The organism is Pseudoalteromonas lipolytica (assembly GCF_003515105.1).
Classification (GTDB): domain Bacteria; phylum Pseudomonadota; class Gammaproteobacteria; order Enterobacterales; family Alteromonadaceae; genus Pseudoalteromonas; species Pseudoalteromonas lipolytica.
In genome coordinates this window covers 576,715-634,385 of the sequence record NZ_CP032091.1, presented here as the reverse complement: position 1 = coordinate 634,385, position 57,671 = coordinate 576,715, and the positions used below count along the sequence as shown (strand labels likewise).

Genomic DNA, 57,671 nt, shown 5'->3' with positions numbered 1-57,671 from the left:
AGTTGCGGCGTTAAGTATTGAATATTACTCACGTTTCACATGAAAAAACCACATCATAGCCTCACTCATTTAGCCATCTAGACTTTCAAAGTATGTTTAAGTACTTTGCACCCATATTAAATACACACCACAAGAGTGCGTCCCTTGAATGTATGAATCGCATTCATGTTTTACCTGAAATAAAAACGTTTTTCTTCATGCTCCAGAGCACGTATAAATTTATTAACGCTGCAAAGGTTACTACAGCTAATTGAGTAGCCTGTTATGACTAACACAGCGATAAATAATTAAACAGCAGTTACGTTTTCGGATTAAACATTGGATACCTACAGCCATGAAAAATGATTTTACATTTACTATTAAGCGCATTTGCTTGGATGAAAACTACCATCCATCAAACAGCACGCGTATCACTACCAACTTTGCAAACTTAGCAAGAGGCGAAAGCCGTAAACAGAACCTACGCAATGCTTTAAAAATGATTAATAATCGTTTTAATGCCTTAGCAAATTGGGATAACCCACAAGGCACTCGCTACTCTGTTGAACTGGAAATTATTTCTGTTGATATCGATATTGCGAACAGTGGCGACGTTTTTCCCTCTATTGAAGTGTTAAAAACGAATATTATTGATCACCACACCGATGAACGAATCGAAGGCATTGTGGGTAACAACTTCTCATCTTATGTTCGCGACTATGACTTTAGTGTGTTGCTGCTTGATCATAATAAAAGTAAAAGCCAATTTAGCATCCCCGATAACTTTGGCGACTTACACGGCAAGTTGTTTCAACACTTTGTAAGCTCTGATACTTACAAAAGCCACTTTAAAAAACCACCGGTTATTTGCTTAAGCGTGTCAGACAACAAAACCTATCACCGCACTGAAAACCAGCATCCAATTTTAGGGGTAGAGTATCAGCCAAATGAAACATCATTAACCGAACAATACTTCAAAAAAATGGGCTTACAAGTGCGTTACTTTATGCCTCCTAACAGTGTGGCTCCTCTGGCATTCTATTTTTTTGGTGATTTGCTTAACGATTACACTAACCTTGAGCTTATCAGCACCATTAGCACCATGGAGACCTTTCAAAAGATCTACAGGCCAGAAATTTATAACGCCAATGCAGTCGCAGGGAGCCGTTATAAACCAAACTTAAAGAACCAAGATCATTCATTAACACAGATTATTTATGACCGTGAAGAGCGCAGTCAGTTAGCTGTTGCACAAGGCAAATTTGCCGAACAATACTTTATAAAGCCCTATAAAACAGTGCTTGAGCAATGGTCTAGCAATCTGGCCTAATAACAAGATAACTAAGCGATTATTATGAAAAAATTATTACCTACTTCAACCGCTGGCAGCTTACCAAAACCGTCTTGGTTGGCACAGCCACAAACACTTTGGTCACCCTGGAAATTACAAGGAAGTGAACTTAGCGATGGCAAGCATGATGCTCTGCGTGTTTCGTTACATGAACAACAGTTAGCAGGTGTTGATATTGTGAGTGATGGCGAACAAACCCGCCAGCACTTTGTCACCACCTTTATTGAACACTTAACAGGGGTTGATTTCGAAAACCGTAAAACCGTTAAAATACGTGACCGTTACGATGCCAGTGTGCCGTGTGTTGTTGGGCCTGTATCACGTACCAAACCGGTGTTTGTTGACGATGCCAAATTTTTGCGCGCACAAACCAAGCAGCCAATCAAATGGGCGTTGCCGGGTCCGATGACCATGATCGACACCCTGTACGATGACCATTATCACAGCCGCGAAAAGCTCGCCTGGGAATTTGCTAAAATTCTTAATCAAGAGGCCAAAGAGCTTGAAGCTGCAGGTGTCGATATAATTCAATTTGATGAGCCCGCTTTTAATGTGTTTTTTGACGACGTTAACGACTGGGGTATTGCCTGCCTTGAAAGAGCAATCGAAGGGCTGCAATGCGAAACCGCCGTTCATATTTGTTACGGTTACGGCATTAAAGCCAATACCGATTGGAAACAAACATTGGGCAACGAGTGGCGCCAATACGAGGAAATATTTCCTAAGCTACAAAAATCGAATATCGATATAATTTCGCTCGAATGTCATAACTCGCGTGTACCAATTGAGTTACTTGAGCTGATCCGTGGGAAAAAAGTGATGGTAGGCGCCATTGATGTCGCACGCAATGAAATAGAAACCCCAGAAGAGGTTGCCGCAACACTGCGTGAAGCACTCAAATATGTTGATGCCGATAAGCTCTACCCTTGCACCAACTGCGGCATGGCCCCATTACCCCGAGATATCGCAAATGACAAATTAAAAGCCCTCAGCGCAGGGGCTGAGCTTGTACGAAAAGAGCTGCTAGCTAATTAATCCTCACGAAAAACAACGACATTACAGATAAACAAGCAGATAGCGTGCTAAACGACACCTGCTTTTTTACTTCACGCTATTCAAAAAATCGTAATTCCTTAATTTTAAGCAATTTCTGAATGTTTAATCACCCTTTCCGACTGGCTAACATAACTACGTTCACCAATACTGTAACGGCAATAAACACAACCCAATAAAAAATAAGGAACCATGATGCTGTCGAATATACCGCGCTTTAAAATTGACGATATTTTGATGGCCATCAAAAACAACGAGTTCTTTTTAGTCGCACAGCCACAAGTCAACCTCGACACATACGAACTGGTCGGTTTTGAATTTCTGGCACGCTGGAATCATCCTAAATATGGTGTCATCGCACCATTTCATTTTATTGATCTACTTGAAATAAATGAACAATGTTATTTATTAACACTCACACTGTTTGAGCGAATGCTGCAGACCATTCAGCCCATTGATAATACGAAAACGGCTATTCACTATTCATTAAATATGTCAGCTAATGACCTCACCATTGAAGGCTTCGCCAAACAAATCGGTCATTTAATCAATCAATACCAGATAAATGCAGATTCGATTGTACTCGAAGTCACCGAAACCGCAGGTATTTTCAGCAACCAAAGCGTGGCAAACCTAAGACAACTCAGTCAATTGGGTATTCAACTTGCCATTGATGATTTTTGGACGGGCTTTTCGACACTCGAAACGATTCGGTTAAATGTGTTTAGCGAAGTAAAAATTGACTACTCCTTAACCTCGCAGCTTATTAATGACAAAGCAAGCATGGCAGGCATGAACGCTATTCTTCAGCTGTGCAGTGATTTAGAGCTGCGTTGTGTAATCGAAGGCATAGAAACCTGCATGGCACGAGGCATTCTTATTGAAGCAGGTGCCAAAATTGGTCAGGGCTTTTTATTTGACAAAGGGGTTGAAGAGCACGCTCTTAAAGAGTGGATTACTAATTATACTCACAGTCAATACAGCGCAAAATGTGATAACGCTACATTGTTACTCAGTGAAAAAGAGCTTCGTTTACTAGAGCTTCGCCCACATCCTTCTTGGCTATGGGATTTCAACACCAATAAAGTCATTTGGGCAAATCGTTCTGGGGTTAAATTTTGGGGAGTAGAGAGCCTCAAAAACTTACAAGCAAAAACATTCAACTTAATGAGTTACTCAGTAAAAACACGCCTAAAAAGCTATTATCGACGCTTTGTTTCAGGAGAAGCCGAAATAAGTTCTGAATGGGATTTTTACCCAAATGGTCGGCACAAAAAAGTATTTTGTATTCAAATCCCCCGCGTTTCACAAGAAGGTAACTACGTTATGATGGTACATGCGTTTGAAGGGTTTCATTCGCGCCTCCCCCATAAAAAGCACTTCGATTCAACAAACCAGTTCCCTGCCCCTTTTATCATTGTTAATGAGCAAGGAGCGCTAACACGCATCAATAAACACGCCCATATTGAGATTGATATTCAAACAGACCAAATTAGCGAAATAATTGCCCCTGATGATTTTCAAAATATAAAATCAGCCTGCCGAGGTGGGCATTTGGTGCAAACATTTGTAAAAAACCAAAAGAGTGATTGCCAAGACGTACTCTACATTCGTGCTTTAATGGTGCCGGATCAAAATACGTCTGAACAATGTGTTTACCACATAGTGTTAGTGCCTATCAGCGATTTACTCGCTAACGAGATACCCGCGCTAAAACCTGTAGACAATTAAAATTAACACCAATAGGAAGAACAAAACACATTACATTGACCATAGAATAAACGTAATAACAATATTCAATAACTTACTCAATGTTCTAACCCCTCATAGCAACACGACATTTAGGCATTAAGGTTGAAAATGCTGCAGACACTTCAAAATCAATAGAGCTTATAAAGTAGCAAAAATATAAAATACCGTAATTTAGCCAAGGTAATTTAAGCCTGCCCAACGCTTTGAGCAGGCTGTCAAAGAGCATTAAAGTTAGAAAATATAAATGAAACCGACGCCTATTTCACTTTCATAATTACTACGCGCGATGGGGCTTTTCCTTACATCACTGCTGAAGTACTCAAAAAGAGCTTCCGCGTAAATCTGCCAATTATCATTCATATTATGTCGGTAACTGTAATCCACGCCAAACGAGCGTAATCCCCCACTCAAAGAGGTCGTTTCTAAGCCTGATGCCGCAGATTGCATTTCGTCTATACCAAACCCTTTGTTGGCATAGTCACTATCATGAAAAACAGCCACTATATTAACTTCAGAACCCGACCCATCTGTGTGGGTTCCAAAGCGTCTGCCCACCCCAAACAAACCTAAATTTCCATCTTCACTCGCCACAACACGGCTTACTAGCCAGTAACGCCAATCAGGTGTGAAAGAACGACGAGCCTGAAACACCAGTTCAAACCCTTCTTCTTGATCACCTAACCCATCTAATCGGCCATCATCTGAATCGCTTTCTTCTCGCCCCTCATCAAAACCTACCGATGCCTCCAACAACCAATCATTGTTTCGAAGACCACGCCAACCAAATGCTTCTCCAGCAAAATAAAATATATTATCGCCCTTACGCCATTGCACCGCTCCCGCAGGCTGTAATTCAAACCCAAATTCGTCTGAACCTTCGTAAGCCGTTTCATATTCAACGCCTGCACCAAGCCCAAAGCTCCAGCCGTCTTTCCCTTTAGTGAAATCATCTAATGAAGGTAAAGGAACCAGTGCTTCTCTATCCTCTAAAGCCAGTACTGAAGGGGTTGCCAACCCATAAATACAAGAAAGAAAAATTGGTAAAAAATTTTTCATCTATTTCATCCTCTCAAAATTTATTGTGGGGTCTGCATGGCAGATCCTATTCTTGTAGAGAGATCGACCAACAACGGCAGTATGCGAATGCTATTGCATCGTATAAGTGTAGCAATAGAGACTCTTACATTCTTAAGATCATCTATCCGCATAAAAATACGAATGAATTTTTTAACTAGATCAGTAAATAACCCCGTTGAGAGAGGTTAGTTAGTTGGTATATATAAATAGTTTAGGGAGGTTATGAAAATGCTGTTTTTTCTCTTTGAGAAAAACCCAAAATAGTTATAAGAAACACATCTCTGACACCCTCTCAGTAATACTGCAATTCAAGCCTTGCAATAAAGAATTTTCAAATCTGCTGATAAAACCAAAGGGTTTGTGCTCTTTACAAATAAACATGTGAACTCAGCAAGTCTTTCCTAAAATGAGTTAAAAAATAAAAACCTGTCATTTTTTAGTGAGTTTTAAGCTTCTTGTAATTGTTATTATTGAACAACTTTTGTGTTAACCTCAATTAAAAATAATAACTAAATTCTAATAATGGATTAGTAGTTTCTGATGGAGTAACAGTTTAAATGTTAAGGGTTTTATGCTTTGTTCTTTTTTCTTCCAGCTTGGCCGCCAATGAAGTAAAAAATGAAATAGATAAGGTTCTTTATGGCTATACCTCTTTATCTGAGTCGAGAGCTATTTTAGAAAAATTAGAACAAGGAATGCCATATAAAAATGGGCTTGATGATGCGCGAGTAATGGCGTTTAAGTGTTGGTTTTCGGATGTTACTACATCTATTGGGCTACTCCATTACAATGCCTTTTTAAATAATGCGAAGCCAATAATCCATAGCTCAAGTAGTGAAACATTAAAACAAGACCTTACAGCCTGTGAAGCTTTCCAAGAGTACAACCAAGGCAATTACCAATTCGCAGCAACACTTTTAACCCCTATAACTCAAAACTCTGCAAACACGCAAAACCCTGAAGAGCTAAACGCCATTGCAACCGCTAACACTGTACTCAACCGTATTTACTTAGCTCTAGGCAACTATGAGGATGCATTCCATGCAGCACAAAAAGCCTATCAGCTATTTGAAAAATCAGGAAATAGCTATGAACAAGCTCTTGCCCTAAAAGAAATAGCAGATATTCATATCGCTCTTTACAACTTTGATCTTGCAATTGAACAACTGCAACGCTCTGCAACCGAATTAGCAAAGTTTAATAAACAAGAACATTACAAAGTAATCGATCAACTCGCTTTTGCTCATGAAAAAAGCGGAAATTTCCCCAAAGCTATAGAGTTGTATCAGTCAATTAAAAAAGATGTAAGGTCTTACGAAAGCGATAACGGTTATGCTTACGTATTGATAAAACTAGCCGAGCTTTACACCGAACTAGACCAGCTCAATGCTGCAAAGTCATATTTAACCGCTGTTGATAAACTAAAGATAAATGATAGCTGGATCAAAACACTGCTAACTATGACACAAGCCCAATGGAACTTAAAAAGTAATAATCTAAACGCAGCTCTGACTTTATTTAATATGTTACAAACTGAGCAAAACTCATGGCCGGTCAGTTTTAAAGAAAGGTATTTAAACTTTGCTTCATTAGTTGCTGAAGCCACAAATGACTCCTCGTTACACATAAATGCTCAGCAACAACTGATAACGATAGTAAAACAAAAGCAAAAAGACATAGCCAATAACGCCCTTATATCTGCACGTCTAAACTTTAACTTTGAACAACAAAAGCGTGAAATAACTCGTCTAGAACAAGCTTCAGCTCTGCAAAAAGAGTTACTAACAGTGGCTGAAGATAAAGCCTTTTGGCAACGATTAACACTCATTATTGCCAGCGTATGCTTATTCCTATTTGCAATTTATACCTTCAAACAAGTTCGTCAGAAAAAGTACTATGAAATACTTGCTTTAAAAGATGAGCTAACAGGCATAGCGAACCGAAGAGCTATCATTAACCTGAAGCGTAAGGTTATGCAAAAAAATCAACATAACTCTCAAGTAAGTTCACTGATTTCAATTGATATAGACCATTTTAAAGCTGTAAATGATCAGTACGGCCATGATATTGGCGATGAGCTTATCATTTCAGTTGTAAACACGATTGTAAGTACTGTGCGCTGTTCGGATATGGTCGGAAGAGTAGGTGGCGAAGAGTTTTTAATTGTTCTTGAAAATCAAACTCTCAACAATGCAAAAGAGATTGCATGGCGTATCAGGCATTCAATAGCAGAAAAACAACATACTTCTTTGAGGGTTAATGCGACCGTAAGTATTGGTGTTATTGAAATATCCCAACAGGAGACTGCAGAGCAAGCAGCAAAACGTGTAGATTTAAACTTATACAAAGCTAAGGAAAATGGCCGGAATCGTGTTGTGGTTTAGCCATAGTTAAACATTCTTGGTAACAACTAACCACTGCGTTTATTTTTGAAAAGTAAACGCTTTTCGGTCAAAAGCTAATAGCAAAAACAACCCGGAATCAGAAAAATACAAAAATAGTTACAACAAACACATTTGCTAAAACACCACTCAATAAGATCTGCAATTCCAGCCCTGTAAGAAAGCATTCCAGTTTAGGCAAAAAAGTACAATTTGCATCTAAGAGTTTTAAATTATCACCAAAGGTCACACCTGCATGTCTGGAGAACATTAAAGCAACAGAAGTTAGAAGCAAATTTCTTCTTTGCCTGCTGGTTGCTTCAATCATTTCCAGAACTTTATCATTCCATTTTTTACAAACTCCTTTTTAGATAAAAACATGCATTTAAAATAGGTAGAACCTATTCAGCTAACGAAAGCCACTGCTCAAATTGCTTAATAGTAGTTTCATGCTTTCTTTTTAAGCCCAATTCAGAGCACATCTCTTCTACAGGGTTTGAACTATTATTATTTTTAGCAAACGTTGCTAATCCCAGCGCTTCTTCATAAGCAAGCTCTTTCCAGTTTCTTTCATATCCAAACGCGTTAACACCTCGCCATTGAATTAACTCGCAAGTATCTTCAGGAGATAACCAAACTGTTGGCGAGAAACCCGCATTCTCTTTAATTCCTGCCCATGGCTTTAAAAGCTCATAAATATAATCAACTTGCTTTTTACTGGTGCGTGTCAAGCCATGTAAGTTAGCAATCTCCAATGCCAAAGTATGTAATGTGATACCAGGCCTTTCTTTCAATGTTTCTTGTGCAATCTCGATTAATCGTGATTTATATTCTTCTTTAAAGTAGTTGCTTGCATCAAGTACATTACTGGTAAGCTGTTGAGTATTTGATACAAGAGACGTTTCATGTTGAGCTGAAGGTGTTTTGTAATTAGTACTAGCAGCCGTTTTTAGAACCTCTGCTTCTGCTTCTGCTTCTGCTTCTGCTTCTGCTTCTGCTTCTGCTTCTGCTTCTGCTTCTAACAAGCTATCCTTTTCTCTTTCAGTAGCAAGTATTTCATTTAACTTTGAATCTAGCTTTTTAAGTGCGGTTTCTGAATCTACAAAATAGTCCGTAGACCAGAGCCTAACGATATTCCAACCTAAGCTTTCAAGGATTATTTGTCTTACACGATCTCTATCTCTAGCTGCTGGTGAGCCGTGATATGTTGCACCATCGCATTCAACACCTGCAATGTAGCATCCGGGTTTATCTGGATGAAGAATCCCCAAATCAACTCTGAACTTACTGACACCAACCTGTGTTTGGACCTTCCAACCCATGTTGCGTAATTCGTTTGCAACGGCTTGTTCAAAATCACTATCAAACTGATCCACTCCATAACGAGCCGACGTACTTTCCGCAAGTGAAATAGGCCCTCTTTCAGCAAACTCTAAATAATGTTTTAAATGTTCGATAGCAGTTGAAGAGGTACGGCTCAAATCAATCATTGAAGAGTCAAAACTACTAAAAATTACGACTTCTGTCGTTGCTCTCGTAATAGCAACATTAAGTCTGCGCTCACCACCTTGTTTGTTTAATGGACCGAAGTTCATACTCATCGTTTTCGCTTCTGGCTCAGTAGGACCATAACCTAAACTAAGCATTATGATATCTCGCTCATCACCTTGAACTGACTCTAAGTTTTTAACAAAAACAGGCTCTCTAGTTTCTGCTTCATGAAAATACTTTTCAATTTTTGGGTTATTCCTTCTAGCATCATCGAGTAAGTCTTCAATAGTGCGTTGCTGCTCTGTGTTTAAAGTAACGACACCAATTGACAATTTCTGTTGCTGCTTGTTGAGCAATCGCTTAGTGATTTCGTTTACAACAGCCTGTGCTTCTTTGATATTGTTCCGACCCTTGCCCTTTGCATAAAGGCCATTAACCCGATGTAAAGAAACAGCTGACTCTTTTGTCTCTGATGATGGGTAAGTTACTAATGAGTTTTCGTAGTACTTGCTGTTTGAGAATGCAATTAGAGTCTCATGTTTGCTTCGGTAGTGACCCATCAACCTTTTTAGCGGTAATCGAGCAGCTAAAGCTTGATCTAAAATAGATTCAAGATCTTCTTCATCTGGGGCATCGGAAGTACCGGCCGCGAAGAAGTTGGTTGGAGGCATTTGTTTAGGATCACCAACAATAATTACATTGCGCCCTCTGGCAATTGAGCCGACAGAATCCCATGTTGTCATTTGAGATGCTTCATCAAACACAACTAGGTCAAATCCTCTAAAGTCTGATGGTAGAAACTGAGCAACAGATAACGGTGACATCATCATACATGGAGTAAGCTCCAGCAATGACTCCCCAAGCTCTTTAATCAAAGCTCTAATTGGTATATGACGAGTTTTTTTCTGGATCTCTTTCGACAAAACACCGAAGTGACGGTCGTTCTTAGCATCTTTAATTTCAGTAGTTGGCACTCGACTTGAAGCCAGAGCAATAATGTAATCACTTGTTACTTCAGCTACTTTTTCATCTAATTTACGGAATGCTTCTATAGTAGCTTCATGTGTTGAAGCCTTAAATTCTCTTAAAATTTCACTGTCATCAATCAAAAGAGGTGCAAGCCAAGAAAAATAAGCTAATTCAAATTGTTCTAGTAATTCTGAAGGTTGGATAACACCTTGGCTCAATGCCTGCTCAACAGACTCTAAACCAACGCTATTAGCTTTTGCTTTGGCACAAACCCATTCACACCAGCTTTTAAGTTTCGCTTGATTGTTTTTTATTACACTTAAGGCTTGACTTAATTCAGTTAAATTTAAACCTGAAGTATCTGTAACATTGAAATCGAGTAAGTTTTTGTGGGCCTGTTCAAATTCTTTATAACTAGAGGCGAAATCATCTAATTTAGCCTCTAGTTGAGAGTTTTCAATAAAATCTCTGCCGTCAACAAATTGCTTTTTAATTACTATTAAAGCTTCTGTTGGGTCATTACATAACGAAATTGCGTTATTTAACTTAGCTTTTACTTTTCTTCCGAACTCCACGGAAGCTATTAAGTCTTTCGAAGTTGTAAACCAACCTTTCCAAATACCTAACGCTTCAAGTTCACCATTAGTTTCAGAAATATCATCGGCAAGCTGCTTTGCTTCTAATAGCTCAGCTAAAATAGAAAGATCACTAAACTTCTTAAACCCAAACTCATTTGCTTGTTTATTAACTTTCCACTTAGCAAATAGAGATTTAAGCCAACTACTATTTGCAGCTTCATATTCTGAATACCACCTGCTTATTGGAGCTTTCAATAGCTGACTAACTTCAATATTGCTACCTAGCTTGCTAATAAGCTCATCTAACTTTTCTTTTTTGAGAGCTAAGTTCTCTATAAGCTCAAATCGTTCGTTAAAGCCTGATTTTAAGACAAAAGTTATATCACGGTACTTCACAAGTTCTTTTAATTCATAAAATGAATTCAAGGCCAAGAAATTCTTGTTGTTCAGCTCAGGTGCATCGATGCCTAGGGTAGAAAGAGCCGATTGGAATTTATCTGTAATACTTTCAAATTCAATAAACCAAGCTTCAACTTTATTTATTAGCTGGCTTTGCCAAACATTTGACCATGCAGTAGCATTTATATAAGAGAAGCTAGTAAAGTCGAGTTCTTGAATATCTTCAAAGGCAATTTTAAGCTGCAAAACGATTTCATTTAGTGTGTTCAAGTCACTTTTTAAGGTTTTATCTGCACTTAAATCTAATGGCCAATTTAAGTTAAGTTTGACTTTCCCCTTATGAAGAGCAAGCCTTGATATTGCGTCTCGAACGGATACACCTGACTGTGACTTTTTATGTAGCTCTCTCACATAATCATTTAACTTATCTTTTTTATCCTTAAGCTCAGAAACATGCATAGACCATGCACTAGGATTTAATCCATCTCTTGATTGCCAAGCCTGAGCTAATTGCTCTAAAACGACCTTTTTGTTCGCTTTATTACTGTGAAGTTCTAAACATAGATGGTCCAAACCTACTTTTTGCAATCGCTTGTATACTACATTCAATGCAGCCATTTTTTCAGCTACAAATAAAACCTTCCGCCCCTTACCAATATTATGAGCGATAATGTTAGCTATTGTTTCGGATTTACCTGTCCCCGGAGGTCCTTCAAGTACAAAATCTTGCTCTTTTGCTGAAGCATCAACAGCAACTAATTGCGAACTATCACAATTAAGAGGCGTAAACACTTCAGCAGGGTCTATAGCCTCATCGACTTGATGTTGTTCAACAAACTCAGCAGATTGAATATAAGCATCTTTGGGACTTTCAACTAAGTGCTGAACAAATCGATTTTCTTTTAAGTCATCTAATCTATCTCTTAGATCTTTCCACATCAAATATTTTGCAAATGAAAATGAAGATAAAACTAATTCCTCAACTACCTCAAATCCCTTTTGCTCACTGACAGCCTGCCTTACCTGACTCCAAATAAATGGGACATCAATCCCACTTTCATCTTCAGGCAGCTCATCTTTAAATACATTTAAGTTAATATCGTGTTCAGATAGCAAAAACTCGATCAAAGTAAGATTAAAGATTGCTTCCTCACCTTGTAATTGCTCAACATAAATGGGAGCTCGAGCACTTTTTCGAGTGAGGTTAACTGGAATAAGAATTAATGGAGCTTTAAAGCTTCGGGTATCCTCGGGGTTCTCTTTCCACTTAAGGAAACCCAGTGCTAAGAAAAGTGTATTTGAACCACTTTCTTCTAAATCATTTTTTGCTTTCCGAAACAGCTCGATAGCATTTTTTTCTACCTTTTTAGGAGGCTGATTAGCTAATAAAATTTTATTATTTAACTGATTAAGAGCGTACTCTTTATGTATTTCAGAGCCGGTTTGGAAACGAAATAACTCACTGTCTCGTTCTGAATCAAAATATGGACTTTCTTGAGTTGATAAGAATTTAAACTTTGTCCCATCCGCCAACATATCTTCCATATTAGCTATATCAGGGCAATATAACTTTATACATACCGACTTATCATTGAAATTTAAAAGTTTATTTCTCTTAGTTAAATCAAGAAGCTTTCGGCACCATGAGTCAATGCGTGTTTCAGGGCTTTCTTCGACAACACGCTCTTCAGCACGAACGGGAGGTAAAGGAGGAACTTCAGGTAAAGTAAGTTCAACAGTTTCATCTACTGATTCAGTTTCAGCTTTAGCCTCTTCTATAGTTGATAACGGTTTAATTGACTGAGCTCGTGCTTGGCCAATATCTAAAACCATTACAAACTCTTCTTCTTTATCTTCGTCAAGTAAATTTCTGGCATGATCTTTTGCTTGTTCAAATGTAACAGGGGAAGCATTTGTTACAAGCGTTGTTTCAAACAAGACTAAATCTCGGTTATCCACGCGCTTTCTTATATCCTGTGGATCATCATTACAAAGAATTGGCAACTTCTCATCAATTAACCAAGCACCAGCAAAAGCATGCCCACTAGTGATAGCAACCACAGGATTAAGACCCATAGCTTCTATACAACTTGCAAATAAGACAGAAGAATCTAAACAAGCGGCCATTTTAGATTGGCTGATATCCGCTGCTAGACGAATTCGTTGGCCTGTTTTTGCGAAGCCTTGAGGAGGGCTAACATATGCTAACTTTTCTTGGAAAATAACATTCCAAAGTGCAGCAAGCATCAAATATGGCTTTTCTCTAGTGTTCGACTGATACCCATCTACTGAGCGTCCATGACCACTACTTTCTAAAAGTAAAGCGACTTTTCTAACTAAAGACTCTACGTATAAACCATTTGGCTTTACAAAAGCCGCTAGTAAATCTGGCTGACGACTCTCTCCACCCCAAAAATTGGCGGGGAGAATACTCACTTTATGCTCACTACTACACAGGAGAAGGTTTTCATCATCCAATAGCTCAAATTTAAGCCCTAGAAGAACTTCTTCGGTCAGGCCAAAAAGAGTTTCAAAAGGAAATTTAAGTTCTTTGACTGGTAATTTAACTGACTGTCCAGAAATCACTTCATCAATAAGCCACTCAGAGGAGTCTAACCAACCTTCAATAGCATTCAATCTTAACTTTAAATTACGATGGACTGGTTTGTCGTAACATTCCGGTACAATGATTTGGATATTACGCAAAACTGAATATGAATTTTGCTGTGCAGCTAGTGAAAAAGTAGAAATCACATCAACTTCTAATTCAATATTGCCTTGGTTTTGCTTATTAACTTCTTCCATGAGAGATTGTAACCCTTTGTTCTTGCTTAAGTAGCAATAGTAGTTTTAACCAATGTAACTATAACTTCGTATTAGGTCAAGAAATGTACGGCACATCAAAAAGCATTGGATTACAGTTCAAAGCGCGAACAAAGGCATTCAGGCACCTTTGGTATAAAAGGTAATGATTGACCAAAAGTAAGACTTGACCTAGTCACTTTTACATATCAAAACAAGGCAGTTGAAAACTGCTGAGGAATTATCAATATTCGCACCATAAAATTGCATTCGACCCTAATACAGGCTTTAAAAGGCCGTAACTTCTTTTAAATATAGCGAGGCTATAGCTGCCAATACAAAGGGGATCCAAACACGTCTATGTAGTAGTCAATAATGGCTCTTGCATTAAGTGATGGGTGACGGGCATTCGGGTATATTGCAGCAATAGTTTGAGTTTCAGTATTAATTGATGAATCAATCTCTGTAAAAAGCTTCACAAGTTTCCCCTCAGATAGACTGTCAGCAATGAGCCAATCTGGAAACAATACTATTCCCATACCATTTAAAGCGGCGGTGAGCAGAGACTCGGCGTTGTTCGAACTTAAAGTCGGAGTGATCGGGCAGTGAACCCATAAACCTTCGGGTTGCCTGAAATACCAACGATTTGGACCTGATGAGCCACTATAGACAAGACATTTATGTGTAACTAAGTCTTCAGGTTTTTTAGGCACACCATATTTTTGAATGTACTTGGGTGATGCAGTGAGATGATAACTCTGCTCTCCCACAATACGTGCTCGTAATGAGGAGTCGTTAAGCGTACCAATCCGAAATATGACATCTGACGCATCTTTCATCGGATCAATGTAATCATCAGTAAGAGTTAGCTCTATATCTAATTCTGGATACCTTTCGCTCAGATTAGCAAGGGCTGGAGCTATATGCTTTTGACCAAAAAATACTGGCGCGTTTATCCGGGCAAGTCCCGAGGGTTCTAGTAATCTTTCACTTAACGCTTGTTGTGCATCATGAAAATTTAAAGCCATTGCACGCGCATGATTTATGAATAGGTTACCGCTTTCAGTGGGTATTATCGCACGCGTATTCCGATAAAATAATTGATGTCCAAGCGCATCTTCAAGATTGTGTATAACACGAGACACTTGAGAAGCAGACACCCCTTCCCGTCTCGCTACCAACGAAAAATTCTTTAGCTCATACACATTGATGAAAATCAGTAAGCTCTTTAGATTTATAGATTCAAAATTACTCATATATGCATATTATGCAAAGGTGTTCACACAATAATGGCATTTTTCTCATCAATCGAAAAGCGTATTCTTCTTCACCTTAAAAAATGGAGAAAGTTTTATATGCAACTCTTTTTAATTTTGATTGTTATCGCTGGTGGTATGGGGCTTTCCGTTGAAGCCGGGTTACTAGGGCCTTTGGGAACGCAAGTTGGCGATTTATGGGCAACATTTAGTATTTTCGCAGTTGGGGCTGCATTAACATTTTTGTTGATGTTGTTTTTTAGCCCTCGTAATAGTGCATCTTTTTTCTCTCAGCCTTCATGGCAACTGTCAGGGGGAGTATTAGGTGTCGTTTATGTCGTTATTCTCACTGTTGCGACGCCTAAAATAGGTATTGCAATGACGATGATTGGTATTTTAGCTGGGCAAATCTCTAAAAGTTTAATTATCGATCACTTTGGTCTATTTGGTACCCCTCACAGAAGAATCGACAATAGACGAATTATTGCACTCATTTTCATCATTATCGCGTTAGCGATGGTTGCACAAGGTTAGGATCTATTATGACATTTATAATGATTTTATTAGCGATACTCGGTGGCGTTATGCTCAGTATTCAAGCAGCAATTAATGGTCAACTTGGAAGTAAATTAGGCGTTTTTAAGACCGCATTCCTTACATTTTCAGTGGGTGCATTAATCACAGCCTTATTGATCTTCTACTTTGAGCCAAAGCATTCAATCACGTTGCTGGATGTACCCAAATGGCAATTACTGGGAGCTATGTGTGGTGTTCCATATATAGTCATAATGGTACTTGCGGTGCAACGTATCGGTACCGCTGTCGCAACGGTTGCGGTTATTTTCGGGCAACTAACAATGAGTATGTTAATTGATAATTTTGGCTGGCTGGGGAATGAGCCAATACCTTTTTCAATTTATAGGGTAATTGCAATTATTTGTCTTGGTATTGCCTTATATTTTATATATTCAAGCAATAAGACTACAAATAGCTCAAGTGAACAAAAATTAACGAGAACATTTACTTCAGATTAGTGTGTTTAAGTTATCTAATGTTTAAATATTCCTACCCAATGAGCTAGGTGCCTAGCTCATTGACTAATTAAAACGACGCTAAATGCGCTTTTACTTGCTTACAAAGTCTCATCAAAACATTCATAACGCAAAGTTACAAACAGTCTTCAACCAATGAATACGACTCTTAAAGCTGCTTAATGGTTATCTTGCGGCGCCTAGTTGAGATCCATATCATTTATCGGATTTTAATTTATTACCATTCCAGTTTTGGAACAGAAAGAACACAATTTTAGTTGTTCATAAAATAAATAATCCCCCTTATGACAATAGTCATAATTCTGTCATTTAATTGATCAATAATTGGCGCTAATTTAATCAACTAACGTAATGAAGAAGTAATGAACAGTGCTTTGGTGCAACTTTCGTTTGCACTCCCCTCTAGTGATGATCCCTTATGTGCGGCACTTGAGCATACGATGGAATACGAACAACTGCATTTTGTTGCTAACGAGCAAAAGCAGGTTTTGTTTTATTGTGTGCTACCCGAAGATGCGCATGAGGGCGATGTGATCTCTATTAGTGCGACCTATCCTAATGCGCGTGAATCAGCGTATTTTACTGCGCGCACACTGACGCAACATGACCTAGATCAGCAGCTTATTATGCTTACGTTAGAAAACGTGACACAAAGTGGTGAATTTGTATTGCAGCTAATGCTTCATGGTAAGCATGCAACATTGAAAGACAGCGCGCAATTCGACGTGGGTATCGCTGCCAGCGCATCGCCACAATTAGCGCCGAAAAACCACGCTAAAAATCAGGGTTTTCGGCACTATATCAGTAATCTTGGGGCAAGTTTCTTAGCGTTTTTCTAATCGCAAAAGCTTATTTTACCCATGGTAATATCGGGGATCCCTTGCTCGGTATTACCAAAACGCTGTTGCCCCCCCGACAAACACTCATTTGCCAGAATCGCGAACAATACCGCCTCTTTCGCATCTGGGTTAATGCCTAAGCTATCGGTGTTTTTAATAGCTGAAAGCTGCGGGCAATTCGCTAAGATCATTTTCATTAGCAGCGGGTTATGCACTCCACCGCCACTGGCATACACTGCAATATCGGTCAGTTTTTCACTGCATTGATTGATTGCTTTAGCAATCATTAAAGCCGAAAACGTGACTAAAGTGGCCATGACGTCGTAATGAGACAGATCGCTCGTGTTAGAACGCGCTTGAGCCGACACTAAATACTCTAGGTTAAATACTTCTGGCCCTGTTGTCTTTGGAAAATCTAAACTAAAGAATGCATCACTGCATAACGCCGCTAACAAAGCGTCGTTTGCGGTGCCTTTACTGGCGATTAATGCATCTTTATCATACTGAAGCGGAGCAAAATGTCGCTGTACATACGCGTCCATAATGGTATTGCCTGGGCCAATGTCTGAACTAAAAACAGCTCGCGCATCGGCAGATTTTGGTAAATAGGTAAGATTAGCAATCCCCCCCATATTTAACAAAATACGGTTTTCTTGATGACTTGTGAAATACAAATAATCACCGTATACCGCCAAAGGAGCACCTTCTCCACCCGCAGCAATATGCTTTTGTCTAAAGTCGCCAATAGTGGTGATCCCTGCGGTAACCGCGAGATGATCACTGTCGCCAATTTGTAACGTTGCATTACCGTATTCAGGGCGTTTGTGCTGAGTTTTAGGGCAATGATAAATAGTTTGTCCATGACTTGCTATTACATCAATATGCTCTTTATCTATACCCCAGCTCGCTAAAGTATGTGCAACCATCTCGCCATGAAGCTGACCTATCCATGGGTTAAGTAAGGTTACTTCTTCAAGGTCGCATTCTCGCTTTGCAAACACGCGCTTAACGCGTGATTTATAATTATCGTCGTAATCAACGGTAGTAAACTTAATAACATCAACATGGGTATTCATGCCTTGCCCAGAGACCTCACACAGCGCAATATCAAGGCCATCTAATGAGGTGCCACTCATCAGACCAATAATTAATTTTTTTTCTTTTTTTGCACTTAAATACAGTTTTTCAATATGTTGATGCATAAATAAATCACTTAAAATCAGCTTGTTATATAGTAATAAGCCGTTTGACGGATTGGAATAGTTTATATTTTAAAACAATACATTTAAAGAATAATTATTGCAAAGATTTTTAATTTGCTTTAAAACTGTACGAGTGAGCTCCCCAAAAGGAGAACACAACAGCCATCATAACAAAAAGTATGACGCATTAAATTAACTAAATGGTCTTGGTCGCATACCAACCAGCGTTGATTTAAATGATAAAACGCTAGGGAATCAACATGAAAGCAAAGACAACTCACACAAAACGTTCGCTACTGCTGCTCTCACCACTTGCTATTGCTGTAAGCTCGGTTATGGGGGTGGCGCACGCTGCAGATACCGAACAAGCCAAAAAGCCTGAAGTAATCACTGTAACAGGCTCACGTATTCAACGAACCGAATTAGTTTCAAGCAGCCCTGTTGTCAGCGTTGATGAAGCACAAATTCACCTAGACCGTGCGGTAAACGTTGAAGATATTACGGCTAAACTGCCACAAGCGGCAGCAGGTGCAAATAGCACAGGCGCAACCGTTGGCGACTCGTTTGGCTCATCGACGATTGATTTACGTGGCCTAGGTCAAAACAGAACTCTTGTGCTTATTGATGGTACACGCGCTGTGCCATTTAGTTTTCGAAACTCAGTTGACGTAAATACGATTCCGGCAGGTTTAATTAAGCGTGTTGACGTGCTTACCGGCGGTGCTGCTGCGGTATACGGTGCTGATGCCGTTGCTGGGGTTGTAAACTTTGTATTAGATGATGATTTTACCGGTGCAGAATTCTCGACGAGTTATGAAAGTGCAGATGGCGGGAATGAAAAACTCAATTTTGAAGCAATTTTCGGGGGGGATATCGCCGAGGGTCGCGGCCACGTTACCGGATATTTAGGCTACACCGAACGTAAAGAACTTTTAGCAGGCGAGCGAAGCTACGCCCTTGATAACTCAACACCGCTGATTAATAGTGGTGGTTACTATACCGATGTTGCATCAGGCAATAGCCTTGCTATTACAGATGAAGGAAGTGTTTCAAATGAGCGTCAAACGACTGATTTTACAGCCGATCGTTACTTAACCCAACCAATGGATCGCTTTTCAACTGGCTTGTTATTCGATGTTGATGTAAGCAACAGCGCCGTTGCATATGGGCGTGCCATGTATTCGAAAGTGACTGTAAAGGGAGCGGGTGCCAGTGGTCAAACACCTATTTTTGTGAACGAGCAAGTCACTCTTACCAGTAATAACCCGTATATTCCTAGCGAGTTACGTGACCAACTAACGTTTGATAGCGAAGGTAATGCACGTGTAAATGTAGAGCGAAACCTTGGTTTAGGTGTACAACATACAAAAGCCGTTCGCGATTCAATGCAATTTCAATTAGGTTTAAAAGGCGATTTAACCGATTACTTACGCTACGATGTGTATGGTCAATACGGTAAAACCGACGAAGTAGCAACCATTTATAACAATGCCTATCGCAATGACAACAGTGGCAACAGCCGCTTTGCAGCGCTTGCTAACTCAGTGGACATTTTTGATCCCAACCTCGACTTAACTGATTTCAGCGACCCACTAATTTATACCACTCGCGACCGTACACAAAGTGTGATTTCAGCAACCTTATCGGGTGATTCAGGGTTCTTGTTTGAGCTTCCTGCTGGCCCTGTCGACTTTGCCGTTGGTTACGAATACCGTAAAGAAACCGGTAAACAAACACCGGGCGATGCGTTTAGAAATGGCACCAGCTTTGCGTCAATTAGTGCATTTGATATGGACGCAAGCTTCAGCTCAGAAGAGTTTTATGCTGAGGTATTAGTGCCTATTTTAGTTGATCAGCCCTTTGCCGAAGAGCTTAGTTTTGAAGGTGCTTATCGCATTTCTGACTACTCAAACACTGAAGCTGAAGACACCTATAAACTGGGTATAAACTGGGCAATTAACAGCGATATTCGTATTCGTGCAAACCGCTTAACGGCGTTTAGAGCACCTAACTTAGGTGAATTTGCCAGCCCTATTACGGCACTTTCGCTGTCGTTATTTGATCAAAACAGTGATCAATTTGTCCCTCGACTAGCGGGCCGTTATAACGGCGATCCTTGTTTGCTAGGTACGGGCGATGCAAGCCAATGTGCTGCATTTGGTGCGCCGCCAGTTGGCACTGAGTTTGACTCAAGCACAGCAAAATACACGTACGGCGGAAACCCAAATATTAAACCAGAGCAAGCTGAATCTGATACTTTGGGCATTGTTTACACCCCTAGCTATTTAGAAGGCTTTGATTTATCGTTAGATTATTACAGTATTCGCGTAACGGATGCGGTAAGTCAAATTCAACCAGGTGCGGCACTGCAAAGCTGTTACATTGACGATCCTAACCCGAATAACCCATTGTGTGGTGCAGTACTTCGCGATCCGAATACCGGGTTTATTAGCACAGCTATTGTTAACGACTTTAACTTAGCTGCAATTGAGCAAGCAGGTATTGACGTTGCGGCTAACTACGTTATTGATGCCCCAGCTCAAATGGGCGGTCGCTTTAGATTCTCGTACCAAGGTAACTTTGTTACTAAACAAACTCGCCAAAATAACAGCACCGTGGCAGAAGTAGACTGTAAAGGCACCTATGGCAGTGCGTGTTCTGGTGACTTTGCGAGTATTTTACAAGCAGACTATAAACACCGTGCAAGCATTGATTGGCAATTAGATAACATGAATTTCCAACTTGGCTGGCGCAGAATCGGGGAAGTAGAGTATGCTGTAGACCGTTCAGAAACAATCTCAGCACAAAATTATCTTGATTTCGCAGCAGCATGGCAAGTTAATGAGGAACTTGCTGTTAATTTTGGTGTCGATAACTTATTAGACCGTGAACCACCGACACCTGAAATCGGTGCAAACCACTTTAATACCGTAAGTGATTATAGTGTGATTGGCCGCTCTGTCGGTGTTTCACTGAGATACGCTCCGAGTTTTTAATTAGTCCTACTGTTTTAGCTACACAGGATTAATCCCCTCAAGCGCACCCTGCCCGGTGCGCTTTTTTATTGCCTCAAGATAGACCACTTAATTAAGCGAATTAGTATAATATTTAATTTTAACGCCTTAATAATTAGGTCAAAGTACCTAAATAAAAACTGATAAACAGGGAATGTATACATGCCATTTAATGAACAAGAACGCGCGGCTTTATTAGCGCTTAAAGGGGTGGGCCCCACAGTAGTAAAACGCTTTGAAGAAATAGGGATTGACTCATTTGAGCAGTTAGCAGGGTTCGATGCAAACACAATTGCTGAGCGAGTTGCCTCAATGCTACAGACAAGCTGTTGGAAAAATAGCCCGCAGGCAAAAGCGGCGATTAACGCCGCTATCACACGCGCTAAGCAAGGCTAATTTAAAGTTTAATGACCTCTATCGCACCGCGCTTTTGCATAGTAACAAAGAGTGTATCCTGCTCATCGTTAAAGGTTAGGTTTGTGGGATACTGGCCTTTAAGCGTGTAGGTTTTTAAAACCTTACCTTCAGGTGAAACCTCCAGCACTTTACCCGCTCCGTAACGGGTAATAAAAATATGCCCTTGGTTATTCACGCGCATGCCATCTAGGCCATGATCATCAAAGCGTATCAACACGCGTTTATTACTAATATTCAGTGCATCATCAAGGTCATACTGCCATACAACGCGTTGCACACTTTCATTTACATACAGCTTGCTGTTGTCGTTATTCACGGCAACCCCGTTAGTGGTTCCCATGTTTTTTTCGAGAAGGTGTGTGCTACCGTCTGCGTTTATGCGCCACAGCTGTCCGGTGCTTTTTGCCCAATTAGGATCGCTGGCAAAAAAGCTTCCTCCTTGCGTAATCGCAATATCATTAGGTTGATTCATTTCGCTGTTGTGGGCAAATACTTCGACTTGTTGGCTGTTCGCAGGCACTTTTAAAATACGGTGATTAACGTAATCGGCAATATAAAGGTTACCATGTTGATCAAATTGCAAACCATTACCAACGCTGTCATTTGATAAGCGCACAAATAATGACGACTTGCCCATGTTATCGACTCGGCCTATCGTCCCTTGCTCTGCATAGTTAACGGCATACAAAGTGCCGTTGAACATGGTAGGTCCTTCAATGCCTTGCGTAAACACATTGTCTTTTACAAAGTCTTGGCTATCAACGGCCATAACGGTTTGTGAGCTAAAAAGCGCAACGACAGCTGCTAAAGTGCGAAATTTCATGCTCATCCTTTTATTTATCTAGGCTGGTATAGACAGCTAAAATTGGGTACTCATTTTCACCAAACGAAAGTGTAAGGGAGCGCTTTTCTCCATCATCAAGCTTAATGCCTTCATCGAAAGTGAGTGGGTTTAATCGGCTGCCATCTGCAAACAACGCCATAATATGGTCGGCTTGTAAAATACGAGAGCCAGATGCTTTGTTTTCGATAGTAACCACAGCGAGACGTCGGCCACTTTCGCTACTCATCATCACACTATGCAAAATACTAAATTGGCTTTGTTTGGGATAACGTTTGGCGTCGTTTTCAAATGCAAACGCACCGCCCGAAAGCGAGACAGGGTCAACCGATAATACCTCATCATTCGCGTTAGCCTGAGCGCTAAACGCACCAGTTAAAAGCGCCGTCGTTAACAATAAAATACGTTTCATATCAATCCTTTTGACTTATCTGTTGCATTTGAGCATACACCTTTCTATGCCCTCTGCAAAATCGATTATTGCATGACTGAAATTGTGTTTATTTTCACAGTGACAATTTAATCATTGAATTTTATGAATGCGCCCGCACTTCATCTATATGCACCACTTCATAAACCTAGTAATAGGAACAAAGTATGTCTGATATTCAAAATCGTCAATATATTCTTGAGTCTCGCCCAAATGGCGTCGCAAATGAAAGCAATATCGTATTAAAAACACACTCAGTACCCGCACCAAAAAACGGTGAGGTACTGCTAAGAACTATTTATTTATCACTCGACCCCTATATGCGTGGGCGAATGAGCGATGCAGAGTCATATGCTGACCCTGTCGAAATTGGTGATGTGATGGTGGGCGCAACCGTATGCCAAGTTGAGCAATCAAACCACCCTGACTACCAAGAAGGTGAATGGGTGTTGGCCTACACGGGCTGGCAAGAATACGCAATCAGCGACACAAAAGGCTTAATGAAGTTGGGTAAGAACCCTGAAAACCCTTCTTATGCGTTAGGTATTATGGGTATGCCTGGTTTTACAGCGTACATGGGGCTTTTGGATATTGGTGAACCAAAACCAGGCGAAACGGTCGTTGTTGCTGCGGCCACAGGACCTGTCGGTGCAACGGTAGGGCAAATTGCTAAATTAAAAGGCTGTAAGGTCGTTGGCGTAGCTGGCGGTAAAGAAAAATGCCAACATGCTGTTGAAAATCTTGGGTTCGATGCTTGTATTGACCACAAAGCGGATGATTTTGCAGAACAGTTAAGCGCAGCCTGTAATAAAGGCATTGATGTCTATTATGAAAATGTCGGTGGTCATGTACTCGACGCCGTATTACCACTGTTAAATACCAAAGCGCGCATTCCATTATGTGGCTTAGTATCACAGTACAATGCAACCGAGCTGCCACCGGGTCCAGACCGCTTGTCTATGCTTATGGGCTTAATTTTAAAGAAACGTATTAAAGTGCAAGGTTTCATAATTTTTGATGACTACGCTCATCGTTATGAGGAGTTCGCAAAAGACATGCAAGCATGGCTAAGCGAAGGAAAAATCAAATATAAAGAGCACCTTGAAGCTAATTTCGAAAATACACTTAACGCCTTTAATGCTATGTTGAATGGTGATAATTTTGGCAAAACTGTCGTGCAAGTTCAGCAGCCAATGTAAATTTTTTAGGCGTAGCAACCCATGCTGCGCCACTAATAAGGATAACGAATGATTAAGTTACACCATTTAAATAAATCACGTTCTAAACGTATTATTTGGTTACTGGAAGAGCTTGGTGTCGATTACGACATTGTTGCCTATCAACGCAATAAAGAAACGTTCTTAGCGCCTGATGAACTAAAACAAATTCATCCGCTGGGTAAATCGCCCCTTATTGAAGATAACGGCAAAGTAATTACCGAGTCTGGTGCAATTACTGATTATCTAATTAGCCAGTACGGGCAAGGCAAGTTTATGCCAAGTCAGCAAAGCGACAGCTATGTTGATTACCAGCAATGGCTGCATTTTGCTGAAAGCTCTGCCATGGTGCCTCTTCTACTAAAACTCTTTATTACTAAAGATGGCTGTCAAACTAACTTTATTGCCGACTATGCCGACCATGAAATTGCTAAAATACTGAGCTATGTTAATCAGCAATTACAAGGTAAGCAGTACTTAGTCGATGACACATTGACAGGCGCTGATTTCATGATGTCTTTTGTTGTAGAGCAGGTTGCTCAGGCGGGTAAGCTGTCGCACTTCCCTGAAATCGAACGCTACTTTGAGCAGCTAAAAACTCACGAAAGCTATCACACAGCCAATGAGCTAGAAGCAAAATACGATTAGCGTAAAAAGTAAGGGCACTGTTTGGTGCCTTTACTCCCTCTATATTATTACGATGGAGGGCATAGCCGCGGTTTTACTGGGCATTTTTAAAATAGTAAATAAGTAATGTTTGTACCTATTCACGAATTATCTAACGATTTAAACATCGCCATATTAGTACCAAACCTAACGGCCTCAGAGCATGCAACATTGCTTTGCCCACAGACATTTCAGGCAACAGATTTTGCTCAATTCGATGCCGTATTTGTTGGCGGGCTTGATTGCTCTAACACAAAAGAGCTTACTGATTATTGTGTATCGTATGGCACACCACTCATTAAAATAACCCACCCAAGCAACGACACAAGCGTGATACAAAATGTCATTTTAAATATTGCTGCCAAGCTTTACAGTCATGAAATGCCGAGCAATATAGACCTTGCAGATATCATAAACCTTAATAATGAAGCAGACACATTATGTTGCTTTGATTCCTTTCAAGCCGCGGTGACATTTTTAAACACCGTAAATAACGCTATCGTTAGCAATGGCCTGTACTTAGCATCGACTCACCTTGATTTAGAAACTTTCACAAAACACTCACAACAACTTTCTGCCTATATCGCTGATAGCGGCTATTTATGTGCCAGTTTGTTTAGTTCACGTAATGCAAAGTCGTCTGTGTTGATTGGGCTTAAGGTAAAGTAAGCATGGCCATGTTCATCGCCCAAAATAATCAGTAAAGAAGAGGCAAGCGTCGCTAATATCCCTACGTCACGCAGACTCTGTTGCGGCCAGACTTTTTAGCTTGATACATCGCGTGATCTGCTCTTTCAATTGCCTGCTCAATATCATCGTTAACACTGACAGAGGCAATACCAAACGAGCCTGTCACATTTATAGGCGTGTTGGTCCCAATATTAATGTTTAACTCTTCGACACTCGCTCTTAAACGCTCAGAAAATGACTTGGCCCCTCCAAGCTCTGTCTCTGGCAGACACACTAAAAATTCCTCCCCCCCATAACGATACAGTTGATCGTACTCTCGTAAATGCGATTGAATACATTTTACTAAGGCAACCAATACCTTATCGCCAGCTGCGTGACCATGCTCATCATTTACGCGTTTAAAATGATCAAGATCTATCATGATAATTGCACATTCAAGCGAGTGACGTTTACAGCGTTCGTGCTCTTTGCGCAGGTGACTCAGTAAGTTGGTGCGATCAGTTGCCCCAGTAAGGGGATCACGGGTATGTAAAACGTCGGAAAACTCATCGCTCACCGCTTCAAATAAATCTCTGAGTGTGTCTAAATCAGCATGAAATTGATCGAGTAAGCTCACTGGAATAGCCGATTTAGCTTCATTTAACGACAAAAGCACTTTAGCACCTTGATGCATTTTTTGATGCGCCGTGCCCATCTCAGAAAAATGAGGATGCAACTTTTTAGTGTCGGTTGGTAACTTATTAAACCACTGACCAAACTCGCAAAAAGTATGCGCATTGTCGCTAAGGTCATGCTTATTGGCAGGGACATTTGAGATTAGGCTGCGTAGTAACTGCTTATACCAAGATTGGTGCCATTCAATTGCTTGATCAATTTCTGCAATAATACGCTCTAGCTGCTTATTGGACAGCGTATTAAGCCCTTTGCTGCCCTTTGAATTAGACGTCAATCAAATACCCCAATTTATTGTTTTTAATATTAAAAGAGTAATCAATAAATGGGGTATGCTCAACGAAAAAGACATAAAGCTTAATCAATTAGCCGATAACCCACGGCGGGCTCGGTAAGTATGTGTTTAGGGTTTGCTGCATTATCTTCGAGTTTTTGTCTTAACTGGCCTATGTGAACACGCACGTATTCAGGGCGATTTATATATTGCTCCCCCCATACTTGAGATAAAATAGCGTTATGCGTTAATACTTTATCTTTTTGTTGAAAGAGTAACAGTAAAATAGCGTATTCTTTTTTAGTTAACTTGATGTTCTGCCCGTCTTTTTTAACAACATGCTTGTGGGGATCAATATGAATATCACCACATTGCAATGTCATATTTGGCGAAGATTGGGCGCGTAATAAAACCCGTATTCTGGCAAGAAGTTCATTGGCACTAAAGGGCTTCGTTATGTAATCGTTTGCGCCATTATCCAGTGCGGTTACTTTTTCTGTTTCGCCATCACGCGCAGATAAAACCAATACCGGTAATAAACTCCATTGCCTAAACTCAAGCAGCCAATTTTGTCCATCCATATCGAGTAAGCCTAAATCAAGTAGCACTAAATCAAACTGTTGCTCACTTAACAGTGCAAAGCCATCTAAGCCCTTTGCGCATAGGCTGACTTCATAGCCACTGGCTTTAAGCAGCGTTTTTAAAAAACTTTGCAGTGGAGGTGAGTCTTCTAACACTAAAATGTTAGCCATGCTGTTTACTCCAAATCAACTGGGCTTTCGCCTGCCCTGTTTGCTCATTAAGGGTTAACTCAAATTGACCTTGATGACACTTAGCAACCACATCGCAGATAATACTGCCAAGACCAACGCCTTCGTCTTGACTGGTTTCATTATTGCGATTAATCGAGTTTATTAGCACGAGTTGATACTCATTATCTCGTTCAATAAATTGCATATCCGCCGTTCCGTCACCATAACGCGCTGCGTTCTCGAGCATATTAGCACAGGCAATTTCTAGCAGTGTTTCATCACCATAGCAGGCACTATTTTGTGCAGCATTAACGGTTAATTTAAAGTCGCTTAATTGCTGTTGCCTACGCGCTTTTGCTTCGCTAATGAGGCTCGAAACGTTGAGTTTTTGCCATGTAATATTCTCACCTAACTTATTGACTTTGCTTAGTTCCATTACCTTATCAAAATGCTGATTAAGTATTTTACTTTGCTCAAAAATATTACTGGCTTGTTCTTTAACCACGTCACGACTTAATTCAATCTCTTCATCAGCCAGCATACTTGATGCCCCCATTATGGTTGCCAAAGGAGTTCGCAAGTCATGCGATAAACTGCGCAGCAAGGTATTCTTTGACCGTTCAAGTTCCGCTTGTACTGCAATGGCCGCAGACTGTTGACGCAATAACGTTTTTTCGTGAACTTGATACAATAAAGAGCACGCCGTATCTGCCAGCGCTTGTTGCTCACTCGTCAAGGGTTTTGCAAACGCGATCCCCCCTAATTCAGGCTGCTGCTCATTTAAATACATAACATTGTTTGTCTGCGATACATGCCAATCACATTTAACCTTTAAATGTGCCGTCATCGCGGCTATAAATAATTGCTTTTGCTCATCTAAACTGTCGAGTTCATTTAATTTTTTCGCAAGCTCATAGAGCAGTCGGCTATTGCTGGCGTGTTCTTGCACATCGCGCACTTTAGTATTGAGCTCACCGGCTAAATGGCTTATCACTAGGCCAACAATAAGCATCACCACAAATGTCACCACATATTCAATGTTTTCAATATGAAAGGTAAAGTACGGCACCACATAAAACCAGTCGGTGCAGGCAACACTCACTAGGGTTGTCAGCGCTGCAACACGGCGATTACTTCGTACAGCCACCCACGTCACCCACAACAGCTGTAACATCACAATATCGGTAGTTGTAAACAGCTCACGAAACGGAAAAATAGCAAGCACCACCACAAGTGGCATCAATACACTTAAAAATATGGCCTTAAATAACGGGGGTTTGAATACTGACTGCATCATCTGTTTATGCTCATCTAACGAATTGTCATTAGATTAAAGTGTTTTTATTTTTGTCACTATAAAGTTTTTATAAAGTTTTTTTATCTCGGCATAAAATCTTTATAAAGCTTTCACTCTCTCTAAAGACATCTACGCCTATTTCAATAGCATGCTGATTTAAGAGCCGTTCATTAAATCAGTAGACGTATGATCAATTGGAAAATCACATTTCGATTACTCGCTTTCCCTATTTTGTGGATGAGTATAGTGCAATTGATATTTGCAGCTTTATCTGCATTTTTATTTAAAGATAATGTATCCGTGTCATTCCTATTGCCTGCGTCAATAATGCTTTTTACAGCAAGTGTCATATTGTTAAAAACCCAGCATGTTGATTCATCACTGGCCAACTTTAGGGATGCACTGATTTACGCGACAGCCACGTGGGTGATTGCAGGCTTTTTGGGGGCAATTCCAATCATTTTAGTCACCAAAGTGAGCTTTACAGATGGCATGTTTGAATCAATAAGCGCATTAACCACCACCGGCGCCACAATACTGTCGGGCTTAGATGATATGCCGCGTACGTTTTTATTATACCGCCAGTTTTTACAATGGATGGGAGGGCTCGGCATTGTGATTTTCGTGGTGGCTATTTTACCCATGCTAAATATAGGTGGCATGAAGCTCTTAAAAGCCGAAACACCTGGGCCAATTAAAGATGAAAAGCTATCACCTCGTATTGCAAACACGGCGCATTACCTTTGGAGTGTATACTTAAGCATAACCGTGTTGTGTACTGTTTCTTACTATTTTGCAGGCATGACTTTTTACGATGCACTGGCTCATGCACTGACAACCGTTTCAACGGGAGGGTTCTCGACCCACGATGCCAGTATGTGGTTTTACAAAAGTCATTTAATTTTATGGGTCGCCAACTTATTTATGATTGCAGGTGCTATTAATTTTGCACTGCACTTTAGAGTCGTCCACAAACGAGCGCTCGGTAGTTACTATGCTGATGAAGAAACGCGTTATTTTATATACATCATTACAACCCTTGCAGTGTTGTCGGGCGTAATTTTATACAGTCACGATACCTACTCCTCTTTTTTTGAGTCATTGAGTTTTTCAACTTTTCATATAGTGTCGTTTATAACCAGCACCGGATTTGGTGCAGCAAGCTTTACTGAATGGCCCGAAGCTGTCGGATTTTTACTTATTATCACCGGCTATTTAGGGGGATGCGCGGGCTCAACGGCTGGCGGAAATAAAATCATCAGAAATATTCTAGTGGTTAAAATGCTCAATAATAACTTTAAACAACTTCTTCATCCCCGCGCTATATTCACCATTAAGTACCAAGGCAGCCCTGTAAAAGATGATGTACTTCATGCCGTTATGGCATTTATGACTTTTGCCGCAGGATCAAGCATGCTGTTTACATTATTACTCATGTTTACTGGGCTGGATTTTTGGAGTGCGTTTTCAGCAGTCGCCGCATGTGTCAATGTGCTCGGACCGGGGTTTGGTGAAGTAGGCGCTAACTTTGCACCAGTTTCAGACGCAGGAACCTGGATATTAACCAGCGCAATGCTTGTGGGTCGTTTGGAATATTTTACTGTTTTTGCCCTTTTTACGCGTACGTTTTGGAAGCAATAAAAAGAAGCGCCTAAATACTCAGCCCAAAACTGATAAGTGGCACGTTGCAATAGTTACCACTTGACAAAGAAAACTTTCAGTTGTCCTTACAAAGTACACTGACAGAGTTATTCAAGACAAGTTCGTCAAAATGGTTACCTAAGCTACCGAAGCTTAAGCACATGCGTTTAAAATTTAAAGCGATGCTACAACTGCTGTAGCACCGCTTTAATATCGCTATAACGCAGGTGTTCACACACCCCAAAACCTGAAAGCTGCCTAACTTTATTGCGGGTAAACAGTGGCACACTCATTCCCGCTAAAAAACGGCATTGAGTATCAATACTGATTTCAGTTACCCCTTTAGTGGCTAAGTGCTCTTTTAGCTGTGTAACTTTAGCTGCAATAACCGCAGTGTCTGGCATGGTGTGCTCAAGTGAATAACTAAGTTTTACAGACTGGCCTCGACACACAGAACAATGGCCACACCCTTTTGGGGCATTATGATCATCAAAATAACGTGCAAGGTTATAACTCAAACAGCTATTAAGCTCAAAAAAGCGCACCAATGCAGCAATGCGTTTTATTTCTGCCTGCTCTTTTTCAATAAAGTACTGATGTAATTGCGACGCTAAATTGTCTGCATTAATGACTTCGTTATTCACCTCATACACTTGTGTAATGCGTTTAGTTTCAAGGGCTATGTGACCTTTTTCGGCCAAATAATCGAGCGCAGCAACCACCCGTTTTCTATCGACTTGCGTGGCATGTGTTAAGGCGTCAAAGTTGAGAGTGCCCCAAATTTTCTTAAACTCAGTATGATTAAATACCTGCTGTAAAAATGCTTGGCGCTGCTCATCAAATTGCTGAAGAAGTGTGTCTTTGCCTGTTAAAAACTTATATTTAAAGTCAGCATAATAGGCATACAACGGCGTGATAGCGCCATGAATTTCAAGCTGTACTAATAACGTTTTTAAGGCTAATGCACGAATATTACTGTCACTCGACAAGCTGTATTCTTGCATTTCCCACTGACCATTCGTTTGCTCCGTGCGAATATTGTTGATCACATATTCAATACCACTTTGCTCGGGGGTATCGGCATAGACAAAGTTTTCAACTGTGTTCAGGCCATCTAGATTTGCTAAGGTATAACAATTTGATTGCTTAGAATCTCGCCCTGCACGGCCGATTTCTTGGCTGTAGTTTTCAATTGATTTAGGTAAATCATAATGAATAACAAAGCGAATATCCGACTTATCAATGCCCATACCAAACGCAATGGTGGCAACCACAATATTAATGTTACCTGCCATAAAGTCATCTTGAATTTGCCAGCGCTTATCATCGTCAAGACCCGCATGATACGCCACTGCATTAAGTCCTGTCTGCGCTAACGCTGCGGCCACTTGCTCGGCAGTGTGTTGCAGTGTCACATACACGATGCCAGCGCCCTGCTGCTCAGCAATAACGCGTGTTAAGTGCGATTGTTTGTCTTGGCTCGCCACACTTAACACCGATAAATCAAGGTTCGCACGATAAAACCCAGTTTGCACAACGCATTCAGGTGCAATGGCAAACCGCTCACACATATCACGTTTTACTATTTTGGTTGCCGTTGCAGTTAATAGCAACACCAGAGGAATATTAAGCTCATCGCGATAACGTGGCAGTTTTAAATAGTCGGGTCTAAAGTTATGCCCCCATTCAGAAATACAGTGCGCCTCATCAACCACCAGCATTGAAATCGGCACTTGCTTGATGAACTCGCGAAAGCGTTCGTTCTTAAAACGCTCCACCGACACCATTAAAATTTTAACCTTTCCGGTTCGCACATCACTCATCACGGTATGACTTTGTTCGCTCGTTTGACTCGAATCTAAGCTGGCCGCATAAATACCTTTGCTATTCAAAAAGCTGATTTGATCTTTCATCAGCGCTAACAAGGGTGAAACCACCAAGGTCAAATTAGGCAAATGCAATGCAGTTAATTGATAACACAACGACTTGCCCGACCCCGTCGGAAAGATAGCCAATGATGATTGTTGATTTAACAGTTGTTCAATCGTTTGTTGCTGACCCTGGCGAAATTCAGTAAAGCCAAAGTATTGATTTAGCGAAGTGTGGAGTGCTGTAGTCATCCTGATCCCTTGTTTCATTTCCCTGTATTAGGTAATGATAGGTGCCTTAGTGCGAATTAGCCATGTTAACGTGTTTAGGCTCATCACCCAAGGCCATTAATATCACTAAACACACTATATTGTTCGTAAGCTTTGCTGACAAAGCCAGCAAAAAGGCGCACAATAGACCCGTTGCCATGGGGTATTGAAGAATGGATTTGCAATACCTAAGCGCTTTTAAATCGAGAGTGTTTAGGTATTATACTTTTGAGGGCAACGTAATGACTAACCAACCTCCTAAAATCGTGATAGTCGGTGGTGGCGCAGGCGGCTTAGAGCTTGCAACACAATTAGGACATAAACTCGGGAAAAAACGCCAAGCAGATATTTTATTAATCGATAAAAACCGTAGCCATATTTGGAAACCGTTACTTCATGAAGTAGCGACGGGGTCGATTGATGCCGATTTAGACGGCGTTGTGTACTCTGCTCATGCAGCAAAACACCATTATAATTTTCAACTCGGCAGTTTTTGCCACTTAGATTCAACCAACAAAACCATTACCTTAAGCGAGTTAAAAGACGAGCTTGGCCACCGTATTTTGCCACAGCGACATGTCAGCTATGACTACTTAGTGCTCGCCATCGGCAGTGTGAGTAACGACTTTAATACCCCCGGCGTAAAAGATCATTGCTTTTACCTTGATTCAAACCAACAGGCCGAGCGTTTTCAACATGCATTACTCGATAACTTTACTCGCTTGCACCAAGATGACGACCCACAGCAGGCTCTAACAATTGCCATTGTTGGCGGTGGAGCGACGGGCGTTGAGCTTTCGGCTGAGCTGTATCATGTATCCGACATGCTAAAAATGTATGGCCTAGATAAAATGACAGCCAAGCGCCTACACATTGATTTAATCGAAGCAGGTCCTCGTATTTTGCCTGCCTTGCCTGAACGCATAGCCAACTCGGCAAAACGAGAACTGGTAAAATTAGGGGTCACGGTGCGCGAAAGCACGCAAGTAAAAGAAGCCACAGAAAACAGCTTTATCACTAACAATGATACCATTATAAAGGCCGATATCATGGTATGGGCAGCGGGTGTAAAAGCCCCCGATTTTATCAAAGATATTGGTATTTTTGAGCTTACACGCAACAACCAAATTAAGGTGAATCAATACCTACAAAGCAGTGTTGATGAGACTATTTTTGTGATTGGTGATTGCTGCGCGTTTACTCAAGACGATGGCTCGCAGGTTCCACCACGCGCACAATCAGCGCATCAAATGGCACAATGCGTAGAAAAAAACCTACTAGCCACTCTCAAAAACAATCCGTTAAGCGTGTTTACCTATAGTGATCATGGCTCTTTAGTGAATTTGTCTCGTTACAGCACCGTGGGCAGCTTAATGGGTAACTTAACCAGTAATAGCTTTTTTATCGAAGGGAAAATAGCGCGGTTTATGTATATTTCTCTTTATCGTATGCACCAGCGCGCCATTCATGGCAGTGCCAAAACCTTTGCATTGTGGATCAGCGAAAAAGTACTCCGCGTGGTAAGACCCAAAATGAAACTGCATTAACAAACAGCGCGACTCACCCTAAGCCGTAAATTACTCTACCTGTTTACGGCTTATACGCGTATAATGCGCACTTTTTGTGGGGCGCAAAAATTGAATATTATTACTCTCAGCGTATTGTCGCTTGCAATGTCAACCGACGCGTTTGCTGCATCAATCACCAAAGGCAGTTCACTTAAAAACCCACGTATTCTTAGTGCCATTAAATTAGGTTTAATTTTTGGCTGCATTGAAGCAATTGCCCCTGTTTTAGGTTGGTTAATTGGCAGTGCGGGTGCCGAGTACGTTGAAGCCTATGATCACTGGATTGCGTTTGTATTATTGGTGGGCCTTGGCATACACATGATCATTGAAAGTCGTAAAGACGACGATGACGACGCCGACGAAGTGCCAAGCAATAAGCGCTCATTAATGGCAACCCTGCTGACCGCAGTAGGCACCAGTATTGATGCAATGACCGTGGGCATAAGCCTTGCGTTTATGAAAGTTAATATCTATGTTGCTGCCGCAATGATAGGTCTCGCCACAACCGTAATGGTGACTATCGGCTCATTACTGGGGAATGTGATGAGTGGCTGGGTTGGCAAAAAAGCTGAAGCCATTGGCGGTATTGCCCTTATCTTAATTGGCTCAGGCATTCTATACAGCCACACTTACGCTTAATTTTAGCTGTTCAAACGGCTATTTTGGGCAAGGTTAACCACACACCTTGCCCAAATCTCTCTCCTGTCTTCTGTGTTCTCATAAAAAGCCTGATATAAAAAGCCTGATATAAAAAGAGTGCCATCACGCATAATTTGTCTTCAAATTTTAATAAATGCCTTGTATGTTATGACAAACCACTAAAGGAATGACGCTATGACCCCTAAAACGCTGATTTTCAACTTTGATGGCACAGGCAGTGAGCCACGTGATGCAGAACAATTTAGTGCCGCTCATTTCAAAGAAGACGCCAGTATTTCCAATATTCTTAAACTTCACTTGTTATTTGGCGGCACACTCAACAGTGAACCCGAAACGCCATTCCCAAGCCAACTTAGTTTTTATTATCAAGGCATAGGCACTCAAGGAAGCCGCTTCAGACGTTTATTCAATCAAGCATTAGCCCCAAGAGGCGACGATGTCGCCAGTATTTTAAACCGCGCAATAAACGACTTTAAACAATATTACGCTGTGGGTGATCGGGTTTTGCTAACGGGTTTTAGTCGTGGTGCAGCATTGGCAAGGCGTTTTGCAAAATGCCTTGAGCCCTTAATAAGCGACAATGTTTTTTTATGCGTATTTGATACCGTGGCATCCATTGGTTTTTCAAAAGTGACCAAAGCAACACGTGGCGCTGAACACGTTATTTTTGAAAACTACACCCTAGCCAGTAATATTAACGCAGCCCTGCATTGTGTTGCGCTGGATGAAAAGCGCCGCGCGTTTGAGCCAACACTCATAAACAAAGCGCCTCATGTAGAAGAGGTATGGTTTGCGGGCGCACACTCTGACGTGGGTGGCGGGTATTACCGTGATGGCTTAGCCGACATTTGTCTGCGTTATGCTATTGAGTGGTTAATAGAACAAACAATTTCACTTAACCTTCTGACCAGTGCTGATATTAATTACCATAGCTTATTGCCCGATGAGCACCGTAATTTAATTGCCCAAGACGATGTCACTGTCACCCCCGATCCGTTGGCGCTTAGTCACCAACAAAATTACTTTTGGTTTAATCCTTTATTTAAGCTTGTTGACCGAGAGTGCTGCGTATTGGTTGATAATGAGCAAAGTGAACATCCTCCCACAATTCATTACACCGTGGCAGAGCGTATTAACCGTTTAACCAGTTATCGTCCTGAGTCGCTAAAAAGCCTTACGTATGATGTGCTCTACAATGATGAAAGCCGCTTAACCTTCAACGGCTTAAGCCCACATATTGCGCTTGATAAACAAAACATGACCGTACTCAGTATTGGTCAAAGTAAAGATGTATTTGTTTATGGCGCCGAAAAATATAACCACACCGGATTAATGTTAGCGCAAGGGGCGACCTATCGGTTTACGCCTTATCCTGATCAAACTTGGTATGACGATGGCATTAGTTGCGGCCCCGCGGGTTGGCATCGTGATAACGTGCAATTAGGTGTAAAAGAAATTCCCATGGCTGTGCTTGAGCCATTTAGACGCTTAGCGCATGCACAGTGGTTTGCACTTATTGGCGCGATTGATGACAACGATGAGCATTTATTTGAAATTGCTGAAGGTGCCGATATTCGCATTACAAAGTCAGGCGAGTTTTGCCCATTTGCGAATGACTTAAATCGTTTTTATGGTGCCAATGCCGGACGTATCAAGTTGCGTGTTACGCGGTTAGGCTAACTCACTGTGTTTTATAGGAACTGATTATATCGGTTATTGCTTGCTTGTTGAATTGAATCGCGTGGTTAATAGCCTGTCGTTCCTCCTCGGAGAGGCTCAAGTCGCTTAGCATAAAATAAATATAATCGTTATTAATAATATACGGATGAATTTTTACGTTGTTAGCCTGATGTTGTTGAATCAAGCTTAAGCCTGCTAGTTCATCGTCAATAAAAAAATCAACGCGTTTGGCCACCAGCATTGCTAAACGCTGTCGTAATGATGGGACAGTAACAAACTGATCTTTATATTTTTTATTCGCACTTAAACGTGTCAATTCATCGCCATAATAACTGCCGCTATTGGTAAGAATAGTTTGTTTATGGTCGAGTAAGCCTTTTAAGTCTTGTGATTCTAAATGGCTGTGCGGATACCAAAAAAGACGCATAACTTCGTTACGATAAGGCACTGAAAAAGTACTAAAACCATCTCGCTGTTGGCTGTAGCTGGCTGCGGGAAGTAAATCAACAGTGCCATGTTTTAATTCAGCAAATCCACGTTTTGACGAAGGCATTACAATAAATTGACTGCAAAACCCCGCTTCCTTTAACACCAAGTCAGTAATCTCTATATCAATCCCGGTGAGCTGATCATTTTGGCTAAAAACATAGGGTCGCCACGATTGGCTCACCCCAACTTTTAAAACCCTATCGCAGCTAAACGCTTCAGTGCTTAACGCAGCAAAAACCAATAAGAAAAGCACTTTCATCGTCATCAACACACCTGTAGTTTAAGAGCCTAAACTCATCACTCTTTTAGTATGGTTCATAATAGGTGAAACACAAAAACTAAGCGAGGAGGAAAGTGAGCAATTAAAATAAGGAAAAGTTAGAGATTAGACACTAAAAAAGCAGCCCGAAGGCTGCTTTGTAGGGAAATCACATTTTAATAAAATACACTACATGTAGCTAGGTAGGTTTAAAGTGCTTTCCATACATCCACAACGCCTGGCTCTTCTCCTTGAGTCCACCACTTCGCTTCGTATTTTGTACCTTGGTGAACGACTTGGTCGCCCCCGTTGTAGATACCAGCAGCTTGCCAAACCACATCACCATTACCGTCTGTTGGTTTTGAGCTTGCTTCCCACGGGCCACCTAAATCAGGACGGTTTCCTTGTGTCCACCATTTTGCAGTATATTCAACACCGTTATAGATTACCGTGTCACCGCCCACATAAATGGCTGCTTCATCCCATGTTGTATCGCCACCCGGTGGGTTTGTTGTGCCAGAGTCAGTCACTGTCACGTTGAAGCTTACCGATGTCGTAGCTTGTGTGTCAGATACCTCTACCGTTACAACATAGCTTGTATCTGCATCAACGCTGCCCGCTTGCAAACTAATATTTGCACCTGAACCCACCAATGTTAAGCCCGCAGGCACTGTCCAGTTATAGCTAAGTGCATCATTATCTGCATCTGTAGCAGACACTGATACCGCAACGCTTGCATCTTCAGCAACGGTTTTATCTGAAATTGCAGCCACGACAGGCGCTGAATTGCCGCCCGTACTTGGCGCCACAACATTCACTGTTACATTACGGCTCACCACGGCTTTACCGTCGGTAACCGATACCGTTGCTAGGTATTGCGCATCACTTGTCACTGATGGCGCAGCAATAACCAGTGTATTTGAGTTTTCACCCGTTACAGACAGCGCGGCGTCTGCTGTCCAGCTGTAAGTCAGTGCATCGTTATCGGCATCGGTTGCTGATGCAACAACTGAAACAGACTCACCGGCGTTTACAGTTACGGTGCTTGATACTGACAGCACAGGCGCTCTGTTGCTAGGCTCTGTAACCGCACCACCTAAACCTTCGTGCATCGCATTCAGGATATCACCATTATCGGCATCGATTTCCCATGCAAATAATCCCCCTAAGTCATGTTGATTAACATAGTTACCCTTTGCAATAACAGAGGCAGGGCTGTCATACGTAATCAGTTTACCTGTAGAGCGATTCCAGACATATGCGCCTTTTGCTTGCTCATCGTAGCCCACTTCAAAGCCATTAATACCGGTGCCTGCTGCGCCGATCATATGTGCTTTTATGCCTTTATAATCAATAACACCGTCTTCCCAGACGCCTTGCGCAGTGCTGCCTTTTAAAGGACCCGCCCCTGTTGCAGTCATAGGGTTACCATCAATAGTCGTGCCTGCTGGGTAAACCCCTTCCCAACCACGACCATACATCGCTGTGCCCACAACAATTTTCTTCGATGGAACATTTTGCGCAAGTAATAACTGCACTGCGTTATCGGTGGTGTAAGCAGGTCCTTTGTATGGTACGCCTTGGGCGTCAACACCTGTGCCATCACATTGGCCAGGGCGGAAATGCGATGAACAGTACAGGGCGGTTTGATGGCCTGTTACTCCACTCCACGCGCCGTAAAAATCGTACGTCATAGCAAAAATGTAATCCATATATTGGCTTGCTGCTTGGTAATCAACATCTTCAATTTTGTCGTAGCCTGCACCAATCGCTGATGTTAGCTCATATTGACGACCAGTCTCGGCTTCAAGCTCATCAAGCATAGCTCGCAGCTCTTGCATTAATGCCACATAAGCAGGGCCATCTGCAATTGGGTCACCTAGCGCCGGATTAGCACCGTCGCCACCAGGGAATTCCCAGTCAATATCGACACCATCATAGAATTTCCATGTTTTTAAGAACTCTTTCATTGATGCGACAAACGTGTCGCGGTTTGCTTTATTAGTAAAATATGCGAATGGGTCAGATAACGTCCAACCGCCCACAGATGGCAATATTTTTAAATCAGGGTAGCGTTGTTTTAGCGCCATTAATTGTGAGTAAGTACCACGGATTGGATCGTCTGCACTCACACCCGGAAGGGCTTTTTGAATCGCCGCCCACGGATCATGAATAACGACTTCGAAATCTTCTGAGCCCGCACACGCAGTATTTAGCGCGTTTTTAGGGCCTCCAGTCAGTGAATCATTCGGACCACAAATTGGAATAAAACCATATAAAATGTGACTTAAGTTTTGTGCAGGAATATTTGTGACATCGTAGTCACGCCCATAAATACCCCATTCAACGAAATAAGCCCCTGTTACCAACCCTTCTTTTGTACCAATGTCTTTATTATTTGGATCGTAATCCATGGGTAATGGGGCTAAGTGCGCACCGTCGGTGTCGGCAATAACAATGGGTTTGCCTTCACTGCGCGCGCACGTTGTGCCACCTTCACAAAGCTCAACATACAAAGTGTGGCGACCCGCTTTATCATAAGGGAAACTAATCACTCCGCTTTTAGTTCCCGCAGCCAAAGGGCCTTCATTTACCAGCATATTGTCAAAATACACTTTGTAACTATCGCCACCATCACCGCTCCATGCATTCCACTCAATGTTAATCGTTACTTGATCAACACGTTTAACGAGGCTTTTATACGAGCCCGTTCCTTCAAGGTTTACTTCAACAAACGAGTACTCTTGCGGTTCCCAAATAATGGTCGGTGTCGATGGTGCAGCATTCGCTGCACTGGCACATAATGCAACACCAATGGCTGCGCTTAATTGTTTTATATTCATGATTCTCTCTTATCTATTTTTATTTAGCTGTTTGCTGTTATTGATAAAGTTTGAACTACAAAACTTTAGATTTTTGCCCATACTTGGCTGGTACTCGGTGTATCGCCCTGAGTCCACCACTGCGCACGATAGCGCTGTCCTTGATAGGTCACCTCGTCACCGCCTTGGTAGGCTTTGCCGATGTTCCATTCGCTCGATGCCGAACCTGATTCAAGCTGCCATGCATCACTGCTGTCGGGTTGTGCGCCTTGGTTCCACCATTTCGCACTGTAGATCCCGCCGTTAAAGCTCACTTTATCGCCGGTGTTATATTGCGCGCTGTTATCCCACGCGGGCGCATCGGGGTTTGGCTCAACCACACTGCTATTAAGTACCGTGACCGTAAAGCTGGCTTCGCTGGTAAGCATGCTGTCAGATACTGAGGCAGTGACAGTAAAAGAGGTATCTGCATCGACTTCTGGTGCTATTAACGTGATGTCGGCACCCGCCCCAGTAAAGCGAAGAGGAGCCGGTACATTCCAGCGGTATGTTAATGCGGTTTGCTGATCGTCAAAGGCATGTAAGTGCACATCTGCCGTGCTATTTTCATTCAGGGTGATAGCTTCAGGTTGATGGATAATAGGGGCAGTATTTTCAGGTGCGGCTTTTACGCTCAGTGCAAAACTGTAGTTGGCGTTTGTTGCAAACACCTGATTGGTTAATATATCGCTGGCATTAAAAGCGATTGCGCCACCAGCATCTTGCACACCAATGCGTAGTAAATGGCTGTAATTCAGATTAAGCAGCTGAGCAAACTCTGCTTGCCAATTGGCCTGATTATCGCTGGTGACTTGCATTTGTTGTGTAAACAGCTCTTGCCCTGTTTCATCAAACAAACGCGCAGACACACTGTCACCCACTTCTGCATTTTGACCTTGGCGCACAAAATACGTCAGTGCAGACCATTCACTCGGATCAGTCGGTGCTGTGTCTGTAACAATGGTAATATCGCTACAGTTATAAAAGCCCTCGCCACCTGCATCATCACGCTGCCAGCGAGTATATAAAATAGCGTCGCCACTGCGCTCAGCAGGAATAGACACGCTCATTTCATAGTAACGGTCGTTATTATCACCAATCACAAAATCAAGATTGCCGTATTCCTCAACCAGCTCTAAATCGTCCCACGTGAGAACGTCTGTGGCGCTATCAAATCCAGGCTTTGTCAGGTAAAACTGCCAAAAACTTGGGTTATGAGGCGTACTTGCTAAAAAACGCACTAAAATATCGCCATTCGCGTTAGGCACCACCTCGGTACGTTGCCAATGAGCCGAGGGTAAATCCATGCCTCGTTTTTCACTGTCGCCTGCCGCACATAAACGGCCATCGGGCACACTGTCTTTTACCGCTGCTAGGTTGGTGTAATCAATCGTGTTCGCTGAATATTCAATATCTTGCACAAACTGCACATGCCCTGCCTCTGCAAATGCTGCACGGCAAGCAAGATTAGGAATAGCGCTACCATCAGCGGGCCACCAATAGCCGCCGTCTGCCTGACAAAATGCTTGGCGAGCTTTAGGGCTTTCTAAAAATCCGTGGGCATTCACGTGGCTTGATGCACAGGCAAGCAGCATGCTGGTTGCCACTGCCGATAAAGACAATGCCTTCGATTTAGTTGTTTTCATTGCTGTATTCTCGCTGTAGAAATGCGGAGCACATTGCGTGCCCCGCTTTGTTGAGTTAAAGCGTGCAGCTCACAGTCCAATCAGCTGATGTGCCTGGCTCTGTGCTTGTCCACCACTTAGCTTCGTAAATCACATTGTTGTGATTCATCAGATCACCGCCAACGGCATGGCTTGGGTTACCAGCCCAGTCTGTTTGCGGCCAATTTGGATAGACCGCAATGCTGGCGACATCGACACCGTCACACGTTGCATCGTTACCCCCTGTGTCACCGCCATTATCACCACCATTGTCACCGCCTGGATTTGTGGTGCCCGGCACGGCATCAGGCAACATTGGGTACTCGTATTTAAATGCGTAGGTTTTGCCCTCTTTTTCAATAGTGAAATTAGTTGGGCCAGTAATAGGCATGTAATACATGACTTGTGCATCAACGGTTTCACCGGTGTTAAAGGCTTTTTCAATTCCACCCCACTCATTTACAAGAGTGATTGAAAAGCGATGGAATTCATTCTCATAACCACCAATATTGTTGCCCGCAGCATTCGAGCCATTTGCCTCAACCGCCATACCGAGCTTTTCTTGCGCATTCCAGTTCGACTTGAAAATAGCTGACGTCGATACCGGCACATCAAAGCTAATTTTCGCGCCGCTTAAATCAATATTTGAGTTATTAGTAAATGAGAAAGTCGGTGAAATTGGGTAGTTATCATCACCAATAGGGAAGTCTTTAACCGTAAAGCTCACATCTACAGCTTCGCTGGGCACGGTAAAATCAACATTGCCTTGATGTGTGTCGTATGCCACACCGCTTTGATTAAACTTATCGTAAGCCAGCGTCGTTAAACTTGACCCCATAAAGTACTCGCCTTTTGCCGAGTCGTAATCAAAGTCACCCGCCAGTTCCCAGAACATGATGCCACCTAAGCCATTGTTGATAACGTAATCAACTTTGGTTGCCATCGACTGTTCATCTTCAATTGATAAGAACACCTTTTTATCTGCGTTCCATAACCAAGGCGCCACGGCAACATCATCGTAATAACGTGTATAAGTGCCCGTTAAAACATCATCTGTGTCGGTATCTGGCGTTAAGCCGTAGATTTCAAGGTAAGACGGATTAATCCCGTTTTCTAAGTTTTTCGCATGCCATAAAGGATTAGAACCTGCAGGCATTTCTTCACCTACATCGTTCTTGTCATGCCACTGGTTATCAATGCCTAGCGCACCATTGCCGCATAGGTTTTTCTCACCGACTCCAGTACCTTTTGCACAGTTAGATTGATCAGGTAACGCAGCTTGTCCCCACAGGCCATGTGTGCCACCCGACACATCTTTAAAGCCACGCGTGTAGTAAGGAATACCAATATTGATGCGACCCGCAGACACCGCGCCACGGAAATAACGTACAGCCCAATCGGTATTTAAGTAACCAATGCCTTCGAACTCAGCTGTTGTATACACGCCCCATTGTGCAAGCTCTGAATCAAGGCCAGTGTCATACAATGCTGCGTTGTGACCTACGTGTGAGTTCCATGCGCCATGTAAGTCGTACGACATAATGTTCACGTAATCTAGGTACTTCACGCTTTGGAAAGTTTCCATACCACGCAGTAAGTAACCCGAAGACGGTGATGCAATCGTGAGTAGGTAATGCTTACCGGCTTTTTCACCCGCAATATCAAGCTCTTCACGCAATTTTTGCATCAGCACACGATACGAGGCATTTAAGCCTGCTCGACGCGCATTCGAAATAGCAAAATCATCAGGATGGCCCGAATCATTCATCGACGATGGGTATTCATAGTCAATATCAACCCCATCAAAACCATACGTTTCAATGAATTCAACGGCGCTTTTCGCAAACGCATCAATACCAGCTTGGTTTACCGAGCCATCGGCATTCGTTGTCATTGTGTAAAAACCACCGCTGTTTACGCGCGTGCCATCTGCACCAAAATAACCACCGGTTTCGGCCCAGCCACCCACAGAGATTAATGTTTTTACATCTGGATGCTGTTTTTTAAATTTATTCAGTAGATTAAAGTGACCTGTGTAGCTAAAGCTAGGATCCATTTCGGCCCCTGTTACCCCCGGCCAAGTCATATTTGTTGCGGGGTTGCCCGCAGCATTCGGATCGCCTATCGACACCTTGTTATTGGCATCAACGTGCGCAAAGGCATAGTTAATATGGGTAATTTTGTCCCACGGAATATCATTCACTAAATAACTCGGTTGACCATTTGCACCATTGCGCCAGCTAGTGAAATAACCAATCACACGACGCGGATGATCAGCGCCCATTTTTTCACGGCCATTGCTGTCATAAACTGTACAATACGGTGTATTCACACCCGGTGTTTGGTATAAACCGTGTGGCTTACAATCAGCACCTGGCGGCGTCGCTTCAACCACATTCACAACGTGAGTGGCAGTGCCAGTTGCGCCTTCATTGTCTGTCACGGTTAACGTAAAGGTAAATTGACCCAGTGCCGGTGCTTGCCATGTATAGCTTGATGACGCGCTACTTGCCTGATAAACAGCGCTGTCATTTTCTGCCAAACTAAGCCCAGTCACCTGACCATCGCTATCACTGCCCGAAAGTGCAAATACAATATCTGTACCCACGGTAACTTGACTCGCCACAGTGCTAAATTCAATGCTTGCTGTCGGCGCTTGATTACCCGGTTCGACAGCATCAGACACACTCACCGAATGTGCCACCGCTGTTGATGTAAGCCCTAACTCATCCGTTGCAACCGCACTTATTACATGGCTTCCGACGGTTGCCTGCCAACTTGTTGAATATGGCGCACTGCTTGTAACAGCCACCGATGTTCCATCAACAAAAAATTCAACACTCGCAACTGTGCCATCAGTATCAATGGCGCCAGCCCCTATGACAACGCTGTCACCAGTGGTAAACAAAGAACCCTCAGCAGGGTTTAAGCTTGTTACTTGTGGTGCTTGATTCTCACTGACAGCGCTGTCACAAACACCCAATAAACGCCACTCTTGATCAACACCGGATGTCTCCACGGGGTTAGTCTGTGTCCACCATTTAGCTTCATAGGCACTGTCTTGTGCTTGCACCTGATCGCCACCGACATGTGTTTGGCCTTGCTGCCATACTTCTAAGTTACTGCAATCAATTGCAGCCTGTGCTGTAAAGCCAAATACACTGAGTGACAGCGCACTTAGTTTAAAGGCATTTTTTATTAATTGATGTGAGCTCATTCGCTCCCTCCGCCCAAGGTTGTTATAACAATTATTTTACATTTCCAACCTAAAAGTAACATAAAAAACAATCAGGTCAACCTCTAATTTACCCAATAAAGGTAAATTCATTCTTATTTTTACTAAAAAATACCGTTAATCTCTGTCAAAACTGATAAAAATTATTGAGCTGCGACTAAAACTTGCTCGATTCTACAGCGTAAAAATGAACACAAAATTAACAAGTTTTTAACCTTGAAGCGTACGGCTTACAAGGCATTTAGAATTTGGCGAGGGAAAATAGCGGTAAATAGCGTTAATAAAAAATGTATCTCTTTTGGGTATATAGCGAATAAATTAGTTTTATTGTAAAAACATATATAAAAATTGTGTAAAAAGTAAACGCGGTGACTTTTTTAGAAGATGTTTGAGATAAAAAAAGCAAACAGCGGGTGTTTGCTTTTATAAAAAATCCTATTTGATCACAACTCAATTAAGCAGCGATTAAATAGGACTCTCGTCCTGCATGTTTTGCCTTACGCTGATATGCACCTTTGCCTTTTTTAGCTTTTTCAACTTTAGCCTGAAACAGCTTAGAGGTAACCAATGCAGCATAGGCATTGTCGTTAATTACGCCGCGGCCAATATCAACTTGGCTTTGGTTTTTTTGTTTCTTTTTGCTCATTTTTTACTCCTCATGAATGTGTCGCGATTGTATACCGTTAATACTGCTACGCAAGTAGTTTTATTAAAAATATGGCTCTTTTTTCACCCTTATTTTGTCGTAATTTAAATCAATGGCTGCCATGCATTTTTGCCATTTTTATGGTTAAGCGTGTTTTTTATTTGCATTCACATACCAACAGCTGGCAATACTGATTAAAACAACCATAGTTATTAAAAAATAATGACTAAGAATCAAAAAGAACAACAGGATCATAATGACTGACTTACTGTTAATAGCCTATATTTTCCTCATTGCAGGCATTATTGCCGTGCCAATAGCCACCAAGCTGGGACTCGGGTCTGTACTGGGTTACCTACTGGCTGGTATTGCCATTTCTCCTTTGCTAACCACCTTAAATGTGGATGTAATTGCCATTCAGCATTTTGCCGAATTTGGTGTGGTGATGATGCTGTTTATTGTTGGTCTTGAGCTTGAACCTAAAACACTGTGGTCAATGCGCAAACAACTAATAGGTCTTGGCGGAGGGCAAGTTTTATTAACCAGCGCAGCATTTACTGCACTGGCTATGATGTTGGATCACCCGTGGCAAACAGCTCTCACTATTGGCTTAATTTTATCGCTTTCTTCCACGGCGATTGTGCTGCAAACCCTGTCAGAGCGTGGGTTATTAAAATCAGACGGCGGCCAAGCATCATTTAGCGTGTTACTCACGCAAGATATTGCGGTTATTCCCATGCTCGCATTTATTCCATTATTAGCCCTACCAGAGCTGGCAACAGGAATAACAAGCACCAGCAATAACAGTCATACAGGGCTTAGCCTCGTAGCAGGGCTTGAAAGCTGGCAAGCAGCCTTAGTCACATTAGGTATGATTGCGCTTGTGGTGTTTGGCGGAAGCCATCTAACAGCCCCACTTTTTAGGTTTGTAGCACAAGCACGGCTTCGTGAACTCTTTACCGCCACGGCGCTATTTTTTGTTATTGGCATAGCATTGATGATGTCGTTAGTGGGCCTTTCACCCGCATTGGGCACATTTTTAGCAGGCGTCGTGCTTGCAAACTCCCCCTATAAACACGAGCTCGAAAGCAATATCGATCCTTTCAAAGGGTTACTGTTAGGGCTCTTTTTTATCACGGTTGGCGCCAGTATTAATTTTCAGTTATTAACTGATAACCTCGCGACTATTGTGCTTTTAACGGCGATACTGATCCTTACTAAAACAGCGGCGTTATTAATACTTGGGCGACTGTTTGGCTTAAAGGGAGCCGCCCTGTGGTTACTGGCGCTAGGGCTTGCTCAAGCCGGTGAGTTTGGGTTTGTGCTATTAAGCTACAGCGTGGGCAATCATGTGCTTCCATCGGCTTTGGCCGACCAACTGTTATTGGTTGTCACACTCTCGATGTTGTTATCACCGGTATTATACATTGTGTATCAACGTTTCATTGCCCCTCGTTATATTGGCGAGCAAGCTCACCGAGAAGAAACCTTTCCTGAAGATAGCCACGTCATCATTGCTGGCTCTGGTCGTGTTGGAGGGGTTGTCGATTTAATCTTAAAAGCGGGCGGCTTTAACACCACCGTAATTGATTACAATTACAAGCAGCTTGATCGATTAGAGCGTGTCGGGATCCGCAATTTTTTTGGTGATGCAACAAGACCCGACTTACTCAGCGCCGCCGGAATAGACAATGCAAAATTACTAGTTGTTACACTCGATGATGCCGAGCAAATAACCAAACTGGTTCGCTATGCAATGCAAAACTATCCGCACCTTCATGTTGTTGCGCGTGCTGTAGACCGCCATCATGTTTATGACTTGTGGGCATACGGGTGTCGCGACATTATCAGAGAAACCTACGACAGCTCCCTTCGCATGGGTCGCAGCGCATTTGAAGCACTCGGCATTGAGCAACAAAAAGCACAAGAGCTGGTTAATATCTTCAGCGAATTTGACAAAGAAATGCTGCGCTTAGCCGCAGACGCCTACGAAATAGGTGTGCCATTTGAAGAAAACCACGCGTACATCGACTGCATTAGTAAACTACTCAACGAAAAAGAGCCTGAGATTAAACAGCGAATGCGCGACATATGCGAACGGGCTGCCAATAGTTCAAAACAATAAAGGCTTACATGTAACAGCTGCTTTATGCGGTATAACTCAAAGTGAATTAAACCGCGGCTATACGCTTTGCTTTACCCCCGCTGCGTTTTATAAATGCAGGGCGCTATACGTATACCACTGTGCTTAATTAAGTATTAGTATTCACCTTTGCAAAGACAAAAAAATAGCGCCTTTCGGCGCTATTTAAACTTCATTTCAATATAGGAATTAAAAGCTAAAACTAAGTTTTGCATAGTAGGTCATGCCATCAAAGCCATAAGGCAAGGCACGTACAGGGTACTTAAACGCTTGGTTAGTGATAAAATCAAGTGCTTCATCTTCGCCTAACTCATCAGGGGTTACATCGAAGATATTATCAATACCTGCCGACAGCATAAACTCATCAGTTAACTGATAACCCACGTTAATATCAACTAAAACCGCAGACTCTACCGTACTGGTATCTTTAAATTCGCCTGTAGGTGAAAGCTCATCTGGTAAGCCTATGTGGTCATTACCAAAGTACTTAACGTCTGTTTCGCCATAATAATTAAAGCGCAACATACTGTTAAAGTCGCCACGATCATATTCAAACGTAAGCGTTGCACGCTCACCAGGTTGACCATCTGTTAAAAAGCTTCGTTGCAAATCATCCAGTGCAATCGACTCAGGGATCCCCTCTGGGGCATTAACATTATCAATTTCGGTGTCGTTAATGTTACCAGCAAACGTTGCTGAGAAATTACCGTCGTACAAATCAGTACGGTACGAGGCAATAATATCAACCCCTTTCGTGGTTGAGTCTACCGAGTTTGAAAAGTAGTTCGCTTGCTGTGCGCCAGTGGCGTTCAATGCAGCCACAGCCGCAGGGCTAAAGGCAACATCATCCGCAGACATTAAGCTGCCAAGCGTAATGCGGTCTTTAATTTCAACATGATAAAAATCAACGGTTAACGACAGTTCACTGCTCACGTTATAAACAAAACCTGCGCTTAGGTTCTCTGAGCTTTCAAGGCCAAGATTATCAACGCCCAGTGCTGAAGGAAAATCAGATCCTGCCGTTGCAGTAAATGACTGCAATAATACCCCACCCGCACCTAAGTTAGTGGTGTAAGCCGTGTAGGCACTTTGCTGTAATGAAGGCGCTCTGAAACCCGATGAGATTGCACCACGCACTGCAAAATCATCAGAGATTTCATAGCGTGTCGCTAATTTACCAATGATGTCGTCACCCGCATCAGAGAAATCTTCATAGCGCAGTGCCGTACTCACTTGCCATGCATCTGTCAGCAAGGTTTCAGCATTGACATAAAATGCATAGCTGTCGCGCCTTTCTTTGTTTGATGCCTCAGGACGAAGGCCGTTATAAGCCTGAAAACCACATTCAGCAAATACGCTGTCATCGTTTACCGCTGGGTAAGAAGTATCTGTATTAGCAAGGCCGCACGCATAGGATGCTTCTTCGCCTGGGACAATTTGATAGTTTTCTTTGCGGTACTCAGCCCCCACCGACACATACACAGGCTCACTGCGGCCAATATTAACAACGCCGTTTAAATCGGCATTAACGGTGGCTTGATCAAATCTAAACCCGCCCGAATACCCGCCTCGTGGGCCCGCATTAGCAGCAATATCTGCATCACTCGCATCTGGGTTATTAGCTACATATTCAGCAGCATAAGAGGCATTTAAGGTATTTTTTGAAGTGAAATCATAGCTATTTTCACCGTACACAGCAGACACATCATAACCCCAGTCAGGGTTCAGCTCGCCACGCAGACCCACTGCAAATGAAATATCTTCGGCTTCGTTGTCTATACGAGGTAAAAAGCCATCGCTGTATACTTGCACCACATTCTTTGCGGCCTGATTATAGTTACGGTAAAAACCATTCCCTAATGCTGTTCGGTTTGAATAGCCACCAAATGAGTAAAGTTCTGTGTCACCCAGCGGAAGTGCCATATTATAAAAAAGTGACGTAAACTCGCTGTCAGCATTACCTTGCCCCCAGCGGACATCGTCAGATAATGTGCCAGCAGGGACATCTAACGACCCACCCGTATCACGCTCGGCTCTATTAGTGCCATCAGCATTACGGTATTCAGCCGAAAAATTAATAAACCCCCCTTCGTCGCCTAAATCAAAACCACGATTTAAACCAATCGAAATCGTATCGCCGTCGCCTTCGCCCGTACTACCTGCTTGCACATAGCCCGTTGTCACACCGGTAGAATCGTTAAGTGATAAGTTAATCACCCCTGCAATTGCATCAGAGCCATATTGCGCCGCTGCGCCATCACGCAATACTTCAACCCCTTTTAATGCGCTAAGCGGAATAGCGTTCATGTCGGTTCCCGCTGCACCCGCGCCCACTGTGCCGTTTAGGCCAAAAATAGACTGATTATGACGACGTTTACCATTAATAAGCACCAACGTTTGATCTGGCTGTAAACCGCGCAGAGTCGCGGGTCTAAATAAATCAGACCCATCTGACACTTGCGTACGAGAAAAGTTAAAAGACGGTGCGGTCGCTTGTAAACTTTGGCCAAGTTCAGTGAAGCCCCCTTTATTCAGGGTATCAGCATCAATTAAATCAATAGGAGAGCTTGATTCGGTCGCAGTGCGGTTTGCTACTCGCGATCCCAAAACTGAAATTTGTTCAATATTTTTATCAGCTTGAACGTCTGTTGCTTGCTCAGCAGCCTGCAATGAAGTCGCCGACACAGCGACGCTGACGGCAATAGCCAGCATACTAAAAGAATGTGTTGTCATGTGAATCCTGTTGATATTCTGGCTTTTCCAAAGCTAAAAAATAAAGCGCCCCACAGGGAGAAACAAAGGAAAAGCATTAAGCACGTGTTATAGATTTATAAAATCTTAATTTTGAAAGCTAACTCAAGCCTGCGAGTTAACCTTTACAAAACATCCTATCAACAAAAAAATGAAAAGAAAGAAAAATTAGCTACGACTTAGGTATAATTATACCTATTTGTACTATTAAGTGATTAAAGAAATGGGTTTTGATTATTTAACGAGCAGAAATAAGCAAGAAAATGCAACTACACACTTATCTCTACTATTAACAGGGTGAGGTTATTCTTGCTCTATCATCGCGAGTTTTTCATCTTCAAGCATCAGCGCCATCGTTGCAATCTCAGACAAGCTTTCATCTAACGCGGTAAAAAAGGTCGCAAAACCTTCTCCTAACTTATCAGGCTCGGGGTGATTTGCAAGCGCCTGATCCCACATGGCTAAGGTTGTGAGTAAATCAAGCGTTGCTTCAAAATTATCAATAAACAGCTGACCATCACCTGCGTTGTCATTCTGTTCATCGGCTTTCAACAAAAATTGTAAATCACTATGCCAGATATCTTGGTTAACAATATAGGCTGCAATGTAGCCACTGCAAAAATCTTGCAATGCTTGGCTTGGCTCGTTGGCTTTCACTTCATCTGGATATAAATGTACGAGTAATTTTTTTTGCTCAACTTGTGCTTCCGTTACATTATCAAGCAGCTCAATCATCGCATCACGAGGGGCTGACTCAGTCATTAACGTGTTAAACACCGTTTCGTCGCCGTCGGCTATGTAATTAGCCAATTCAGACTCGCCAAAAAACTCAGAACACGCTAACAAGCCACTCATAAAACCGATTACTTGGTCTAAACTAACCTGCTGTGTTTCGCTTTGACTTGCGAGATAATTTTTAAATACATCTGCACTTTCTTTATTAAGCATATTGAGCCTTTATATTTTGCCTTTGTTAGGGTGTATTCCTACACTAGCGAATCCACATTTTTTTGCAACAACTTAGATATTGTCAACAACTTGCCTTACATGACTGAGGATCGGAAACACACAGCTAATACGCGTTCCCATACCTTGTGTACTTTGAATATCAATCCGGCCTTGATGCTCATGCACAATAGCGTATGCCATGGTCATGCCCATACCGGTTCCCTCGCCTACAGGTTTAGTGGTGTAAAAGGGATCATAAATTTTAGCCATTGTTTGCTCCGACATTCCCTCGCCATTGTCTTCAATATCAATGTAAATATGATGCTCAATCTCATACACCGACACCGTAATCTGTGCCTCTGAGCGATTACTGTCACATGCTTGCTTGGCATTTATTAAAATATTAACGACAACTTGGCTTATCGCAGGCAAATTACACCAGCTAATCGAAATAGGACTGTAGTGAGTGTGTAAGTGGTAATCGTTTAACTGATTTGCTAACAGTTTTACGGCACTTTTCACCGCGTCAGTCATATCGGCAAATTGCTTTTCGTGCCCTTTAGGCCGCGAAAAATCGAGCAAGTTTGCAACTATTTTACGGATCCGTTGTAAGCCTTGGGCAGTGTCGCTAATTAGCTCGGGCAAGTCGTTGGCTACATAATTAAATTCATGCTTTTTATTCAGTTGCGTCAATTGCTCAGAAAAAACATCTCTTTCAATGTGTCGCTTGGCAAACTTGTCACATGCACTAAGCAACTCACTAAAAAAATCACAGTAATCTTTTAAACAGTCAACATTACTAATACTGTAAGCCAGTGGATTATTAATTTCATGCGCAACACCCGCGCAAAGCGTGCCGAGTGTTGCCATTTTCTCGGCCTGAATAAACATCGCCTGATGATGCTCTAAATCAGCAATTTTTTGTTCAAGTTCACTGTTTAATGCAACCAACAGCCGGCTTTTATCTGCTAACAATTGCTCCGCTTGTTCACGCGCCGCTTTTTCTAGTAAATAGGCTTGTTTAAAATCACCCATTTTAGCCTCAAACTTAGCTCATCTCTTATAAAACCTAGCACAAGCCCTAATTTAAGGCTATGTTATTGATTAAAGATGATTCAAAGCAATGTGGTATGGCAAAACAACTTAATAAAGAACATATTCAGGTTTTATGCATTGATGACGATGAAATTGTTTTACGCACCTTAGTTAGGTTGTTAACGGCAAATAATCTTTCGGTTAAAACCAGCCTTTCGCCCATTGAAGCACTAAAACTTTTAGACAGTTTCACCTTTGATGTGATCATTTGTGACATGCGCATGCCCGGTATGGATGGCGCAGACTTTTTTGCACAAGCAATCAACATTGCCCCCGATACACAACGTATTTTATTAACCGGCTATTCCGATATCGACAATACCATTGCCGCTGTAAATAAAGGAAAAATTCACGCTTATATTCAAAAACCTTGGCAAAATGAGCTGTTGTTACGCAACATTCATGACGGTATCGAAAAAACCTCTTTAAAACGTAAAAACAAGCAACTTGAGCAAAAGATTAAAGCCCAAAACAGCCAACTAAAAGAGCTCAATAATAACCTTGAGCAGATGGTTGAAAAACGCACCCAACAAATACGTAAAGTGCTTAAACAGCTTGAAGAAGCAAACGAACGTGAAAAACACGAACACCGCACAACTTTCGAGATTTTATATAATTTTATCAACGCCAACCCATACCTAGATGGTATTCAAGCGCAAAATATAGCGAACACCTGCAAGCAAATTGCGCAGGCACTTGGGTTAGATAAAAAACACATAGAAATGGCCGAAATGGCAGGCTATTTAGCGCAAATTGGCTTATTGGCAATGGAGCCAGCCCTGTATAAAAAGCCCACGCGTGAATTAAACGAAAATCAAAAAAAGCTTTTTTATACGCACCCAAGCACGGCGCAACTTATGTTAATGCCCGCAACGCATTTACACGATGTATCCGAAGCCATTTATTACCAATTTGAGCAATACAATGGCAATGGTATTCCAAAAGGATTAAAAGGCGCCGATATCCCGATAACCGCCATGATTTTGGCTATTTCTCGCGACTTTTGGCAAGCCGTGGCTCAAGTCAGTTCGCTGGGAAACAGCAAGTTCGAAAATGCACTGGGGCAATTACAACTTTACAGTGGCACCTACTACCATCCTAAATTGCTCGAGATTTTAAGCGGATTAAAAATTAGCTGCGCCAGTAACCAACTCGTTGGCAGCATGAAAATCATTAATGCAAACGAGTTAAAAAACGGCATGGTGCTTGGGCATGCCCTGAGAAACTACGACGGAATTTTGCTCTTACCTAAAGGGCATGTATTTGGCCCTAAATCGATAAGTAAGTTACAGCAGCTCGAAGCGAAAAAACCGAATCCTTTCAGGATCATGATCAAAAATTAACGAATAAAGTGATCACTTATTATCGCTACTTCGTTACAATGTGATTTATATTACTTTTACTTCTAAAGGAGCGATCAGTGTCGCGATTTTCCGCTATAACAGATAAGCCTCATGATGGCCGATTTAATAAAAAAACCGGTATCTTATTGACCAACTTAGGCAGCCCTGATGCCCCAACCACAGCGGCACTCAGAACCTACTTACGCGAATTTTTATCTGATCCACGCATTGTCGAAATCCCGCGCTTCATTTGGATGATCATCCTGTATTGCTTTGTACTCACGCTTCGCCCAAAGCGCTCTGCTGCACTTTATAAAAGTATATGGACAGAAAACGGTTCGCCATTAACGCATATCACACGCCAACAAGGCGAAAAACTCGCCGCAATTTTAAAAGAGAAAGGCCATCAAGATACCGACGTTGTTATGGCAATGCGTTATGGTAATCCATCGATTGAAGCGGGGCTTGAAGCACTGCGCGAAAAAGGCATTACCCGCGTTATTGTGCTGCCGCTTTATCCGCAATACTCAAGTACAACGATTGGTTCAACGTTTGATGCTGTGTCGAACGTATTACGAAAATGGCGCTGGGTACCCGAGCTTCACTTTATAAACGGCTACCACGACCACCCTATTTACATTGATGCGTTAGCAGCCAGTATCAGCGAAGATTTAAATGCCCATGGCACACCACAAAAACTGGTATTTTCGTATCATGGTATGCCAAAACTATTTTTAGAAAATGGCGACCCTTACTACTGTTTTTGTATGCAAACCACGCGTTTAGTGTCAGAAAAGCTAGGCTTAGACAAAGACTTAGCGGTGACCACGTTCCAAAGCCGTTTTGGTAAAGCAGAATGGTTAAAACCATACACCGATGCCACGCTTGAGAGTTACCCCGCACAAGGCATTAAAGATATTGCCATAATTAGCCCTGCGTTTAGCGCCGATTGCTTAGAAACATTAGAAGAGATAGAAGGCGAAAATCGCGAAATATTCGAGCATGCAGGCGGTGAAAAATACCGTTATATTCCTGCACTTAATACGCGCGATGACCACATTAACGCCATGTATGAAGTTATTAAGCCTTTGCTTAAGTAATTATAGTTAGGCCCTAGTTACTAGGGCCTAATTGATACTCACACGCTGCCTTGTGTCTCGACCACCAAAATACGCGCTTCACCTTTTGGGTGAGCCACATGCTCAGTGCCAACACTGGCATAAAAGATATCTCCGGCATTTAACAGCTCAGCGCATACTTCACCCTGTTGCTTATAAAGCATCTCAACCTGACCACTTAACACCACAAACACTTCTTCACCGTCGTTGGTGTGCCACTTGTAAGGCTCATTCGTCCAATGCAAACGGGTTGTAATGCCGTTCATTGTGGCGATATCTAATGCGCCCCATGCACGGTCGGCAGTAAATTCATGACTTCGTATTACTTTCATTTGTTACTTTCACCTTTAATACTAATTTGTTTAATTAAGTGATCTATTTTGGGCAATATAAGCTCGTTGATAACTGGGCAAACATGTCGTTATTGAGGTGTTCTCGGCAATTACTCCCGCATTGCTCTGCCTCCAGCCTCTTGCATCCATGCAGTCGTAAATCAGACATTTTTAACACAGCTTGCGACAGGTTTAATCCCTCAAAATGATTAAGCATCATTGCGGATTAGTTTAAATAGCCCCTAATCTTTGCGTGTCATCACTAAGGTTATTACCCCTGCAACAATCCCCCAAAATGCCGAACCAACCGTGAACAAGGTCAGGTTTGAAGCCGTCACTAAAAATGTCACTATGGCTGCCTCGGTATAATAAGCCTCTGTTAACGCTTGCTGTAAACTACTGGCAATCGTGGCAAACAAGGCTATACCCGCTAATGCTAAAATAAGTGCTTGCGGTAAACTGGCGACTAAACCAACTAATGTCGCAGCCAGTAACGCCATAATGATATAAAACACACCACCAGCAATACTTGCCCAATAACGCTTATCGGGATTTTTATCGGCTTCGGGGCTCATACAAATTGCCGCAGTGATCGCCGCAAGGTTAATCGAATACCCACCAAATGGCGCGATAAACACATTTAAAAGCCCCGTAACATTCAGAGCAGCCGAGACCGGAGCCTTATAATGATGTGCTTTTAACACAGCGATGCCCGGTAAGTTTTGTGATGTCATCGTCACAATAAACAGCGGTAAGCCCACACTGACCATGGCATTTAAATCAAACTCTGGCGCAATAAATGTAAACTCGCTTAATTTCCATTGCCAACTGCTTGTATCAATTTGTCCGGTCATTGCTGCCATTAAAAAGCCAACCACAACAACGGCTAACATCGCAAAACGGGGGAAATAACGTTTACCACATAAATAAACAGCCACCATCACGCCAATCACTAAGGGCAATTCGTTCATAAAATTGAACACATCAATGCCAAAATTCACCAAGACACCCGCCAACATGGCACAAGCCAATTGGCTGGGAATTTTGTTCATCATTTTTTCGAAAATACCGGTGATACCGCATAAAAACACCAACACCGCCGAGAACATAAACGCCCCAACGGCTTGGTTTAAGGTGTAGCCTTGCGCGCTTGAAATAAGTAATGCAGCGCCCGTGGTCGACCACGCAACCAAAATGGGCACTTTATAGTAATACGACAATGCAATAGAGCTTACTCCCATCGCAAGCCCCAGCATTAATACCCAACTGGCCACTAAATCAGGGGTACCGCCTAGCACCATCACTAATTGATATATCAATGCGATTGAGCTGGTAAAGCCAATAATCACCGCCACTAAGCCCGCGGTTGCTCGACTGATCAGTTGACTCATAAAGGGGAGACTCCTTGCAAAACATGCAGATAAAAACCTACCTTATCGCAAGAAGCACACGTTGACACTGTACACTTTTGTAGTATTTGAAGAGTAATTTACTATACAGAAGGCCACCTAGTCGCGGTGGCCGTATTTGTGCATCTTTCGGTTAAGTAATCACTAAGCGGCTGTTTGATCAACCACTTCTTCGTTTACTTCTTTCGCTACGGGCTTGTCAAAAATACCTAAGCGGATACGAATAAAGTGCAAAATTTCTTTTGCGACATCAATGCCCAATGCACCTTCTAGGCCTTCAAAGCCAGGGCTTGAGTTTGCTTCACATATTTTAAAATGCTGCTCGTCAAATAATAAATCAATGCCCGCGACATCGAGCTTTAAAACGTTGGCCGTTTGTGTTGCAAGCCACTCAATTTCAGGGGTAATTGGGAATGACTTACCTGTACCACCCGCACTGACATTTGCTTTAAAGTTTTTACCCTGCGAGTTGCGTTCCATACATGCAACGGCACGTCCACCGATAGTAAGTACACGCAAATCACGACCGTGGCTCGACTTAACAAACTGCTGCAAAATAATGTTTGCTTGTGGGTTTGCAGCCTCGATTAACTGCATAAGATCATCAAACTCTTCTTTCGACTTTGATAAAAAGACACCACTGCCTTGCGACCCCGATAACGTTTTAATCACCACCGGAAAACCAATTTGTTTTTCAACTAAATCAATATTTACCGGAAACTTTACGAGCATTGTATTAGGGGTTGGTAAATTACACTCAGCTAAAATTTGCTGTGCAAATAACTTGTCTTTCACCGTTTCGATTGACTGCGAGCTATTCACGCAATACACACCTAAACGCTCAAGGTGGCGAATAATAGCCAAAGCAAAATACGTTGTGCTCGCGCCCATACGTGGAATAACAAAATCAGGTAGTGCAACTGATTGACCATCAATCAAAATGCTTTTGCCATCTTCGCGGGTAATGGTTAAATCAAATTGATCAGGCGAAAAAACTTGTAAATCAATGCCCTCTTCTTTGGCAGCTGCAAGTAAACGCTCAACTTCATAGGTTTCTTGCTTTAACAAGCCCGAACTGTCTTTATAAATGATCCACCCACGCATGGTTAGTACCTCTAGTCTTGGGGTTTAAGTGACAAAAAAACGCGGATTATGCGCAGCATTGCAGCCCGAGTAAAACAAATAAATTTTATCGTCACGATTACCAAAAGCAGCATTGATAGAACAACTATTGACCATT

Annotated in this window: 41 protein-coding genes; 19 read left to right on the top strand and 22 right to left on the bottom strand. The window is 42.0% G+C overall.

The window, feature by feature from the left end; genetic code table 11:
• Positions 1 to 334 precede the first annotated feature (334 nt).
• The 3 genes from D0907_RS19000 to D0907_RS18990 all read left to right on the top strand — a co-directional run bounded on the left by D0907_RS19000 (position 335) and on the right by D0907_RS18990 (position 4,114).
• Entirely contained in the window at positions 335 to 1,309 is a 975-nt protein-coding gene (locus D0907_RS19000; protein ID WP_074988510.1) for a DUF1852 domain-containing protein, read from the top strand.
• Between the two features lie 24 nt (positions 1,310 to 1,333).
• Positions 1,334 to 2,365 carry a methionine synthase gene (locus D0907_RS18995; protein WP_118845060.1) on the top strand — a complete coding sequence of 344 codons (1,032 nt, stop codon included), beginning with the start codon at positions 1,334 to 1,336 and terminating at the stop codon, positions 2,363 to 2,365.
• Positions 2,366 to 2,575: 210 nt separating this feature from the next.
• The gene (locus D0907_RS18990; protein ID WP_118845058.1) at positions 2,576 to 4,114 is read left to right on the top strand and encodes an EAL domain-containing protein; all 1,539 of its coding nucleotides are present in this window, start codon (positions 2,576 to 2,578) and stop codon (positions 4,112 to 4,114) included.
• A gap of 252 nt (positions 4,115 to 4,366) precedes the next feature.
• Here D0907_RS18990 and D0907_RS18985 read toward each other — a convergent pair whose 3' ends face one another.
• A complete protein-coding gene (locus D0907_RS18985) occupies positions 4,367 to 5,191 on the bottom strand; it encodes a MipA/OmpV family protein (protein ID WP_118845056.1) in 825 nt (274 codons plus the stop codon).
• Between the two features lie 578 nt (positions 5,192 to 5,769).
• Here D0907_RS18985 and D0907_RS18980 point away from each other — a divergent pair.
• Positions 5,770 to 7,596, top strand: a complete 1,827-nt coding sequence (locus D0907_RS18980) for a tetratricopeptide repeat-containing diguanylate cyclase (protein WP_118845054.1) — start codon at positions 5,770 to 5,772, stop codon at positions 7,594 to 7,596.
• Positions 7,597 to 7,693: 97 nt separating this feature from the next.
• Here D0907_RS18980 and D0907_RS18975 read toward each other — a convergent pair whose 3' ends face one another.
• The 3 genes from D0907_RS18975 to D0907_RS18965 all read right to left on the bottom strand — a co-directional run bounded on the left by D0907_RS18975 (position 7,694) and on the right by D0907_RS18965 (position 15,088).
• On the bottom strand, positions 7,694 to 7,921 hold the full coding sequence (locus tag D0907_RS18975; RefSeq protein WP_118845051.1) for a hypothetical protein: 228 nt from the start codon (positions 7,919 to 7,921) through the stop codon (positions 7,694 to 7,696).
• Between the two features lie 73 nt (positions 7,922 to 7,994).
• A complete protein-coding gene (locus tag D0907_RS18970) occupies positions 7,995 to 13,835 on the bottom strand; it encodes a DUF4011 domain-containing protein (protein WP_118845049.1) in 5,841 nt (1,946 codons plus the stop codon).
• Between the two features lie 320 nt (positions 13,836 to 14,155).
• Positions 14,156 to 15,088 (bottom strand): LysR family transcriptional regulator, encoded by a 933-nt coding sequence (locus tag D0907_RS18965; protein WP_036972445.1) that lies wholly within the window; start codon positions 15,086 to 15,088, stop codon positions 14,156 to 14,158.
• 99 nt (positions 15,089 to 15,187) lie between these two features.
• Between D0907_RS18965 and D0907_RS18960 the strand changes: the two genes are divergently transcribed.
• From D0907_RS18960 to D0907_RS18950, 3 genes are all read left to right on the top strand, one after another.
• On the top strand, positions 15,188 to 15,622 hold the full coding sequence (locus D0907_RS18960) for a DMT family transporter (RefSeq protein ID WP_036972940.1): 435 nt from the start codon (positions 15,188 to 15,190) through the stop codon (positions 15,620 to 15,622).
• Positions 15,623 to 15,630: 8 nt separating this feature from the next.
• On the top strand, positions 15,631 to 16,122 hold the full coding sequence (locus tag D0907_RS18955) for a DMT family transporter (RefSeq protein WP_036972446.1): 492 nt from the start codon (positions 15,631 to 15,633) through the stop codon (positions 16,120 to 16,122).
• A 380-nt stretch (positions 16,123 to 16,502) separates the two neighbouring features.
• Positions 16,503 to 16,979: a hypothetical protein gene (locus D0907_RS18950; protein WP_118845047.1), complete on the top strand. Its 477-nt coding sequence runs from the start codon at positions 16,503 to 16,505 to the stop codon at positions 16,977 to 16,979.
• Here the strand turns inward: D0907_RS18950 and D0907_RS18945 are convergent.
• A complete protein-coding gene (locus D0907_RS18945; protein WP_118845045.1) occupies positions 16,976 to 18,181 on the bottom strand; it encodes an anhydro-N-acetylmuramic acid kinase in 1,206 nt (401 codons plus the stop codon). The two genes, D0907_RS18950 and D0907_RS18945, sit on opposite strands and share 4 nt — an antisense overlap.
• A 260-nt stretch (positions 18,182 to 18,441) precedes the next feature.
• Here D0907_RS18945 and D0907_RS18940 point away from each other — a divergent pair, with 260 nt between their 5' ends.
• Both D0907_RS18940 and D0907_RS18935 read left to right on the top strand, forming a co-directional pair.
• Positions 18,442 to 21,177: a TonB-dependent receptor domain-containing protein gene (locus D0907_RS18940; protein ID WP_118845042.1), complete on the top strand. Its 2,736-nt coding sequence runs from the start codon at positions 18,442 to 18,444 to the stop codon at positions 21,175 to 21,177.
• A 180-nt stretch (positions 21,178 to 21,357) separates the two neighbouring features.
• Positions 21,358 to 21,591, top strand: coding sequence for a hypothetical protein (locus tag D0907_RS18935; RefSeq protein WP_065978546.1), 234 nt, complete (start codon positions 21,358 to 21,360; stop codon positions 21,589 to 21,591).
• A gap of 1 nt (position 21,592) precedes the next feature.
• Here D0907_RS18935 and D0907_RS18930 read toward each other — a convergent pair whose 3' ends face one another.
• Entirely contained in the window at positions 21,593 to 22,435 is an 843-nt protein-coding gene (locus tag D0907_RS18930) for an SMP-30/gluconolactonase/LRE family protein (RefSeq protein ID WP_118845040.1), read from the bottom strand.
• Between the two features lie 10 nt (positions 22,436 to 22,445).
• Positions 22,446 to 22,865, bottom strand: coding sequence for a hypothetical protein (locus D0907_RS18925; protein WP_065978548.1), 420 nt, complete (start codon positions 22,863 to 22,865; stop codon positions 22,446 to 22,448).
• 185 nt (positions 22,866 to 23,050) lie between these two features.
• Between D0907_RS18925 and D0907_RS18920 the strand changes: the two genes are divergently transcribed.
• The 3 genes from D0907_RS18920 to D0907_RS18910 all read left to right on the top strand — a co-directional run bounded on the left by D0907_RS18920 (position 23,051) and on the right by D0907_RS18910 (position 25,435).
• Positions 23,051 to 24,082, top strand: a complete 1,032-nt coding sequence (locus tag D0907_RS18920) for an NADP-dependent oxidoreductase (RefSeq protein ID WP_074988502.1) — start codon at positions 23,051 to 23,053, stop codon at positions 24,080 to 24,082.
• Positions 24,083 to 24,130: 48 nt separating this feature from the next.
• On the top strand, positions 24,131 to 24,748 hold the full coding sequence (locus D0907_RS18915; RefSeq protein WP_118845038.1) for a glutathione S-transferase family protein: 618 nt from the start codon (positions 24,131 to 24,133) through the stop codon (positions 24,746 to 24,748).
• Positions 24,749 to 24,853: 105 nt separating this feature from the next.
• Positions 24,854 to 25,435 carry a hypothetical protein gene (locus D0907_RS18910; RefSeq protein ID WP_118845036.1) on the top strand — a complete coding sequence of 194 codons (582 nt, stop codon included), beginning with the start codon at positions 24,854 to 24,856 and terminating at the stop codon, positions 25,433 to 25,435.
• A 61-nt stretch (positions 25,436 to 25,496) separates the two neighbouring features.
• Here D0907_RS18910 and D0907_RS18905 read toward each other — a convergent pair whose 3' ends face one another.
• The 3 genes from D0907_RS18905 to D0907_RS18895 all read right to left on the bottom strand — a co-directional run bounded on the left by D0907_RS18905 (position 25,497) and on the right by D0907_RS18895 (position 28,451).
• The gene (locus D0907_RS18905; protein WP_118845034.1) at positions 25,497 to 26,405 is read right to left on the bottom strand and encodes a diguanylate cyclase; all 909 of its coding nucleotides are present in this window, start codon (positions 26,403 to 26,405) and stop codon (positions 25,497 to 25,499) included.
• Positions 26,406 to 26,485: 80 nt separating this feature from the next.
• Complete coding sequence (locus D0907_RS18900; protein ID WP_065979283.1) at positions 26,486 to 27,154, bottom strand: response regulator; 669 nt, start codon at positions 27,152 to 27,154, stop codon at positions 26,486 to 26,488.
• Positions 27,147 to 28,451: a DUF4118 domain-containing protein gene (locus D0907_RS18895; RefSeq protein ID WP_118845031.1), complete on the bottom strand. Its 1,305-nt coding sequence runs from the start codon at positions 28,449 to 28,451 to the stop codon at positions 27,147 to 27,149. The genes D0907_RS18900 and D0907_RS18895 overlap by 8 nt, the downstream gene beginning before the upstream one ends.
• Positions 28,452 to 28,637: 186 nt before the next feature.
• Between D0907_RS18895 and D0907_RS18890 the strand changes: the two genes are divergently transcribed.
• Positions 28,638 to 30,092, top strand: a complete 1,455-nt coding sequence (locus D0907_RS18890) for a TrkH family potassium uptake protein (protein WP_036972469.1) — start codon at positions 28,638 to 28,640, stop codon at positions 30,090 to 30,092.
• 185 nt (positions 30,093 to 30,277) lie between these two features.
• On the opposite strand, the gene D0907_RS18885 is transcribed toward D0907_RS18890, so the two are convergent.
• On the bottom strand, positions 30,278 to 32,212 hold the full coding sequence (locus tag D0907_RS18885; RefSeq protein WP_118845029.1) for a RecQ family ATP-dependent DNA helicase: 1,935 nt from the start codon (positions 32,210 to 32,212) through the stop codon (positions 30,278 to 30,280).
• A 260-nt stretch (positions 32,213 to 32,472) separates the two neighbouring features.
• Between D0907_RS18885 and D0907_RS18880 the strand changes: the two genes are divergently transcribed.
• From D0907_RS18880 to D0907_RS18870, 3 genes are all read left to right on the top strand, one after another.
• On the top strand, positions 32,473 to 33,777 hold the full coding sequence (locus D0907_RS18880; RefSeq protein ID WP_065979276.1) for an NAD(P)/FAD-dependent oxidoreductase: 1,305 nt from the start codon (positions 32,473 to 32,475) through the stop codon (positions 33,775 to 33,777).
• A gap of 90 nt (positions 33,778 to 33,867) precedes the next feature.
• Positions 33,868 to 34,437, top strand: a complete 570-nt coding sequence (locus tag D0907_RS18875) for a manganese efflux pump MntP (protein ID WP_036972950.1) — start codon at positions 33,868 to 33,870, stop codon at positions 34,435 to 34,437.
• Between the two features lie 195 nt (positions 34,438 to 34,632).
• Positions 34,633 to 36,138: a phospholipase effector Tle1 domain-containing protein gene (locus tag D0907_RS18870; RefSeq protein ID WP_118845026.1), complete on the top strand. Its 1,506-nt coding sequence runs from the start codon at positions 34,633 to 34,635 to the stop codon at positions 36,136 to 36,138.
• 1 nt (position 36,139) lies between these two features.
• Here the strand turns inward: D0907_RS18870 and D0907_RS18865 are convergent, their stop codons facing one another.
• The 5 genes from D0907_RS18865 to D0907_RS18845 form a co-directional block, all read right to left on the bottom strand.
• Complete coding sequence (locus D0907_RS18865; RefSeq protein ID WP_118845024.1) at positions 36,140 to 36,892, bottom strand: substrate-binding periplasmic protein; 753 nt, start codon at positions 36,890 to 36,892, stop codon at positions 36,140 to 36,142.
• A gap of 203 nt (positions 36,893 to 37,095) precedes the next feature.
• Positions 37,096 to 39,729, bottom strand: coding sequence for a glycosyl hydrolase family 18 protein (locus D0907_RS18860; RefSeq protein WP_118845022.1), 2,634 nt, complete (start codon positions 39,727 to 39,729; stop codon positions 37,096 to 37,098).
• Positions 39,730 to 39,794: 65 nt separating this feature from the next.
• Positions 39,795 to 41,393, bottom strand: coding sequence for a lytic polysaccharide monooxygenase (locus D0907_RS18855; RefSeq protein WP_118845020.1), 1,599 nt, complete (start codon positions 41,391 to 41,393; stop codon positions 39,795 to 39,797).
• Positions 41,394 to 41,448: 55 nt separating this feature from the next.
• Entirely contained in the window at positions 41,449 to 44,628 is a 3,180-nt protein-coding gene (locus D0907_RS18850) for a glycosyl hydrolase family 18 protein (RefSeq protein WP_118845018.1), read from the bottom strand.
• A gap of 472 nt (positions 44,629 to 45,100) precedes the next feature.
• Positions 45,101 to 45,292, bottom strand: a complete 192-nt coding sequence (locus D0907_RS18845) for an alternative ribosome-rescue factor A (protein WP_036972476.1) — start codon at positions 45,290 to 45,292, stop codon at positions 45,101 to 45,103.
• Between the two features lie 256 nt (positions 45,293 to 45,548).
• On the opposite strand from D0907_RS18845, the gene D0907_RS18840 reads away from it, so the two are divergent.
• Positions 45,549 to 47,417 carry a cation:proton antiporter domain-containing protein gene (locus D0907_RS18840; RefSeq protein WP_036972477.1) on the top strand — a complete coding sequence of 623 codons (1,869 nt, stop codon included), beginning with the start codon at positions 45,549 to 45,551 and terminating at the stop codon, positions 47,415 to 47,417.
• Between the two features lie 207 nt (positions 47,418 to 47,624).
• Here the strand turns inward: D0907_RS18840 and D0907_RS18835 are convergent, their stop codons facing one another.
• The 3 genes from D0907_RS18835 to D0907_RS18825 form a co-directional block, all read right to left on the bottom strand.
• Entirely contained in the window at positions 47,625 to 50,168 is a 2,544-nt protein-coding gene (locus D0907_RS18835) for a TonB-dependent receptor plug domain-containing protein (RefSeq protein WP_118845016.1), read from the bottom strand.
• 321 nt (positions 50,169 to 50,489) lie between these two features.
• Positions 50,490 to 51,134: a UPF0149 family protein gene (locus tag D0907_RS18830; RefSeq protein ID WP_036972480.1), complete on the bottom strand. Its 645-nt coding sequence runs from the start codon at positions 51,132 to 51,134 to the stop codon at positions 50,490 to 50,492.
• A 72-nt stretch (positions 51,135 to 51,206) separates the two neighbouring features.
• On the bottom strand, positions 51,207 to 52,169 hold the full coding sequence (locus D0907_RS18825) for a sensor histidine kinase (protein ID WP_075593414.1): 963 nt from the start codon (positions 52,167 to 52,169) through the stop codon (positions 51,207 to 51,209).
• Between the two features lie 95 nt (positions 52,170 to 52,264).
• Here D0907_RS18825 and nosR point away from each other — a divergent pair, with 95 nt between their 5' ends.
• On the top strand, positions 52,265 to 53,572 hold the full coding sequence (gene nosR / locus D0907_RS18820) for a response regulator c-di-GMP phosphodiesterase, NosR family (RefSeq protein WP_036972952.1): 1,308 nt from the start codon (positions 52,265 to 52,267) through the stop codon (positions 53,570 to 53,572).
• Positions 53,573 to 53,649: 77 nt separating this feature from the next.
• Entirely contained in the window at positions 53,650 to 54,672 is a 1,023-nt protein-coding gene (hemH, locus tag D0907_RS18815) for a ferrochelatase (RefSeq protein ID WP_036972482.1), read from the top strand.
• 38 nt (positions 54,673 to 54,710) lie between these two features.
• On the opposite strand, the gene D0907_RS18810 is transcribed toward hemH, so the two are convergent.
• The 3 genes from D0907_RS18810 to D0907_RS18800 form a co-directional block, all read right to left on the bottom strand.
• Positions 54,711 to 55,022: a cupin domain-containing protein gene (locus D0907_RS18810; protein ID WP_036972483.1), complete on the bottom strand. Its 312-nt coding sequence runs from the start codon at positions 55,020 to 55,022 to the stop codon at positions 54,711 to 54,713.
• A gap of 242 nt (positions 55,023 to 55,264) precedes the next feature.
• Entirely contained in the window at positions 55,265 to 56,413 is a 1,149-nt protein-coding gene (locus tag D0907_RS18805) for a benzoate/H(+) symporter BenE family transporter (protein ID WP_036972485.1), read from the bottom strand.
• A gap of 162 nt (positions 56,414 to 56,575) precedes the next feature.
• Positions 56,576 to 57,535, bottom strand: a complete 960-nt coding sequence (locus tag D0907_RS18800; RefSeq protein WP_036972486.1) for an ATP-grasp domain-containing protein — start codon at positions 57,533 to 57,535, stop codon at positions 56,576 to 56,578.
• Positions 57,536 to 57,671: the final 136 nt, after the last annotated feature.

Excerpts from the sequence above, each read along its gene's own strand:
- D0907_RS19000 (WP_074988510.1), top strand. The coding sequence starts at position 335 with ATGAAAAATGATTTTACATTTACTATTAAGCGCATTTGCTTGGATGAA.
- D0907_RS18995 (WP_118845060.1), top strand. The coding sequence starts at position 1,334 with ATGAAAAAATTATTACCTACTTCAACCGCTGGCAGCTTACCAAAACCG.
- D0907_RS18990 (WP_118845058.1), top strand. The coding sequence starts at position 2,576 with ATGATGCTGTCGAATATACCGCGCTTTAAAATTGACGATATTTTGATG.
- D0907_RS18985 (WP_118845056.1), bottom strand. The coding sequence starts at position 5,191 with ATGAAAAATTTTTTACCAATTTTTCTTTCTTGTATTTATGGGTTGGCA.
- D0907_RS18980 (WP_118845054.1), top strand. The coding sequence starts at position 5,770 with ATGTTAAGGGTTTTATGCTTTGTTCTTTTTTCTTCCAGCTTGGCCGCC.
- D0907_RS18975 (WP_118845051.1), bottom strand. The coding sequence starts at position 7,921 with ATGATTGAAGCAACCAGCAGGCAAAGAAGAAATTTGCTTCTAACTTCT.
- D0907_RS18970 (WP_118845049.1), bottom strand. The coding sequence starts at position 13,835 with ATGGAAGAAGTTAATAAGCAAAACCAAGGCAATATTGAATTAGAAGTT.
- D0907_RS18965 (WP_036972445.1), bottom strand. The coding sequence starts at position 15,088 with ATGAGTAATTTTGAATCTATAAATCTAAAGAGCTTACTGATTTTCATC.
- D0907_RS18960 (WP_036972940.1), top strand. The coding sequence starts at position 15,188 with ATGCAACTCTTTTTAATTTTGATTGTTATCGCTGGTGGTATGGGGCTT.
- D0907_RS18955 (WP_036972446.1), top strand. The coding sequence starts at position 15,631 with ATGACATTTATAATGATTTTATTAGCGATACTCGGTGGCGTTATGCTC.
- D0907_RS18950 (WP_118845047.1), top strand. The coding sequence starts at position 16,503 with ATGAACAGTGCTTTGGTGCAACTTTCGTTTGCACTCCCCTCTAGTGAT.
- D0907_RS18945 (WP_118845045.1), bottom strand. The coding sequence starts at position 18,181 with ATGCATCAACATATTGAAAAACTGTATTTAAGTGCAAAAAAAGAAAAA.
- D0907_RS18940 (WP_118845042.1), top strand. The coding sequence starts at position 18,442 with ATGAAAGCAAAGACAACTCACACAAAACGTTCGCTACTGCTGCTCTCA.
- D0907_RS18935 (WP_065978546.1), top strand. The coding sequence starts at position 21,358 with ATGCCATTTAATGAACAAGAACGCGCGGCTTTATTAGCGCTTAAAGGG.
- D0907_RS18930 (WP_118845040.1), bottom strand. The coding sequence starts at position 22,435 with ATGAAATTTCGCACTTTAGCAGCTGTCGTTGCGCTTTTTAGCTCACAA.
- D0907_RS18925 (WP_065978548.1), bottom strand. The coding sequence starts at position 22,865 with ATGAAACGTATTTTATTGTTAACGACGGCGCTTTTAACTGGTGCGTTT.
- D0907_RS18920 (WP_074988502.1), top strand. The coding sequence starts at position 23,051 with ATGTCTGATATTCAAAATCGTCAATATATTCTTGAGTCTCGCCCAAAT.
- D0907_RS18915 (WP_118845038.1), top strand. The coding sequence starts at position 24,131 with ATGATTAAGTTACACCATTTAAATAAATCACGTTCTAAACGTATTATT.
- D0907_RS18910 (WP_118845036.1), top strand. The coding sequence starts at position 24,854 with ATGTTTGTACCTATTCACGAATTATCTAACGATTTAAACATCGCCATA.
- D0907_RS18900 (WP_065979283.1), bottom strand. The coding sequence starts at position 27,154 with ATGGCTAACATTTTAGTGTTAGAAGACTCACCTCCACTGCAAAGTTTT.
- D0907_RS18895 (WP_118845031.1), bottom strand. The coding sequence starts at position 28,451 with ATGATGCAGTCAGTATTCAAACCCCCGTTATTTAAGGCCATATTTTTA.
- D0907_RS18890 (WP_036972469.1), top strand. The coding sequence starts at position 28,638 with ATGATCAATTGGAAAATCACATTTCGATTACTCGCTTTCCCTATTTTG.
- D0907_RS18885 (WP_118845029.1), bottom strand. The coding sequence starts at position 32,212 with ATGACTACAGCACTCCACACTTCGCTAAATCAATACTTTGGCTTTACT.
- D0907_RS18880 (WP_065979276.1), top strand. The coding sequence starts at position 32,473 with ATGACTAACCAACCTCCTAAAATCGTGATAGTCGGTGGTGGCGCAGGC.
- D0907_RS18870 (WP_118845026.1), top strand. The coding sequence starts at position 34,633 with ATGACCCCTAAAACGCTGATTTTCAACTTTGATGGCACAGGCAGTGAG.
- D0907_RS18865 (WP_118845024.1), bottom strand. The coding sequence starts at position 36,892 with ATGACGATGAAAGTGCTTTTCTTATTGGTTTTTGCTGCGTTAAGCACT.
- D0907_RS18860 (WP_118845022.1), bottom strand. The coding sequence starts at position 39,729 with ATGAATATAAAACAATTAAGCGCAGCCATTGGTGTTGCATTATGTGCC.
- D0907_RS18855 (WP_118845020.1), bottom strand. The coding sequence starts at position 41,393 with ATGAAAACAACTAAATCGAAGGCATTGTCTTTATCGGCAGTGGCAACC.
- D0907_RS18850 (WP_118845018.1), bottom strand. The coding sequence starts at position 44,628 with ATGAGCTCACATCAATTAATAAAAAATGCCTTTAAACTAAGTGCGCTG.
- D0907_RS18845 (WP_036972476.1), bottom strand. The coding sequence starts at position 45,292 with ATGAGCAAAAAGAAACAAAAAAACCAAAGCCAAGTTGATATTGGCCGC.
- D0907_RS18840 (WP_036972477.1), top strand. The coding sequence starts at position 45,549 with ATGACTGACTTACTGTTAATAGCCTATATTTTCCTCATTGCAGGCATT.
- D0907_RS18835 (WP_118845016.1), bottom strand. The coding sequence starts at position 50,168 with ATGACAACACATTCTTTTAGTATGCTGGCTATTGCCGTCAGCGTCGCT.
- D0907_RS18830 (WP_036972480.1), bottom strand. The coding sequence starts at position 51,134 with ATGCTTAATAAAGAAAGTGCAGATGTATTTAAAAATTATCTCGCAAGT.
- D0907_RS18825 (WP_075593414.1), bottom strand. The coding sequence starts at position 52,169 with ATGGGTGATTTTAAACAAGCCTATTTACTAGAAAAAGCGGCGCGTGAA.
- nosR (WP_036972952.1), top strand. The coding sequence starts at position 52,265 with ATGGCAAAACAACTTAATAAAGAACATATTCAGGTTTTATGCATTGAT.
- D0907_RS18810 (WP_036972483.1), bottom strand. The coding sequence starts at position 55,022 with ATGAAAGTAATACGAAGTCATGAATTTACTGCCGACCGTGCATGGGGC.
- D0907_RS18805 (WP_036972485.1), bottom strand. The coding sequence starts at position 56,413 with ATGAGTCAACTGATCAGTCGAGCAACCGCGGGCTTAGTGGCGGTGATT.
- D0907_RS18800 (WP_036972486.1), bottom strand. The coding sequence starts at position 57,535 with ATGCGTGGGTGGATCATTTATAAAGACAGTTCGGGCTTGTTAAAGCAA.